This window comes from Promicromonospora sp. NPDC057488 (assembly GCF_042802395.1).
Classification (GTDB): domain Bacteria; phylum Actinomycetota; class Actinomycetes; order Actinomycetales; family Cellulomonadaceae; genus Promicromonospora.
The window spans coordinates 1-46,331 of sequence record NZ_JBHVEG010000008.1 but is presented as its reverse complement, the minus strand read 5'-3'; the positions used below and the strand labels follow the sequence as shown (position 1 = coordinate 46,331).

Sequence of the window (46,331 nt, the reverse complement as noted above, 5' to 3'; positions counted from 1 at the left end):
CGGGTTGGCGGGGTGAACGTAGGACCCCGGGGTGTGTTGCTCTGAGTCGACAATGTCCACGCAGAGCAACACACCCCGCTCGCGAAGGTTCTCCCGCCGAGCCTCCGACCAGGTCGCGGTGGACAGCCGCACTTCCGTGCTCGGGCGCTCGGCTCGACCGGGTTGGCGGGGTGAACGTAGGACCCCGGGGTGTGTTGCTCTGAGTCGACAATGTCCACGCAGAGCAACACACCCCGCTCGCGAAGGTTCTCCCCGGCTCGCGCCGCGGCCGACCGACCACGGAACGGAGTGGCGCCGTCCGGCGCGCAATCTGCCCGACGTCGTTCGGGCGCACCGGGGCAGCCACGCAGAAGTGCGCTTCTACCCCGCCATTAGGCCCGGAACTCGCACGTTTTCGGGCCTGATGACTGGGTAGAAGCGCACCTTGCCGGCGCGACGCCGGGACGGGCCGATCAGGTCAGGTCAGGTCAGAGGGTCGGCAGCCAGACGCGCATCGTGGCCGGGCCTCGGTTGGCCCAGTCGTGGTACGCGACCAGCGGCACGTCGTGGAGCTCGGGGCGCGGCGCCGGCTCGACGTCGGCGGCCGTTGCGTACGGCCAGCCGACGCCGTCGGTGTCACCGCTGTCACCAGCACCAGCACCGGCCCCCCGGCGTCCCGCGCGGACGTACACCACGCCGTCCACCTCCCACGGCGGGACCGAGGCGTCGACCACGACGTCGTCCACCCCGCCGTCCGGACCACCGCCGGCAGGCCCAAGGCCCGCCCCCTCCAGGTCCACCGACTCCAGGCACAGCACCTCCGGGCCGCGCTGCACCGCGACGCAGCCGCGGACGGCGTCGATGTGCGGGTCGGGCACCACGAACCGCGGGGCGGTGTCGAGGTCGAGCACCACCACGCCGCCGGTCCGCGGCCCAGGCACCGCGACGAGCCCGGGCCCGACCTCGCGGACAACCCCGTCGTCCACCCGCACCCGGGCCGACGCCGACCAAGCGGGCACCCGCAGCGTGAGCGTCCAGTCGCCGGCCGGCACCGCGACCACCCGCACCTCGACCCGCCCGTCAGCCGGGTAGTCGGTGACGACGTCGAGACCGACCCGCTCCCCCGACGGCAGCTCGGCCCGGATCTCGGCGGGTGTGTACTGGTGGAGCTGCACGCCGGCGTCGTCCACGGTGGCGACGTACGCCGCGAGGCTCGCGAAGGTGCGCGCCACGTTGGGCGGGCAGCAGGAGACCTCGAACCACGGCGCGCGCAGCGACGCCTCGGCGCGCTTGCTCACCACGTCGTCGGCGACGTGCTCGGCGGGGACGCGCTGGTGCAGGGTGTTCGCGTAGAAGAAGGACTGCCCGTCGTGCGCGGGCGAGGTCGCGACCACGTTGGTCAGGGCGCGCTCGATCGCGTCGGCGTGCTCGACGCCGCCGCGGGCCAGCAGGAGCCGCCACGACACCATCACCGAGCCGACGCTCGCGCACGTCTCCGAGTACGCGCGGTCCGGGGGCAGCACCCAGTCGTCGCCGAACGCCTCGTCCTGGTGGTGCGAGCCCTGCCCGCCGGTCACGTACGTGCGCCGGGCCTGGGCGCGCGCCCACTGGCCCGCGACGGCGTCGAGCAGCCCGGTGTCGCCCGTCTCGACAGCGACGTCGACGGCGCCCGCCGCCAGGTAGTTGGCGCGCACGGCGTGGCCGTGCAGCACCTCGGCGTCGCGCACGGGCACGTCGTCCTGGTAGTAGGAGCGGCCGAACTCGATGTCGGCGAGCGTGCCGTGCCCGCGTCGCTCGACGAACAGGGCCGCCTGCGCGAGGTAGCGCGGCTCGCCCAGGGCCCGGCCGAGCTCGGCCAGGCCCACCTCGACCTCGGCGTGCCCGCAGACCCCCTGGTTGCCGTCCGGGCCGAAGGTGGCGCAGACGTGGTCGGCACTGCGCCGGGCGACCTGGACCAGGAGGTCGTCGGTGCCGCCGGTCCGGGCCCGCGCCGCGGCAGCCTGGAACAGGTGGCCCTGGCAGTAGAGCTCGTGCCCCCACTCCAGGTCGGTGTAGCGCGGCTGCTGGCCGGGGCGGCCGAACCGGGTGCCGAGGTAACCGTCCGGCTCCTGGGCGGCGGCCACCCGGGCGACGATCGCGTCGAACCGGCCCCGCAGGTCGTCGTCGGGCCGCCGACCGAGCTCCCAGGCCATGGCCTCCAGCAGCTTGTACACCTCCGAGTCGCTGAACTCCCGGCCGCGCCGGCCCTCGGCCAGGCCGCCCGAGACGGCCAGGTCGAAGTTGCCCAGCCAGCCCTCGCGCTCGAGCCAGTGCTCGATGTGCGCCAGGGTGGCGGTCGCGTTCACCTCCTGGCGGCGGGCCCAGGGACCGCCGGTGATGCGCACCTGGTCGAGGCCGAGGGGGGTCAGGCGGCCGGTCGACGGCGCGACGGGCGTGGGCGTGGCGGCGCCACGGTGTCCGGTCGGGAAGAGCATGCGGAGACCTCCGGGAAGAGATGGACGGGCTGTTCGGGGCACGGGGCGGTCAGCCCTTGAGCGCACCGGACATGAACCCGCGGACGTAGTGCCGCTGGAGCAGGAGGAACAGGACGACGCACGGCAGCGCCATGACGACGACGCCGGCCTCGGTGGCGCCGTAGTCGACGATCCCCATGACCTGCGCCCGGAGGTTCGCCACGGCGAGCGGGAGCGGGATCTTGGTGGAGTCGGAGATGAGGATGAGCGGCGCGACGAAGTCGTTCCACGCCGCGAGGAACGCGAACAGGCCGACCGTGATGACCCCCGGCTTGACCGCAGGGAGCAGCACGGTGCGCAGCGCGCGGAACGAGGAGCAGCCGTCCACGAGGGCCGCCTCGTCCAGCTCGCGCGGGACGGCGTCGAACGAGATGCGCATCATGAACGTCGCGAACGGGAGCTGGAACACCGTGAGCACGAGCGCCAGCCCGACCAGCGTGTTCTGCAGCCCGATCGCGTTGAGCATCACGTACAGCGGGATGAGCAGCGTCGCGTACGGGACCATGAGGATCGCGAGCGTGAGCAGGAACAGCACGTTGCGGCCGGGGAACCTGAAGCGGGAGAAGGCGTAGCCGCCCAGGACCGAGGCCACCAGCGTGAACAGCACCGTCATCCCGGACACCAGCGTGGAGTTGAGCAGGTACTGGGGCAGCCCGGCCTGGTACTCCATGAGGGTGGCGTAGTTGCCGAGCCCCCAGCCGTCGACCTGGCTGCTGCCGGGCTGGGGCGCCACGGAGGCGACGCCGGCCCAGATCAGCGGGAAGACGAAGACGAGGGCGAGCCCGCCGGTCAGCACCCAGTACGGGGTGCGCAGGGCGATCCCGGCGAGGCGGGCCCGGGGAGCACGGGGGCGGCGTCGGACCTGGGTCCGGGCCGGGCCGGCGGGGAGTGCGGTCGTGGTCATGTCAGTCCTCCTGGCCTGCGCGCATGGCACGCATCTGGGCCACGTTCACGACGACGAGCACGACCAGGACGACGATCGACAGCGCGGCCGCGATGCCGAGGTCGTTCTGCCCCTGGAAGGCCACGTTGTAGATGAGCTGGACGACCGTGAGCGTGCTGTTGTCCGGCCCGCCCTTGGTCAGGATGTAGAACTGGTCGAACGCCAGCAGCGAGCCGGTGACGCACAGCACCGTGCACAGCGCGAGCGACGGGCGCAGCAGCGGCAGCGTCACGTGGACGAAGCTCTGCCACCGGTTGGCGCCGTCCATCCGGGCGGCCTCGATCACCTCGTGCGGGATGCCCTGCAGCCCCACCATGAGCAGCAGCATGTAGAACCCGGCGAACCGCCAGACGACGAGGAAGACGGTGGACCACAGCGCGCTCTCGGGGGTGCCGAGGAACGACACCGGCCCGTCGGCCAGCCCGAGGCGCTGCAGCAGCGGCGACAGCGGGCCGACCTGCGGCGAGTACAGCGCGTAGAACAGGAGCGACGCCGACGCCAGGCCGAGCGCGCTGGGCACCAGGATCGAGGTGCGCAGCACCGCGGACCAGCGGCTCGACTCCTGCACCAGCAGCGCGAGCCCCAGGCCGAGGCCGATGAGCAGCACCGTGGCGATCAGCGTGTACTTCAGCGTGAAGACGATCGAGTCCCAGAAGAACCGGTGCGTGACGGCGTCGACGTAGTTCTCGGGCGCGTTGAGCCCCTGGTTGCCGGCCAGGAGCGGCCAGTCGGAGAGCGACATCTGGCCCACCAGCAGCACCGGCAGGACGAACAGGCCCACCACGAGCAGGGCGGTCGGGGCGGCGTAGGCCCAGCCGTGCAGGGCACGACGCCGCGCGACGGCGACGACGGCGGGCCGGGTGGGCACAGAGCGTGTGGGCACAGCGGTGGAAGGGGTGACGGGCACGGGGATGCTCCTCGTCGGCAGGGCGAGTACACGGGGCGCGTGGTCCCGCCGCGAGGGGGCGACGGCGGGACCACGCAGGAGGGACTGCGGCGGGGCCTACTGCCCCAGCACCGCGGTGATCTCCTCGTTGTCCGGCTCCACGGTGCCGCCGGGGCCGAACACCTCGTTGCGGATCATGGTCATCCACGGGCTGCCGGGGGCGTTGAACGCCTGCTGGAAGTTGATCGCCAGCGGGGTGCGGCCCTGGGCGGCCACCTCGTTGACGGCCAGCACGCGCGGGTCCTTCGACGAGTACTCGTTCTCCGCGAGGTCGCCGCGCGAGACCACGTCACCGTTCTTGGCCAGCACCTCGACCTGGGCCTCCTCCGACATCAGCCAGGACATGAAGTTCCAGGCCTGGTCGGCGTTCTCGGAGTCCTTGGAGATGCCGATGCCGTCGCCGCCCACGAAGGTGGACGCGCCGCCGTCGGGCCCCGGGATGGGCGCGACGCCCACCTCGCCGAGCGCCTCGTCCGCCGTGGCGAGCATGGTGGCCGGGAACGGCATGACGCCCACCTCGCCCTCCAGGAACGGGCCGGTCCAGGTGGCGCCGGTCTCCTCCTTGGAGCCCTCGCCCACGGCGTCGGAGTCCACGAGGTCCTTCCAGACGCCGTACACCTCCTGGGCCGTGTCGCCCGCCAGGAGCGACTCGGTGCCGTCCTCGTTCATGACGTCCTCGCCGCCCGCCCAGATCTGGGGGAACCAGGTGAAGACGAGGCAGCCGCCGCAGTTGCCGCCGAAGTAGGTGCCGTTCACGTCGCCGCCGAGCTCGTCGACGGCCTTGGCCTGCTCGGAGAACTCGGCCAGCGTCGCCGGGCCCTGCTCGGGGTCGAGGCCCGCCTGCTCGTAGAGGTCCTTGTTGTAGAACATGACCGAGACGTCGAGCACGAACGGCAGCACGTGCTGCCGACCGTCCAGCGTGCCGCCGGCCAGGTGGCCCTGGTTGATCTGGTCGGCGTGGTCGAGCTCCGCGATCGCGTCGGTCACGTCGGCGAACAGGCCCTGCTGCACCCAGTTCGGCACGTAGACGATGTCGGCGGCGAACAGGTCGGGCAGGCCGCCGCTGCCCGCGGCGGCGCCGACCTTCGCCACGTAGTCGTCGTTCGGCACGACGGTGAGCTCGACCTGGTTCTCGTGCGACGCGTTGTACGCCTCGACCAGCAGGTTCGCCTGCTGCTCCAGCGGGGCGCGGGTCCAGAGCGTGAGCTCGGTGCCGTCGTCGACGCCCTCGGCCGAGACCTGCGCCTCCTGCGTGCCGCCGTCCGCGCTCGACGTGCCGCACGCGGCGAGCACCGAGCTCGCCAGGCCGGCCGCGAGGAACGAGGCCACGAGCCTCGCGCTCGCCCTGCGGTGGGTAGCCATCATCAGTCTCCTTGACTTCGTCGTCACTCGGCCGTTCGACGAGGATGGGATACCCGTTGCCGAAACCGTCCGAAAAGGCTTTCTGTGACTGTAGGGTGGGCATGCCACCGCGTCAAGGACGAACCTTCGTCACGTTTGTGTTACACCTTTTCGGTACTGTTCGACCTCGAACTCCCAGGAGGAAGCCATGGCCTCGGGCGAAACGCCGCGCAATGCCACCCTGACCGACGTCGCCCGCCTCGCGGGGGTCTCGATCGCCACCGCCTCGAAGGCCATCAACGGCCGCGCCCAGGTGCGCGCCGAGACCCGCACGCGGGTGCTCGAGGCCGCCGAGCAGCTCTCGTTCGCGCCCAACGCGCTGGCGCGCGGGCTGCTCCAGGGCCGCACGGGGACGGTCGGCCTGCTCACGTCCGACCTGGAGGGCCGGTTCTCGATCCCGGTGCTGATGGGCGCCGAGGACGCGTTCGGCGCGGGCCAGGTCTCCGTCTTCCTGTGCGACGCCCGCGGCGACGCGATCCGCGAGCAGCACCACATCCGGGCGCTGCTGTCCCGCCGCGTCGAGGGGCTGATCGTCGTCGGCTCGCGGACGGACCCGCGCCCGCCGCTGACCGGCGACCTCCCGGTGCCCGTGGTCTACGCGTACGCGCCGTCGGAGAACCCGGAGGACATCTCGATCACGGCCAACAACGTCGAGGCGGGCGGGCTCGCGATCGACCACCTCCTGGCGTGCGGACGACGCCGGATCGCGCACGTCACGGGCGACGCCTCCTACGCCGCGGCGCAGGACCGCAGCCGCGGCGCGGAGCGCGCCATGGCCGAGGCCGGGCTGGAGCTCGTGGGCGGCCGCACGTTCTTCGGCTCGTGGAGCGAGGGCTGGGGCCGCGGCGTGGCGAGCATGATCCTGGACCAGTACCCGGACGTCGACGGGTTCTTCTGCGGGAGCGACCAGATCGCCCGCGGCGTGCTGGACACGCTGCGCGAGAAGGGCCGCGACGTGCCGCGCGACATCTCCGTGATCGGGTTCGACAACTGGGCGGTGCTCACCACGAACACCCGCCCGCAGCTCACCAGCGTCGACATGAACCTGGAGCAGGTGGGCCGCGTCGCAGCGCGCCGGCTGTTCGAGGCCATCGAAGGACAGGCGGCCTCGGGCATCGAGGAGCTACCGTGCCGCATAGTCACCCGGGAGTCGTCGGTCCCGGTCCCGTGACGGTTCCCCCGGCGGAAGGAGGCTGACGTGGCGTGGGCGGAGCTCGTCTTCGACCTCCTGGGGGTCTTCTTCTTCGCCGTGTCGGGTTCGCTGCTGGCGGCCCAGCGACAGTTCGACGTCGTGGGCTCGCTGCTGCTCGGCACCCTCGTGGGCCTGGGCGGCGGCATCCTGCGCGACGTGATCCTCGACGCCGGCGTGCCGCGCGCCTTCGACTCGCCGATCTACCTGGTCCCGCCCGTCGTCGCCGCGGTCGTCGTGTACTTCTTCGCGCACGTCGTGCACCGCTTCCACGACGTGCTGATCACGTTCGACGCCGCCGGCATGGCGCTGTTCTGCATCACCGGCACGCTGGTCTCGCTGACCGCGGGCATGAACCCCGTGGCGGCCGCGATCCTCGGCCTGATGACCGCCGTGGGCGGCGGCGTCATCCGCGACGTCGTGGCCAACGACGTGCCGCAGATCTTCCGGGCCCGCGGCCTCTACGCGATCCCGGCGCTGCTCGGCGCGGCGCTCACCAGCCTGCTGGCCTCGGTGGACTGGCTCAACCTCGGCACCGGCGCGGCGATCGCCGCCCTGGTGTTCGCGCTCCGGATGGTCTCGCTGCGGTACGGCTGGGAGGCGCCCGCGGCCGGCGGTCCCGGCACGGCCTGACCTCGCACCCGGGGCGGCTACCCGGCCGCGGGTTCCCCGCAGAACTCCAGCGCGACGAGCGCGTAGGCCGCGTCCTCCGCCGCGGCGCTCTGGGTCATCCCCTGGTTCACCACGACCGTGACCTGCCGGTCGCTGCGCGGGTCGGTGAAGCTGTAGGTGCCGTACCCCGGCACCCCGCCGACGTGACCCCAGACCTCCTGGCCGCAGAACTCGGTGCGACCGAGCCCCAGGCCGTAGTCGAACCCGGGGAAGGCCGGCAGGGCCGCCCGCATCTCCCGCAGCAGCCGGTCCGGCAGCAGGCGGCCACCCAGCAGCGCCGCATAGAAGCGGTTCACGTCGCGGGCGGTGGACACGATGTCGCCGCTCGCCGGCGCGACCGACATGTTGTACGCGGTCAGGTCGGTCGGCCGCGTCGTCGGGCCCACGGCCTCGTACCCGCGCATCGCCGGCCGGCGCAGCCACGGCCCGTGCCCGGAGACGTAGGTGTCCCGCAGCTGCGCCGGACCGAGCACCCGCCGCTCCAGCTCGTCCGCGTAGCCGTTCCCGGTGACGCGCTCCACGAGCATGCCCAGCAGCACGTAGTCGGTGTTGGAGTAGCCGAACTCCGTCCCCGGAGCGGATCCGAGCGGCTCCCGGGTGGCGATCCCGACGAGCTCCGCCGGCTCGTGGTCCGCGAAGCGGGAGCGTGCCACGAGCCCGGGATCCGCCCACAGGACGTCTCCGTAGTCGGACAGGCCGGTGCGGTGCTGCAGCAGCTCGCGCACCGAGATCGGCTCGGCGTAGGGCAGCACGCCGGGCAGGTAGCGGGCCACCGGGGCGTCGAGCTCGATCCGGCCCTCCGCGACGAGGCTCAGGACGACGGCCGCCGTGAACGACTTGGTGACGCTGCCGACGCGGAACTGCCCGTCCGGCCGGGGCGCACGGTCGGTGCGCAGGTCGCCGGTCCCTGCGACGACGGTCCGCCGGCCGCGCTCGTCGCGCGTCTCGACGACGACCCCGGGCGTGCCCGCCGCGACGATCCGTTCGGCCTGCTGGACCAGCGCCGCCGTCGAGGGCGGCGCCGCGATCGTGGCCTGCGGGTCCGGCGCCGCGACGGCGGACCCGATGGACGCGGCGAGGCAGACGAGGGTGGCGGCCGCGACGGCGCGGCGGTGCACGATGCTCATGCCGGCGACGCTATCGACGGGCCGACGCCGGCACAGCCGGGCTGGCCACCCTCATCGAGGTAGGGGTAGCCCCCTGGACCGCGCGATGCGGAAGGATGCACCGTGGAGCCGGCGCGACCCGCGCCGGGCCGAGGGGAGACGGCATGACGAACCAGCGCACGACCGGGACGGGCGGCCTGGCCCGCCGCGGGCACCTGCTGCGGCTCGGGGCGCCGCGCGACACCGCGGCGGTGCGGCACCTGGTGACGTTCCTGGTGGCGAGCGTCGTGACCGTGCTGGCCACGCGGGCCTACCTCGCCGCGACGGGCTACCCGCAGATCGGCGGGGGCGGGCTCCACCTGGCCCACGTGCTGTGGGGCGGCCTGCTCATGGCCCTGGCGATGATGCTCCTGCTGTCGTACGTCGGGCCGGTGCCGCGCTCGCTCGGCGCCCTGCTCGGCGGCGTCGGCTTCGGGCTGTTCATCGACGAGGTCGGCAAGTTCGTCACGTCCGACAACGACTACTTCTACGCCCCGACGGCCGCGATCATCTACTTCGTCACGGTGGTGCTGGTGCTCGTGGTCGAGGGGCTGCACGGCCGCCGTCCGCACCACCCGGCCGAGTACCTCGCCGTGGCCGCCGACCGGCTCGCCGCCGGCCTGGCCGGCGGGTTCACGCCGACCGCGCGGCACGAGGCCCGCGAGCTCGCCGCCAAGGGCGCCGGTGAACCCGGCGCTCCCCTGGTCGCCGAGCTGGTGGACGCCGTGCCCGACGACGACGCCGACGTGCCCGACCCGGTGCGTACCGGGGTGCGGGGCGTGGTGCGGTGGCTGGACGCGCTCGTCGACCGGGCCTGGGCCGCGTGGCTGGTCATCACGCTCCTGCTGCTGGTGGGCGCGGCCGAGGCGACCGTCGGGCTCCGCGTCCTGGCCGGGGAGGTGAACGGCGTGCCCGCCTGGACGGGCGCCGCGATCCTCGTGGCGGTCGGGGTGTCCGTGGTGCTGCTGGTGGTCGGCATCGTCGTGGGGCGGCGCGACCACCTCCAGGGCGCGGTCTGGGTGCGGCGCGCGGTGCTGGTGAGCCTGCTGTTCACCCAGCTCCTGGTGTTCCGGGCCGTGCGGTGGACGGCGGCGTTCGGCCTGGTCCTGGACGTGCTGGCGTTCGTGGCGCTGGAGGTCCTGCTGCGCGAGGAGCGCGGGGTGCGGGCCCGCACGAAGTGACCCGCACCCACGAGGGGTCCGGTCTCACCTCAGGGTGCTCAGCACCGCGACCACACCGTGCTCCTCGATCCGCCCCGTGACCTCGTCCGCGGCGTCGATGACGGCGGCCGGCGCGTGCCCCATCGCGACGCCGCGGGCGGCCCAGGTGATCATCTCCAGGTCGTTGACCCCGTCGCCGACGGCGAGGGTCGCGCCCGGGTCCACGCCGACCCGCTCGCGGATCCGTTCGAGCGCCGTCGCCTTGCTCAGGGACAGCGGCGTGACGTCCACCCAGTCGGGACCGGCCGGGGTGGCCGTGACCCCGAGCTCGCGCAGGGGCGCCAGCAGGCTCAGCACCCCGTCGCCGCGCAGGATCACGCGCGCGGCCTGGGCCTTCCACAGCTCGGCGTCGGCCACCCGGCGCTGCTCCCCGTTGACCAGCCCCTCCTCGAAGACGCGGTTGACCCGGTACCCCCAGCCCACCTCCTCGACCCCGACCTGCACGGCGGGGAGCGCCGCGCGCGCGAGCCGGACCACGGGCTCGACGTCGAACGAGTGCATCTTCTCGATCCGGTAGCCGCTCGGCAGGTCGGCGTCGACCCGGGCGACGACGGCGCCGTTGGACGCGACCGCCCAGCCCTGCTCGATGCCGAGCTGGCCGGCCACGGGGAGGATCCCCACCAGCGACCGGCCCGAGGCGAGCACCACGTGGTGGCCCGACCTGCGCACCTTCCGGACGGCCCCGACCGTCACGGCCGGGACGATCCCGTCGGCGCCCAGCAGTGTTCCGTCGATGTCGAGGGCGACCAGGGTGCGGGTCCTGATGCTTGCTCGGGGGGCGGCCGTCGGGGCCGTCCGCAGCTCGGTGGCGGTGGTGGTGGAGGTCGACGTCACGGTGCCGGTCGTGTGTGTCATGTACCTCAGACGCGGGCCCCTCCGGGATGTCACAGCACTTTTCGGACAGATGAAGGGCAAGGTGGGGGCATGACGACGCGCAAGAAGCCCAACCCCACCCTGACCACGCTCACCGTGGTCGTGCTGACCGTCGTGGCCTGGTGGATCTTCCTGGGCCGGGACGTCGTCCGGGAGGTCGACCCCGCGACCGGGAACGTCACCGGTCCGTACGGGGCGCCCCAGGTGATCGCGTGCGTGCTCGTGCTGGTCGCCCTGGTGGTGGTCGGCACGCTGTCCGCCCCGGCGTGGGCCGCGGTGCTCGCGGTGGCCGTTCCGTTCACGGCCGCGTGGACCATCCAGGCGCAGGCGACCGACGACTCGGGGCTCTGGGCCGTCGGCGCGCTGCTCGTGCTGCTGGGCACCCTCGCCGGGGGCGCGGTCGTCGCCGTGGTCACCCGGGTCGTGGAGCGCCGCCGGGCGGCCCGGAGCACGACCGCGCCGTAACCTCGGCCGGTGCGGGTGACCCGGGGTGAAGTTCGCCCGGGCCGCCCGCGCCGTCGTGCGTCGTCCGGCTCCCACCGATGTGTCAGCACCGGTGCGTTCAGGCTAGGGTTGTCGCCGGGTCAGGACGCGGCTCGTCGGCGCTGAGCGCACGAGGAGACCTGCTGTTGACCGCGGACCCGCTGGAAGTCGAGCGTGCCCTGACGCTCGGCGTGAACCACACCGTCGGCCGTTACCGATACGAACTGGCGACCGAGGTGTGGTGGTGGTCGGACGAGACGTACCGGATCCACGGCTTCGAGCCGGGCGACGTGGTGCCGACCACGGCCCTGATGCTCGCCCACAAGCACCCCGAGGACCTGCCCTCCAACCCTCAGGTCACCGCGTATGTCGCCGCGACCGGCAAGCCGTTCAGCAGCGTGCACCGCATCATGGACGCGCGGGGACAGGAGCGGACGCTCGCGGTGGTCGGTCAGGGCCGCCGCGACCCGGGCACCCGGCAGGTCGTCGAGCTCGTGGGCTACTTCATCGACGTCACGGCCGGGATCAAGGACCAGGCAAACCGCGAGGCGGACACGGCCATCCGGACGGCGGCCGCCGCCCGCGCCCCCATCGAGCAGGCCAAGGGCATCATCGCCTTCGCCCTGGGCATCGACTCGGCGGAGGCCTTCGAGCGCCTGCGCAGCGCCTCCAACGACCACAACGTGGCGGTGCGCGACGTCGCGCGCCTGATCGTCGAGCTCACCAGCACGCGGAGCACGGCGGCGGACGTCGCCGCCGTGCTGACCGCGCCCCGGCCGCCTCAGCCGCCGGTCTGACCTCCGCCGCCCTCGGCCCCGGCCGCCTCAGTCGCGGCCGGCCGAGCTGAGCGACCGCAGGAACTCGTCGACCACGGACCGTTCCACCACGGTGACCAGCGCGGACGACGACGCGAGGTCCACCAGCGACTTGGCGATGTCGCGCACCGCGACATTGGTCTCGTTGGACACCCGGCGCAGCAGCTCGAACGCCATCGTGTGCTCCAGGGAGTAGGTCATCATCAGGATGCCCTTGGCCTGGTCGATCACCGCCCTGCGCTCCGCGGACGCCTGGATCGAGAGCGTGGCGTCGCGTGCCGCGGCCGCCCGGTGCGAGCCCGTCACGTCGATGAAGTAGCCGGACAGCTCCGCCACCCGGCCGGTGCCGGGATCGCGCCGGGCCTCGCCCGTGATAACGAGCGTGTGCGTGCGGCCGTCGGCGTCGAGGATGCGGTGCACCGAGCTGAACGTCTTGCCGGAGTCTGCCGCCTGCTTCAGCAGCCCGGCGGTCTGGCCCAGGTCGTCCGGATGCTTGTGCGCGAGCATGAGCGCCGTGGTGGGCACCACCTGACCGGGTTCGAAACCGTGCATGCGGTAGACCTCGCTGGACCACGACCACGTCTCGGTCACCAGATCGAGCAGGTAACGCCCGACGAGTGGCATGTCACCGCCGTCGAGCACTTCCTCGATCTTGTCCTCCATCGGGAACTCCCTCGGTCGCGGGGTGCTACGGCGGACCCCACCCTCACCACGGGACGCGCCCACTCGCACGTCAGGGGCGGTGCGCGGCCCGGCGATGAGTTCACCCGGCCCGCCACGTCAGTCAGGGGACACCGAACCTACGGAACGGACAGATCCATGACCGAGCTGAACCCCGAGGTCGCCCGCCGGGCGATCGTCGAGCACACCCGGCGGCTGGCGGTCTCGGCCGCCGCGGCCGGCCCCGCGGCCGCCGTCCCCACCACGCCGGAGTGGACCGTCGCCGACCTGGTCGCGCACGTGGGCCAGACCCAGCACTGGGTCGCGGAGATCGTCGAGCGGCGCATCATCGACCCGGCCCAGCTGCCCGCCGGCTCCGCCGAGCTGCCGGCCGACCCCGGCGAGTGGCCCGCCTGGCTGGCGGCGTCCGCGCGGCGGGTCGCGGACGCGCTGTCCGACGACGCCCTCGACGCGCTGGTGTTCAACGCCGCGGGGGACGCCCGGACCGGGGCGCGCTTCTGGATGGCCAGCGTGCTCAACGAGTCGGTGGTGCACGGCTTCGACGGCGCCAACGCGGCGGGCCGAACGGTCGACGTCGAGCCCGACGTCGCGGCGCTGCTGATCGACAACCACCTCGCGATGCTGACCTCCCCCACGTGGAAGATGCGGCGGCCAGAGTCCGCGGGCGCCATCCGGGGCACCGGGCAGACCCTGCAGTGGCTGGCCACCGACACCGACGACGGCACCGGCGCCTGGCTCGTCGAGCGGCGGCCCGACGGCGCCCGGTGGCACCCGGGGACCGAGCCGGCCGACGTGACCGTGACCGGCCCGGCCGGGGCGCTCCTGCTCACCCTGACCCGGCGGCTCCCGCTCGCCGACGGCGCCCCGGCCGGCGTCACCGTCGACGGCGACGCCGCGCTCGCCCGGCACTGGCTGGACAGCACGGCCCACGTCGCCGACTGACCGGGCCGGGCCTACCCGAGCCGCGTCCGGGCGTACCCGACGGCGAGCAGCACCCCGGCCACGGCGAAGCCCGCCCACGCCCAGCCGGGGCCCGCGAGGGGACCCGCCAGCAGGGCCCCGACCAGCGACGACCCGACGACGCCGCCGAGCGCGAGCGCCAGCCCGTTGACGCCGAACCGGGTGGCGACGGCGGCGGCGGGCGCCCCGGCGGCGACGACCGCGCTCATGGCGGGCTGAAACACCATCTGCCCGAGCGTGAACACGGTCATCCCCGCCACGAGGGACCCGAGGCCCGGGCCGCCGCCGAGCAGGGCGATGCCGGCGCCCATGGTGGCGGTGCCGAGAGCGAGCACCACGGGCAGCCGGAGCCGGTCCTGCAGCCAGCGCGTCACGGGCACGGTCGTGGCGAGCACGAGCACGGCCGCGGCCGCGTAGGTCGCGCCGACGCCCACGCTGCTGCCGAGCGCGCTCTCCAGGCGCAGGGGCACCACGAGCTGGAGCTGGGTGAAGATCGCCCAGGCCCCCGCGTTGAGCAGCAGCAGGGCGACCAGGCCCCGGCGCGCGTCGCGCCGGGTCGCGGGGTGGGCGGCGGGCGCTCCCCCGCCGGGTGGCAGGGTCCCCGGCTCCACCGCGCGCCCGAGCCCCCACCAGGTGAGCGGCGCGGCGGCGAGGAACAGCAGCGCCGCCACCCCGCAGACGACGTCGAACCCGGCGGTGACGAGCAGCCCGCCCAGCAGCGGACCGACGACGAACCCGGCGTTGCTCAGGGCCTCGCGCCGCGCGAAGACGTCGGGCCGTGCGCTGCCGAGCCGCGCGTACGCGGCGTAGCTCGCCGGGTGGAACAGCGCGCCGCCGAGCCCGATGGCGAGCCCGGCGGCGCCGACCGCGACGGGCGTCGTCGCGAGGGCCAGCGCGCCGAAGCCCGCCGCCCGCACGAGCACGCCGGCCACGATGGTGCGGCGCACGCCCCACCGGTCGGCCAGCAGGCCCGCGGGGAGCTGCAGCCCCTGCTGGGCGGCGGCCCGGATGCCCGCGAGCAGGCCCACCAGGGCCAGCCCGAGGCCGAGCCGCTCCGAGAGGTGCACGGCGAGCAGCGGGACCAGCAGGTAGAAGCCCGTGGCCATGACGAACGTGTTGACGTAGAGGGCGGTCATCACGCCCGGCGGGGGCGACGGCGTCCCGTCGGAGGAGGTCACCGGGGACCGAGCACCTCCGCGAGCGCCGCGAGCTTGCGGGGGTTGTCGTACGCGCCGCCGCCCTCGTGCTCGTTGTACGGGAACACCTCGATCTGGGCGGGCCCGCCGTACCGGTGGTAGGCGGCGAAGACGGTCGACGGCGGGCAGATCTTGTCCATGAGCGCCACGGAGAACCAGGCGGGGCAGGTGGCGCGGGCCGCGAAGTTGGTGGCGTCGAAGTAGGAGAGGGTGCGCATGGCCGTCTCGATCTCGTAGCGGTGGCCCTTGAGCCAGCGGGCGATCTCGGAGTACGGGCCGGCGTCGGTGATCTGGGAGGCGCGCCGGTAGTGGCTGAGGAACGGCACGTCGGCGATGACGCCGGCGAGGTCGTCGCGCAGGCCGGCGACGGCCAGCGCCAGCCCGCCGCCCTGGCTGCCGCCGAGCACGGCGACCCGCTCGGGGTCGACGCCGGGGAGCTGCTTGACGGCGTCGACGGCGCGGACAGCGTCGGTGATCAGGCGCCGGTAGAAGTGCTTGGCGGGGTCCTCGATGCCGCGCGTGAGGAACCCGGGCGACGAGGAGCCGTGCCCCTCGGGGGCGACGTCGGGGGTGTCGGCCGTGGTCTTGCCGCCGCCGCCCTGCCCGCGGTTGTCCATGACCAGGTGCGCGTAGCCGGCGGCGCTCCAGGTGAGCCACTCCCACGGCACGCCGCGGCCGCCGTTGTACCCGATGTACTGCACCACGGCGGGCAGCGGCCCGCTGCGGTGGCGCGGCAGCAGCAGCCACGCCTTGACGGGCTGCCCCGCCCACCCGGAGAAGGTCACGTCGTGGACCTCGACGGTCGCCAGCCCGGCGTCGTACGGCACGGCGACGGGCTCGGCCGAGGCGGCCGCGGCGGCGTCGAGCGTCTGCTTCCAGAACGCGTCGAAGTCCGCCGGCTCCTCGGGCACGGGGCGGTAGGCGCGCAGCTCGTCGAGCGGCTTGTCGAAGAGGGCCATGGTTCTCCTCCGGGTGGGGGTGGGTGGAGCGGTCAGGTGGTCAGAGGTCCGAGAGCGGCCCGACGTCGGCCGGGTTCAGGGGGTGTCGCAGCACGGGCGCGGTGGACACCTCGTCGGCACCGACGTCGGGGTGCTGGTCGCGCGGCTGCCCGTCCAGGTCGTCGACGACGAACGGGTAGGTGCCCACGGCGGCGTCGACCGCGGGTCCCTGGCGCAGCCGCCAGAGCCCGCCCGTGCGGACCAGCTGCGGGTCGACGACGCGGATCTGGCTCGCCTGGGCGGTGATGCCGAGGGTCGCGCTGCCCTGCGGGAGGGCGATGTTGCCGGCGAGGGTCAGGCCGTCGGTCGCCTTGTGCTCGGCGAACAGGCGGCCGGTGTCACCGACCACCACGTTGTTCGCGAGGGTGACGTCGGCCGGCGGGTAGACGTAGTTGGCGCCGAGCTCGATGTTGGAGACGTTGTCGACGAACGTGTTGTGCACGATCGTCGCCCGGTGCACGCGCCAGTGCGCCGAGGTCGAGCCCGACCCGTCGACGTCGCCGCCGTCCACCTGGAGGGCCGCGGTGTAGCCGGAGCCGGCGAGCCCCTCGAAGTAGTTGTCGTGCACGCGCTGGTCGTCGCCGTACAGGCGCACCCCGCCCGTACCGGCCTTGCCCCCGCCGAGGAACACGTTGCCGTGGATCTCGTTGCGGTCCCCGCGCCGGGCGACGACGGAGCCCGCCGACGTGCGGAACGTGTTGTACCGGACGGTGTTGTCGTCGCTCTTCAGCGAGACGATCTCCGGGTCGGAGTCGCAGTTCTCGAACAGGTTGTGCTCCACCACGGCGAACGAGCTGGAGTCCGAGATGGCGGAGACGCCGAGGCGGATGGCCTCGCCACCGTTCACGGGCTGGGCGGGGCTGTCGGAGAAGTAGTTGTGGTCGATCCGGTCGTGCTGCGAGATCTGGGTCGCGCCGCCGTAGACGGTGACGTAGTTGCCCAGCACCGTCTTGCCGGCGAACGCGTTGTGATCCACCCGGTTGTCCCCGCTGCCCTCGCCCGCGATCGACACCCAGTGCCGTGAGGAGGACGGGTCGGCCGGGGGCTCGAACGCCAGCCGGAAGTCGTTCCGGGTCAGGCGCACGTTCGTGGACGCCTCGATCTTGAGCGTGGCGGCGTTGCGCCAGGCCAGGCCGCGGACGACGACGTGGTGCGACCGCGCGACCTCCAGCTGGCCGCCCGTGACGACGGCGCCGCCGAGCGTGGCGCCCTCGATGAGGATCGGGTGCTCCGCGGTGCCGGTCTTGTCGGCCAGCTTGACCATCGAGTACTCGCCGTCGGCGAGCACGATGCGGTCGCCCGCGAGGGCGCCGGTCAGGGCGGCAGCGAGCTGGGCGCTGGTGCTCACCCGGACGGTGCGCAGCGGGTCCGCGGCGGCGGCCGTGGCCACGGCATCAGCCGTCGCCGCGGCCTCGGCGGCCATGACCGGGCCGGCGCCCGCCGGCGCCGCTACGGCGGTGGACGCGAGCGCGAGGCCGAGGGCCGTGGTGACGGCGGCGCGGCGGGCCCACGAGCGGGATCGAACGGAGTGCAGGTTCATGGTGCTACCTCCTGGATCGACGGAGCGGACGTGATCGGGTCAGACGAACGACGCGGTGACGGTGGCGCCGCGCAGGGCGGCGCCGTCGGCGACGAGCCGCCAGCCCGCGCCGCGGCGGGTCACGGTGACGCCCGCGTCGGCGGCGGCGAGGGTCAGCCCCGGTACCTCGAGGTCGACGACGACCTGGGCCCGGGCCTGGGTCGGGTCGCTCAGCGCGACGCGGGTGGGGCGCTGCCCGCGGACAGCCGGGTCGGCGTGCAGCACGACGGACGCGGCGCCGTCGGCCGCGAGGGCGCCGGAGTCGCCGGGCGCTCCGGCCGCGCCCTCGACCAGGGCTACCCGGCCCGCACCCCAGAAGTTCGCGGCGACCGTGCCGCCGAGCGCGACGGCGTGCACGGCCTCGTCGCGGCCGAGGACGCGCAGCCCCGCCGTCGTGCCGCACGCCTCGGAGAAGGCGCGCGTCGCGGCCGGGCTCGCGCCGGGCAGCAGCACGTAGGCGTAGCCGGCGTCGGCGGGCGCTGCGCCGTGGTCGAGCCAGGCGGTCAGGTACGGGCGGGTGACGGGGGTGTCGGTGCCGTACTTGACGTTGATCTCGCGCCAGGTGTGGGTGCGGTCCTCGCGCAGGGCGTGCAGGCGTGCGCCGTCGGGGAAGACGTAGCCGGCGGTGCCCGCCAGGTGGCACCAGCGCACGCCGTCGGCGACGCCGGACCAGCCGGGCGTGACGTGCTGGTCCACGCCATCGACCACGAAGGCGGCGCCGTCGCGCACCTTGCGGTTCTCCACCACAGTCTCGACGCCGGCGGCACTGGGCGCCGTGACGCCCGAGCCGAGGCAGACCACGGCGTCGTCGAGCAGGAACCAGCTCTTGAGCGCCCGCAGGTCGGAGCCCTGCGCGCGCAGGTCCTGCCCGTAGCTGCCCAGCGTGCTGCCGGGCAGCGCGGCGCCACCCACCCAGGTCGCGTCGTTCGTGGCGCGGTGGCCCTCGCCGTCGGCGCGGCGCGCCGTGTCCACGGTCGTGCCCGGCAGCCGGTACGGGTCCACGGTGGGCCAGTAGTCCTCGCTGTAGTGCCCCAGGTCGTCCGTGTAGAGCAGCAGCATGCCGTCGGAGAGGTGCCAGCCGTGCAGGTTCTCGTTCTGGATCGACTCGTAGTTGTACACGCGGGCCGAGTAGGCGCTGACGCTCACGGCGAAGCCGGGGCGGTGGTGCACCACCTTGTCCATGGCCGGGTACTGCCGGTGCGCCACGAGCGGCCCGCGCGGGGCGGGGCCGGCGGCCAGGAGCGCCTTGGCCGCGACGACGGACGCGGGCGTCGTGCCGGCCAGGAAGTCGCGGTAGGTGTCCTCGGCGATCCACTGCGCCACCAGCGCCGTCAGGGTCGCCGCCTGCGCGGCCGGAGCCGACGGGATGAGCCGGAGCGTGCCCTCGACCACCGTCTGGGTGGAGGCGTGGCCCTGCTTGCTCGACCGCGCGATCTCGCGCCCGCAGACCGAGGCGACCATGTCGCCGCGCGCCATCAGCGGGTCGAACGCGTCGGTCACCCAGGCGTAGACGTTGTCCAGCGCCGGGTCGGTGACCTGCCACGGCGAGTCGCCCAGCAGGTGCAGCAGCGAGGACAGGGTGCCCAGCAGCTCCTTGCCGTAGCCGCCGTTGTACGGGTGCTTCCAGTGCTGCAGGAACGACCCGTCGCGGAAGAACCCCTCCCCCGTGCCCGCCGCCGCGGCGTCGTCCACGAAGGCGAGCACGCTGTTGGCGCCGCCGCCGTCGACGTCGCTCAGGGCGTCGCGGACCCGCAGCAGCGCGTCGCCGTCGCCGTCGAGCGCGGCGCGGACGGCGACCACCGTGGCGATCCACACGCGGTTGGCGCCCGTGGCGATCTGCCGGTCGGCGCGCCACAGGTTCGGGTCGGGCGTGTAGTGGTGGATCGCGGCCGTGGACCGCGCGAGGTCGGCGCCGAGGTGCTCGCGCAGCACCACGAGGGTGTCGGCCAAGGCCGAGGCGGAGCCGATCTCCCAGTCCCAGTCGTTGTCGAACCGCGCGAGCCCGGGGCCGTAGATGTTGGTGTGCATCCAGTCGAGCCCGTCCGCGACGGCGTCGGCCACCGCGGCGTCGCCCGTGACCGAGGTGCCCGGCGTCGCCCAGGCCACCGCGATCGAGCGCAGCCGCTTGAACGTGGTGGTCACGTTGGTGGACCTGGTGCGGTCGGCGAGGTCCGCCCACAGGGCGGTGCGCCCCGCGGACCGGTCGAGGGTGGCCAGCACGGTGGTCGCCGCCCGGTCCACGCGGCGGACGGCGGCCGCCACGTGCGCGTCGGCCAGGTCGAGGCCGGGCCCGCCGGTCTGCAGGGCGGCCCAGCGCTCGACCAGCTCCGTGGTCGACGACGCCGGCAGCGCCCGCGCGGGCAGGGCCAGGTACGGGGCCAGGCCGGCCATGCCCGCGAGCGTGCCCATGCCGAGCAGCACGGTGCGCCGGGACGGGCCGGAGCCCTCGTTCGTCAGGTCGTTCTCCATCACGGTCCCTCTCGTCGTTGAGGTGGTACGTCGGTCTGGTGGAGCGGGCGCGCGGCACCCGCCCGTCTCGCGACGGGTGGTGTCCGGCGGGGTCAGCCCAGGAGCGTCCGGCGGCCGATCGCGCCCGCCATCGCGGCGGCACCCGCGGGGCTCGGGTGCAGGCCGTCACCGCTGTCGTACGCGGGCCGGAGGCGGGCGGGGCCGGCGGGGTCCGCGAGCGCCGCGGCGACGTCGGCCACGGCGTCGAACGCGCCCGGCCGGCCGGTGCCCGCCCCGGCGAGCAGAGCGGCGTTGACGTACCGCCGCTCCTCCTCCAGGGCCGGGGTCCAGCGCTGCCAGCCGCCGAACGGCGTGATCGTGGTGCCGACCACGCGCAGGCCCTGGTCGCGGGCGCGCAGCACGAGCTGCCGGTAGCCCGCGAGGATGATCTCGGGGTCGGTCTGGCTGGGCGGCTGCTGCAGGTCGTTGACGCCCAGGACCACGAGCAGCGTGTCGACGCCGGGCAGCGCGAGCGCGTCCCGGTCCAGGCGCGCCTGGCCGCTGGGGCCGAACCGCTCGTCGTCGAGCAGCACGCGGTTGCCGCTGATGCCGAGGTTCGCGACGCCCACCGGCCCCCCGCGCTCCGCGAGCCGGCGCGCGAGGTGGTCGGTGAGCCGCTGGTCGGCGTCGTCGGGCGTGCCGACGCCCTCGGTGATCGAGTCGCCCAGCACGGCGACGGCGGGGACGCCGGGGCGCTCGACGTCGACGCCGCACAGCAGCACGGCCGAGCGGGTCACGGCGGCATCGCCGGTGCTGAAGCCGTCGCCGGCGTCGGAGGTGCGGTCCCCCGTGGCGACGTAGCCGGTCGCGTGCACGTTGCGGTGAAAGCTCAGTGGGCCGGTCGGTCCGGGCAGGTGCACGCTGACCACGAGGTCTCCGCCGTCGGGCACGGTCAGCGGCACGGGGTCGCTGACGAGCGTCGCGCCGGCGGCGAGCAGGCCGCCGCCCCGGCCGCCGAAGGTCACGGGGGTCACCGTCTCGGGCGCGACGCCGGGGCCGGCGCCGGTCAAGCCCGGGGCACGGCGGGCCACGGTCACGGTGCCCACGAGCACGGGCTGCGCCGAGAACGTCCCGGCGAGGCGGACCCGCAGGCGGCCGCGCCCGCCGGGTGCCGTGCCGGCGCTGAGGCGGAGCACGTGCCGGACGGTCCGGTCGGTCACGCCGGTGGCGACCAGCGGGTCGGTCGCCGTCGGGCGCGTGTGGGCCGTGGCCCAGGACGGCACCCAGGTGACGGGACGGCGGGCGGCGGGCGGGGCGACGTCGGCGACGGCGTCCGCGAGCGTGCGGGCGGCCGCGCCCGGGGCGACCAGCAGCGCCCCGGTCGAGGCCAGGGCCCCGGTCAGCAGTGTGCGGCGGGCGAGCGGTGCGGTGCCGGTCATGCGTCCTCCGTCTGGTCGGGGGTGGTCTGGTCGGGCGACCCGGTCTGGTCGAGGATCACGAGCCCCACCAGCACGGGCACGCTCGCGAACAGGAGCAGGGGCCCGGCCGGGATCACGAGCGAGAACACCGGCGTGGCGACGACGGCGCCCAGCAGCGCCGTCCCGCGGCTCACCGAGCCGAAGGCGAACCACAGCGCCTCGCGGGCCCACGCGCTCGCCGTGCCCGCGGGGTACGTCCCCGCCACCACGGCGAGGGCGACGTGGTACGGCACGGCCACGAGCAGCAGGCCCAGCGCGAGCAGCACCAGCACCAGCGCGACGCCGCCGGTGCGCCCCACGAGGAAGGCGATGTCGACCGCCAGCAGGGTCAGGCCCGCCGTGGAGGCGACCGCGTGCGGCAGCAGCGGCCGCAGGTACGTGCCGAACGCGCGGAAGACGCCGGTGAACGTGCGGGTCTCGCCATCGGCCCGCCAGGCCCGGAGCGTGTGCGCCGTGGCCGCGAGCGCCGGGAGCCACGTGACGACCCCCAGGCTCAGGACGGCGAACGCGGCGCCCGCGAGCACCGGGTGGGCGAGCCACTCCAGCCAGCCCATGAGCGTGCGGGACCACTGGCGGGAGCCGTCGGGGCGGGACCGGTCCGAGCGGACGGCCGCACGCGGTGCGGCGGCGGTCATGCGCCGGCCCCGAGCACACGCGTGACGGCGTCGTCGGGGCCGCCTGTCGCGCCCGCGAGCAGCTCGGCCCCGTCGAGCCGCACCTGCCGCGCCCCCACGACGGCGACCTGCCGGTCGCTGCCCTCGCCCGCGACCAGCACGGCGCGGGCCTGCGCCGTCACGCCGTCGGCGTCGATCACGCCGTCCGGTCCGGCGAGGTAGGCGAGCTCCCCCGCGCCGAGGTCGATCGCGACACCGGCCCGCGCGGGCAGGATCCTGGCCGCCGGGGCGGCCGCGACGTCCGGTCCGGGCTCCCGGAAGGCGTCGAACGGCTCGATCACGGTCACGGCCAGCAGGTCGCGGCCGGACGGCGGCGTGACCCGCAGGGTGTGCAGACGCCGCGTGACCACCAGGTCGGGCGTGCTGGAGGTGGGGTTGGCCTCGACGTCGGTGACGACGCGCTCGACCGTGCTGCCTTCGCCCGCCGGGCCCGCGTACGTGGTGAGCCACGCGCCCGCGCGCCCGTTGCGGAGCACGTTCGAGACGGCGCCCGGCTCCGGTGGCGTCACCTCGTCGGCCGGGTGGTCGGCGTGGAACAGCAGCGTCCACGTCCGCGGCCGCTCGGCCCGCCCCCGGTCCACGACGACGGTGCGGCCCGACGGCAGCACCGCGATCGTGCGCTCCAGGGTCTCGACGCCGAGCTCCTCCGGGTACATGCGCCCGGTGCGCGCCCGGCCGTGCAGGAACCCGCCCTCGGCCAGGACGTCGACCATGTCGGCGGTCCGGTCCGGCGGGGCGTCCGCGTACACGTGGTAGCGGCCCTCCCCCGCGAAACCCTGGCCGTCCACCAGCACCAGGTTGTGGTGCCCGGCGCGCTTGCGGTTGGAGTAGCCCTCGTCGACCAGGAGCCACGCGCCGCGCGAGGCCAGCACGAACGAGCCGGCGTCGGGGTGGTGGTGGCCGGCGCTCAGCGTGTCCCAGCCGCGCTCGGCGTCGAGGCGGCGCGAGGTCTCCCACGCCGTGCGGCCGCCGCCGGGCGAGGACTTGAACGACAGCAGCGTCGCGTCGTCGGCCCAGGAGGTGCGGTGCACCAGCAGGCCGAGGTCGTCGAACGCGGCCTGCGCCGGTACCGACCGTGCCGGGTCGACGGGTGCGACGGCGGCGTCGTACCAGAGCAGCTCGGCCCACGCCTCGGGCAGCACACCCGGGCGGACGCCGCTCTCGTACGCCTCGCGCCAGAAGAAGCGGTCCGCGACGGTGTCGGCGAGCCACTGCGCCTCGCCGATCCCGTACCGCGCGGCGAGGATCCGGTACAGCGCGACGCTGTGCCCGCTGCGCCGGTCGTGGCAGTCACCGTGGTCGACGATCTCCTCGTAGCCGGGAGCGGCCTGGTGCAGCCGGTAGAAGAAGGTGTTCGCGAGGAACCGGCAGCGGTCCCACCAGTCGACGCCCTCGGTGTGCTGGAGCAGGTCGAGGTACGTCGCGAGCCACGGCACGCCGTAGCGCCAGTACACGACACCCTCCATGTCGGAGCCGTCCGCCGGCAGCACGTCGACCACCGTCGAGAACGCGGCCTTGGCCCGCTCGGTCCAGGCCCGCTCGCCGAGCGCGTAGCCGACCGTGGCCAGCCCCGTGTGGCAGATCCAGTGGTGGTTCTGCCAGAACGAGCTGCTCCACCAGGAGCCCTCGCTCGCCACGGCGAAGTCGTACAGCCGCTCGCCCTGCAGCGCGAGCTTGGCGCGCAGCAGCTCGGCACGCTCCGGCCCCAGGTCGTCGCCCAGCCAGGTGTAGGCGAGCGACAGCCCGTGCAGGATCCACCCGGCGTCGAGGTCGTGGTCGGGCAGGTGCGCCCGGCCCCAGTGCTCGAACGAGACGGCCGCCGAGATCCAGCGCCACGCCTCCTCCAGATAGTGCTCCTGCCCCGTCAGCCGGTAGGCGAGCGCGAGGTTCGCGGCCGCCGGGCCCAGGTAGGTGATGCTCGCCAGCGGGTGCTCCGCGGGCGGCGCGGTGCGCCGGTAGAGGTCGCACTGCTCCGCGAGCCGGCGCCACTGCGGCGCGAGGTCGCCGGCCAGGCGCGAGCGCAGGTCGGCCAGGCGCGCGTCGTCCAGCAGGAGCATGCGGGGTGCCACCCGGGTCGCCTCAGCCATGCGTCACCTCGGCCGGCAGCGGGTGGACGTCGACGACGCCGTCGGCGCGCCGCACCCGGACCTCGGTCGCGTCCAGGCCGAGCAGCTCCGCCCCGAGGCCAGGGCCGGTGCGGTACACCGACACCCACAGGGCCGCCGTCGCGTCGTGCGCCGTCCAGTCGACGTGGGCACGCTCGCGCTGCGGGTCGTCGGCCGGCCCGGGGCCCGGGACCACGACGGGCCGCACCGGCACGGGTCCGGCGGCACCCGTGGCGCGGGCGGCGTGGGTCCCGTCGAGCCGCTCCGCGCCGTCCCACGCGGTACGCACGACGTCGCCGTCCAGGCGGACCTGGAGCGGCACGTCGGGCCGCAGCCCGAGCGTGAGCCGCCGCGGCCGGTCGGCCGTCGCGGCGACGACGTCGAGCAGGTAGCCGTCGCCGACGACGACGTGCCGCACCGCCCGCACGCCGGCGTACCAGGAGGTCGCGTCGCCGCGGACCTCGACGGTCAGCGAGCGCTCGTCCCGGGCGAGCAGGGCGCCGGTCGCCTCGGCGGGGTCGCCGTCGTCCACCCGCACGCACGGGTGCGCGACGGCGGACGCGTAGTGGTCGCGCCAGGCCGGGTGACCGTAGGGCACCTGCCCGGGGTCGGGCTGCCACGGGGTCTGCCGCCCGTAGAGGTAGAGCGCGAGCTTGTCGTGGTGCCCGTGCGCCGCGCCGTGCGGCCCGTGGTCGAGCACGGCGTGGATGCCCCCGGCGCGCACGACGGAGATACCCACCTCCTCGTCGACGCTCACGGCGGCGCGAGCGGGGCGGCTGCTGGCGAGAGGCGCCCCGGTGAACCAGCCGCCGGGCAGGGTGCGGAGCTCGTCCTCCAGCGTGTCGCCGTCCCCCGCCTCGCGGCGGGCCCGGGCCGCGACGGCACCGAGGCCGGCGTCCGCGACGAACCCGTCGGCGAGCGCGCACAGCTCCGTCCACTCCAGCGCGAGCGGGGCGCGCAGGTAGGGGCCGTCGTGCACCGCGGGCAGGATGCCGTCGTCGGTGGCCAGGCCCGCGAGCACGTCGGTCATCGCCACGATCCGGTCGCGCGCCGCCACCGGCAGGTCCGCCGGGTCGGTGCCGCGCAGCGACAGCAGGTAGGCCCGCAGCACGAAGCCGTGGTAGTACGTGCTGGCCTCCCACTCCCAGCCGCCGCGGGTGGTCGCGGCGAGCGCGTGGGCGAGCTGCCCGTGCTCCCCGGCCAGCCACTCGTCGTCGGCCACGGACACCGCCGGCGCGCCGTCCGCGCCCGCGCGGACGAGCTCCGCGGCGCGGGCGCAGACCCGGCCGGAGGCGTTCAGCCACGCGGTGTAGTTCGAGGTGAACCGGCCCTCGGCCACGAGGCTGTCGCGGGCGGCGCGGGCCGCCTCGGCGGTCGCGTCGAGCACGGGGAGCACCGGGCGCATGCTCCCGGCCAGCTCCGGGGCCGACTCGGCGAGCGACCACACGGCGTGGCCGATCGAGACCGACCAGATCGCATCGGTCAGCGCCTGGTGGAACAGCCGGCCGCGCAGCATCCAGTCCTGCGCGCGCTCGTTCTCGTCGCCGGCCACGGCGGCGTGGACCTCGGCGTACGCGACCAGCAGGTCAACCGCCTCGGCCCGGTCGGCGGCGGAGCCGGTGCGGGCGGCCCGGTGCGCGAGCACCCGGATGCGCCGCGCCCACGCCTGGTGGCTCAGCACCAGCCAAGCGCCGCGCACCGGCTCCGAGTCGACGCGGCACCCGTGCGGGCACCGCACGCCGTCCGCCGGCGGCACGGGTCCGGGGATGCCCTCGTGGGAGAGCTCGGTACCGTGCGCCGGGCAGACGAACTGGTGCCACCAGCCGCCGCGCTCGCGCGGCAGGCCGGACGCCGCGACCGCGTGCTCGGGGACGAGGGAGGTCATCGGGGCCAGGTCCCGCCGTCGACGTCGAGCGTGGTGCCCGTGATGTACGACGCCTCGCGGGAGGCGAGGTACAGGACCGCCGCGGCGACGTCGTCCACGGTGCCGGGGCGGCCGACCGGGGTGCCGGCGACCATCTTCTGCTGCGCCTCGGCGGTGCTGAACGTGCCGTGGAACGCGGTGTCCGCGATGTACCCGGGGGCCACGGCGTTCACCGTGACGCCCTGCGGCCCGAGCTCCTTGGCCAGGCCCTTCACGAAGCCGCGCACGGCCGCCTTGGCCGCCGCGTAGACGACGGACCCGGGCCCGCCGCCGTTGTGCGCCGCGAGCGAGGACATCGCCACGATCCGCGGTCGGTCCGACTCCAGCAGGTGCGGGATCGCGGCCCGGCAGGTGCGGAACGTCGCGCCGAGGTTCACGTCCACCACGGACGCGTAGTGCTCGTCGCTCATCTCGGCGACCGGCACGCGGCCGATCAGGTGCCCCGCGTTGCAGACCACGACGTCGAGCCCGCCCAGGAACGCCACGGACTCCGCGACCAGCCGGTCCACGTCCTCGGTCACCGTCACGTCGGCGCGCACGGCGACGGCCTTGCGGCCGAGCGCCTCGACGTCCGCCACGGTCTGCGCGGCGGCGTCGGCCGAGCTCCCGTAGTGCACGACGACGTCGGCCCCCGCGGCCGCCAGGCCCAGCGCGATCCCGCGGCCGATGCCGTGCCCCGCGCCCGTGACCAGTACCCGTGCGCCCGTCATGTCCATCGCCATCGTCAGTCCTCTCGTTCGGCACGCGGCGCCCTGCCGCGTGTCATCTGTTGCCCGCGTGTCACTTGATGCCCGCGTTGGCGAACCCGCGGACGAAGTACTTCTGGCCGAGGAGGAACAGCACCACCATCGGCACGGTCGCCAGGGTCGTCCCCGCCATGAGGAAGGCCCACTGCGTGTCGTTCTCGGTGCGGAACACCGACAGGCCCACCTGGATCACGCGCATCGAGTCGGTGCGCGTGACGAGCAACGGCCACAGGAAGTTGTTCCAGGAGCTCTCGAAGGTCAGCAGCGCCACCGTGATGAACGCCGGCTTGACCAGCGGCGTCATGATCCGCGCCCAGATGCCCAGCTCGCTGACGCCGTCCAGGCGGGCCGCCTCCTCGAGCTCCACCGGCAGGTCCAGGTAGAACTGGCGGAACAGGAACACCGCGAACGGCGTCACCGCGCCGGGGACGATCAGCGCCCACCAGGTGTCGAGCCAGCCGGTGCCGCCCTGCCCCAGGATGTCGTTGCCCCCGAACAGCGGCATGAACCGCACGATCAGGAACTCCGGGATGATCTTGGTGTAGGTCGGGATCATCAGCGCCGCGACGAAGCCGATGAACACCAGCTCCGACCCGCGGAACCGCAGCCGGGCCAGCGCGTAGCCCGCCATCGACGCGATCACGAGGTTGATGGCCGTGTGGCTCACCGCGATGATCAGGCTGTTGCGGGCGTAGGTCAGGAACGGCGCCGCCGCGAGCGCCTCGGCGTAGTTGCCCCACGCCCACTGCGCGGGCAGGAACGACGGCGGGGTGGCCGCGAGGTCCTGGGGCGTCTTGAGCGAGGTGAGGACCATCCACACGAAGGGCACGATCATCACCACGGCGATGACGGTCAGCACCACGTAGAGGGCGCCGCGTTCGAGCCGGCGGCGGGCCGCCGGGGTGCGGGCGGAGCCCGGGGTCGTGCGCGGCGGGGCCGCCGCGAGGTCAGTGCCTGCCACTGTCGCCTCCGTTGAGCCGTCGGTTCGCGAGGGTCAGGATCAGCAGGAACACGAACAGCACGATGGACTGGGCGCACGCGTAGCCGACGCGGAACTCCCGGAACGCGGACTTGTAGATCTCGTAGGTCATCATCGTGGTCGTGTTCGCCGGCCCACCGTCGGTGAGGATGTAGATGAGGTCGAACGCCTGGAAGGCGGAGATGACCGAGGTGACGAAGACGAAGAAGGTGGCCGGGCGCAGCAGCGGCAGCGTGAGGCTGAAGAACTGGCGCGTCCGGGAGGCGCCGTCCACCGAGGCCGCCTCGTAGACGTCCTTCGGCAGCGACTGGAGCGCGGCCAGGTAGATGAGCATCTTCAGGCCGATGCCCTGCCAGATGCCGACGGTGATCACCGCGGGCATCGCCCAGGTGGTCGACGAGAGCCAGTTCTGCGCGGGCAGCCCGAAGAAGCCGAGCGCCATGTTGAGCAGGCCGTTGCGCGGGTCGTAGATCCACAGCCAGACCAGCGCGACGGCGATGGTGGCGGTGACCTGCGGGATGAACACCGCGGTGCGGAACAGCGCCCTGGCCCGCAGCTGCGTGTCGAGCATGAGCGCGATGAGCAGGGCGATCGCCATCGCGACCGGCACGGTGAAGAACGCGTAGACCAGGGTGTTGAGCATGCCCCGGCGGAACACGGGGTCGCCGAACGCGTCCAGGTAGTTCTGCAGGCCGATGAACCGGGGCTGCGTGAGCACGTCGTAGGACGTGAACGACAGCACGAACGCGGCGATCACGGGGATGCCGATCCAGATCAGGGCGTGCAGGAACGCGGGCGCCACCATCAGCATCCCGGCCCGGCGGCGGGCCGCCCCCGCCCGCCCGCGCCGGGGCGCGGACGAGCGGGGCGGCGCGGCGGGCGGCGCGCTCACGGCGCGCGGCGCGGAGACAACGGCCACGACAGGACCCTCTTCCTCGAGTGGACGGACCGGTTCACAGGCGGGCGATCGCGTCGTCCGCGATGCCGGCGAGCTGGGCGATGGCCTGCTCGGCGGTCTGCTGGCCGACGACGGCGGTCTCGAGGGTCGGCTTGATCTTCTCCCGGATCTCCATCCAGGCCGGCGTGCCGCCCTCGGACCACGCCTTGTCGAGGTTCTCCACCGCGAACGCGACCATGGGGTTGCCCTTGACGTAGTCGCTGTCGATCAGGTCGGAGATCGCGGGGACCGAGCCGCGCTGCTCGGCGGCGACCAGGACGGCGTCGGGCGAGCCGAGGAACTCCACGAGCGCCCGCGCCGCGGCCGGGTTCTTGGAGCTCGCGGACTGCGAAATCATCGTGCCGCCCTGGAGCATGGCCGGGGCGGTGTTCCCCATGACGAAGGTGCCGATCTTGTCGATCAGCTCCGGGCTCTGCTGCTGCAGCTGCACGTAGAGCGAGTTGTTGGTCATCATGATCGCCGAGGTGCCCTGCTGCAGGCTGGTCGGCTGGCCGACCTCGGTCTTGAGCGCGAAGTCGGCCGAGCCGTCCTTGATCATGTCGAGGAAGAGCTGCAGCGCCGCGACGCCCTCGGGGCCGTCGAACAGCACCTCGCGGCCGTCAGGGGAGAAGAGCTGCCCGGAGTTGCCGAACAGCAGCGTCTCCCAGCACTGGCGCAGGTCGATGGAGAACGGGTCGAACCCGACGCGCTCGACCCGGCCGCCGGCGTCCCGGACGGTGAGCTCCTTGGCCATCTCGCGCAGCTCGGCCCAGTCCTTGGGCGTGTCCTTGATCCCGGCTTCCTCGAAGAAGTCCTTGCGGTAGGCCGCGATGCGGGTGTCCAGCACCATCGGCAGCGCGTAGAGCTTGCCGTCGAACCGCGACGGCTCCAGCACCCGCTCCTCGTAGGTGTAGCGGGTGGCCAGCTCGTCGGGCAGGGGCGCGATCGCGTTCTTGTAGGCGAAGGCGGGGATCCAGCCGACGCCGAGCGTGACGACGTCGGGCATGAGGCCGCTGGCCAGGCCCGTCGTGATCTTCTCGTTGAGGGAGCCGTAGTCCGTGTAGTCCACGGTGACGTTGACGTCGGGGTACTTCTCCTTGAACTGCTTGAGCAGGTTGCCCTCGAGCGTCTCCTTGCCCGTGGCGCCCTCGAACAGCGCGCACAGGAAGGTGATGTCGCCCTGCGCGGGGCCGCTGGCGTCGGCGGCAGGTGCGCCGCTGCCGCTCGTCGTGGCGCATCCCGCCATGACGGTCGCGGTCCCGAGGCCCATGGCCGCGAGGAAGTTGCGACGGCTGAGTTCCATGACTTGCCCTTTCGATCGGCACTGATCTCACCAAGGCGAGGGAGTCTGCCATGACTCCCTGGTGTAACGATGCACTGACCATAGGGGGCCATCAGGCAGGGGTCAAGTGTCCGTTTATGGACTATGCTGGGGTCAGTTCAGTCCATCGATGCACTGGCAAATGGGCTGGATCCCGAACCGGAGGGGGCCGCACCCGCACATGGCTGGAGTCACGATCCTGGACGTCGCGCGAGCGGCGGGAGTGTCAACGAGCACCGTCTCGAACCTGCTCAACGGCCGCACGGAACGCATGCTGCCCGAGACCCGGCAGCGGGTGGAGTCCACCATCCGCAAGCTCGGCTACCGGCCCAACCGGGCCGCCCGCCAGCTCCGCACCGGCAAGCCGCAGGTCATCGGCCTGGTGGTGCCGTCCGTCGGCAACCCGTACTGGGGCGCGCTCGCGCGCCACGTCGAGGCCGCCGCGCTGACGCAGGGCTTCCACGTGCTGCTGTGCAACTCCGAGCGCGACCCCGGCCGCGAGCGCCAGTACGTCGACGAGCTGGTCTCCGACGGCATCCGCGGCATCGTGCTGTGCTCGTCCCTGCCCTCCCTGGAGCACGTCTCCAGCCTGCTGGAGGACGGCCTGCGGCTGGTCGCCTTCGACCGGACGGCGCAGGCCACCGACCCGGCGGGCCTGATCAACGTCAGCGTCGACAACACGATCGGCGCCGAGCTGATGGGCGAGCACCTGGTGTCGCTCGGCCACCGCCGGATCGCGTTCGTCTCGGGCGCCATCCGGTCGATCAACCGCACGGAGCGGTTCGAGGGTTTCCTGCGCGCCCTGGAGCGCGCGGGCATCGCGCGCCAGGACGTCGTCACCTGGCCCGGCAGCAGCGTCGACAGCCAGTTCGGCGACGTCGAGGCCGCCGAGCTGGGCAGGGTGGCCACGACCGAGCTGCTCGCCGGCCCCAACCCGCCCACCGCGATCTTCGCGGTCAACGACATGACCGCGATCGGCGTGTGCCGCGCCGTGCGCGACGCCGGGCTCGAGGTGGGCCAGGACATCTCGGTCGCCGGGTTCGACGACATCGTGCTCGCCGAGCTGTACTCACCGGCCCTGACCACGGTGCGGCAGCCCATGAAGGAGATGGCCGCCGCCGCGTTCCGCGCCCTGCACACCCCGGAGGACGACGAGGGCTCCGGCCCCGGCACGTCGCTGCTGTTCCGGCCGGAGCTCGTGGTCCGCGACTCGACGGCGCCCCTCGCGGGGTGACGGGCGGGGGTCAGGCCTCCCGCGGCGCGCGCGTGCGGTACCAGACCACCGCCGTGATCACCGCCAGCAGGACGACCGGGATCAGGTACACGACGGACCCGGCCCCGGCGGACCGGTCGGCCGACGCCCCGAGGTCGGCGTGCAGCGCCAGGGCCAGCAGGAGCCCGAAGACGTTGTTGGCGGCGTGCAGCACGACCCCGGTCTCGATGCCGCCCGTGCGCCAGGCGATCAGGGCGAACGCGACGCCGACCGCCAGAAACTGCAGGTTCAGCCACACGTCGGTCGACAGGTGGATCGTCGCGAAGAGCACGGCCGAGACGGCGACGCCGAGCGCGAGCGCGGCCCGTGGCCCGCGGCCCCAGCTCGCGGCGACCCGGAAGATCAGCCCGCGGTAGCCGTACTCCTCCCCCGCGCTCTGCAGCGGCACGACGATGATCGTGACCACGAACATGAACACGAGGTCTGCCGTCGTCCACGATCCCGCCGGGGACGGCTCCAGCACCGCGAGCACCGCCATGTAGAGCGCCCAGACCGGTGCCAGGACCAGGATCGCCCGGCCGAGGACCGCGGGCCGGAACACTCGCGCGACCGAGTGCAGCGAGGCGCCGCCGACGCCGTACAGCCAGCGCTGGATCAGCATGCTCCACGGGATAAGCAGCGCGGTGGAGGCGTAGGTGCTGGCCAGGGTGACGGTCGTGAACTCCGTACCGCCGGTGACGACGCTGTTCCGCCCGAGCGCGAGGTCGATCTGGCCCCCGAGCTGCGCGAACGCCGCGCCGAAGCCCAGCAGGCCGGCGTGCAGCAGCACGATCGCGAGGACGCCCCGGCCGATCCGGCGCTTCTCGCCCGCGAGCGCGAGGTGGTAGGGGGCTCCCGCGGGGACCGGGTGCGGCAGTCGCGTGCTGGTTCGGCTCATGTCGCAACCCTCCCGGCGGGACGTGGCGGCCGGGAGTGCCGGTCAGTCACCGGTGCACGTGACACGGCGACGGCCGACGCATGACAGGTGTCACGACCTTCCGCCCGAGGGTTGACCGGGCCCCTGCGACACGGTGTGGAGTGGTGCCCGACGGACCAGTGACGCACCCAGATCTACGGAGAGGAACCAGCGTGGCACGCGATCCCTACGGCCTTGGGGGCCTGGACGGACTCGATGACGTCGACGGGCTCGACGACGTCGACGACGGTTCGGGTGCGTGGTCGACGCCCGCACCCAGGCCCGGGGCGCCGTTGCCGCCGTTCCGCCCCTCCGCCTCGCTCGAGCGCACCCGGTTCGAGACGGTGCTCCCCGACGGCTCGGTCGCGACGGTCGACGTCGACCACATGGAGGGCCGTGCATCGCTCTACCGGGACGGCCGCCACGTGTGGTCCGCCGACATGCCGGTCCGGTTCCCGATCGGGCCGGACCGCATCGAGGTCGCCGCGAGCAGGTACGGCATGCAGCGCATCCACCTGGTCGGCACGAACGGCGGCGAGCGGCGTCTCGATCCGGCACCCGGGACGCCCGAACACTGGCGGGCCCAGCTGTCCCGGCGCCACCCGGCGCTCGGACGAGCCCTGGCCACCGCCGCCGTGCTCGTGCTGGTGGTCAACCTGACCCTGCTCGCGCCGCAGCTGCTCGAGGTGGTCACCCACCTGCCGCTCTGGACGGAACGCTTCCCGTCGTTCGTCTCGCCCGTCGATCTCCCCGCCAAGGCGAACGCGGTGCTGACCGTCGCCGCGGCCCTCGCAGGCGTCGAGCGGGCGCTCACGTTCCGGCACCACCGGCTCCTGGACGTGGAGACGGACGGGATGAGTGCGTGACGTCGGTGTGCCCCGGCCCCGTCGCGAGACGACAGAGGCCGCCGTTCAGCCGGGCCTGCGGCGGAACATCTTCTGCCTGCGCTGGTCTTGATCCGAGCCCCGCCGGTCGGCTGGGACACTACGACCGTGGACACCGGACGTGAGGCGGCCCGACGCACCGAGGACGACCTCGGCATCACTCACACCTGGGGAGATGGACCCGAAGTCGTCTTCCTCAGCAACCCGCTCGCCGACCCGGTCGCATGGTCCGCCGCCACACGCGGCGACCTCCTGCGCGCCGGCCACCGAGTCACGACGTTCGAGCACCGCCCCGAGCAGGACGACTGGTGCAGCGTCGTCGCCTGCGTCACGGAGTTCGTGGAACGCAGGGAGGCGCCGGTCGCGCTGGTCGGCTGGTCGCAGGGCGCTGCGGTCGCGCAGGAGGTCGCCCTCGCAGCCCCGACCAGAGTCCGGGCCGCTGCCCTGCTCGCGCCCTACGGACGCCAGAACCAGATCGACGTCATCCTCCAGCAGGCATGGGACGACCTCCTCGACCACGGCACCGACAGCCTGCGGCTCCTCTTGAACCTGCTCACGGCGTTTCCGCCCGAGCGGCTGGCCGACGACGGCTTCGTGAGGCACCTGCGCGCCACGCAAGACGACTGGTCCGGGCCGCCCGACCCGCAGGCGCGACGCCGGTCCGCAGGATTCATCAGGTCCTATCAGGACCGGCTCTCCCGCCTTGCCGACGTCGTGGTCCCGTGCTTGGTCGTGGGTTTCGAGCTCGACACCGACACCTTCGCAGCCCGAGCCCGCGAGGTCGCCGACGCGATCCCCGGCGCGGAGTACCTCGAGCTGCCTGGCCTTGGCCACGCCGCCCCCGCCACGGATCCACACCAGGTCTGGCCGCCCGTTCTCAGCTTTCTCACGCGGCACCATCCGGTCTCGGCGTCAGCAGCGTAGGCCTCGAGCCGCTCGCGCACGTCCGCGTCGGCGAACAACAGATGGCGCCCGGCCCTGCGGCTGGACCTGCTTCGTGGGCAGCCATCGGCACCCCATTCGTGGCAGGAATCGTGACACTCTCCTCGCACCGGCTCTCACTCCGTCCTGCGTGAGAACGACAAAGGCCGCCGACCCGGTGATTCACCAGGTCGGCGGCCTCTGCGGCCGAGGATCAGCCGGACTTGCGGCGGAACATCTTCTGGACCGGGCCGGTCGTCTCCGAGCCGTGCACAGATCCCGTGTTCACGTCGCCGGCGGCAGATCGACCGCGTGCGGCGTTCTTCCGGTCCAGCGCTTCCTTGAACCGCGCCTTCGCGTCCGTGCTCGGCGCGGTCGCGGCCTTGGGCGCCTCTGCGTCCTGGGCCACTGCCTCCTCGGCATCGGTCTTCTCGTCCGTCACACCGATCACCTCCTCTTGTTTCGGGGGTCCCACGATCGGGTCCGTCGTCGGCCCCAGCCTGCACCACGGCGCGCCGGGGTGCCAATCGCTTTTTCGCCCCGGCCGGCCGGGGTCTACGCCTGAGCCGCGGCCCGCTCCGCCTCACGCTCGGCGCGCTCGGCGCGCAGCGAGGTGATCGCGCTCTCGAAGTCCTCGAGCGAGTCGAACGACTGGTAGACGCTGGCGAAGCGGAGGTAGGCCACCTCGTCGAGCTCGCGCAGGGGGCCGAGGATCGCGAGGCCCACCTCGTACGCGTCGATCTCCGCGCTGCCGTTGCTGCGCAGGGTCTCCTCGACCCGCTGGGCCAGGATCGCGAGATCGTCGTCGCTGACGGGGCGGCCCTGGCACGCCTTGCGGACGCCGGCCGCGACCTTGTCCCTGCTGAAGGGTTCGGTGGCGCCGGAGCGCTTCACGATCGAGAGGCTCGCCGTCTCGACGGTGGTGAACCGACGGTTGCAGTTCGGGCACTGCCTTCTGCGCCGGATCGACAGGCCGTCGTCGGCGGTCCGCGAGTCGACCACGCGCGAGTCGGCGTGGCGACAGAACGGGCAGTGCATGCTTCACTCCTGCATGGTCGGCCACGGACCGGAGACATCCGGTCGCGCCCCGACCGTAAGCGGGCAAACCACCCCCATGCAACATCGCCGCAACATTTGACGGCGAATCGTCGCCTCTGGCCAGTTTGGGCGCCCTTAGCTCACTCCTTCGGGAGCAGGAGCAGCTCGCCGACCCGCACCGTGGCGGACGACATCTCGTTCAGGTCCTGGAGCCGGGAGACGGCGTGCCGCACGTCCTCGCCGGGCCGCGCGACCTCCTGGGCGAAGCCCCAGAGGGTCTCCCCCGGCTGGACCGCGTGCACCCGGACCTCGGTCGGTTCGCCGGGCGAGCTCGCGACGGCGGTCGCGCCCCACGTGACCATCGGCGCGACCAGGAGCATCGCCAGGAGCACCAGCACGAACCGGCCGCGACGGGTGAGCCGCAGGCCGTCGAGCCCGAGCCGGTCGGCGACCGAGCGCGCGCCCTGCGGGGCGTACGGCCGGTGCGACTCTTGCGCTCGGGACATTCCCTGGGCCGGGGCGACCGCGCGAGGCCCGGCCGGGGCGACCTTCCGGACGGCCGGGTGCGCCGGGCTGAGCCGGTACGCCCGCACCGCCGCACTCGTTCCGGACACCTGCCCGTACGCCGGGGTGTACTGCCGCAGCGGGATCACGTCCCCCATGGCCCCTCCTCGAAAGACGACTCGAACTCTTGTCCGTCATACACACGTTCGTCGAACGCTCGTACCATTGTGTAGCACGGGACACCGTCGATGTCGAGACACGCTCGAACATTCGTTTGAGCCGAGTGGAATTGTGATCTAGAGTGGGCAGCGCACAGGAGAACATTTGTCGGAACGGGAGGGGCACGGGCATGACGGGACGGGACGGGACCAGCGACACGAGAGCCGTCGACACGGCACTCTCGGGTGTCGCCACGTTGGACGCGCCGGGCGACGGAGTCGTCGCCGACGTGCACACGATCTCGCCGGCAGACCGCCTCACCGAGCGGCAGCGCCTTGTGCTGGACACGATTCGGCAGTCGTTCGAGACGCGCGGTTACCCGCCGTCGATGCGAGAGATCGGCGAGGCCGTCGGGCTGGCCAGCCCGTCGAGCGTCAAGCACCAGCTCCAGATGCTGGAGAAGAAGGGCTTCCTGCGCCGCGACCCCAACCGGCCGCGCGCGATGGAGCTCGTCGAGCCCATGGCGGAGCAGGTCGACAAGCCGTCGCGCGGCGAGATCCACTGGCCGGAGCCGCGCCGCAGCGGCCAGGTGCACTGGGGCAGCTCGGTGCCCGACGACGCGAGCACCCCGCCGCCGTCGTACGTGCCGCTCGTCGGCCGGATCGCGGCCGGTGGCCCGATCCTCGCCGAGCAGGTCGTCGAGGACGTCTTCCCGCTCCCCCGCCAGCTGGTCGGTGACGGCGAGCTGTTCCTGCTCAAGGTCGCGGGCGACTCCATGGTCGATGCCGCGATCTGCGACGGCGACTGGGTCGTCGTGCGCCGCCAGAACGTGGCGGAGCAGGGCGAGATCGTCGCCGCCATGATCGACGGCGAGGCCACGGTCAAGACGTTCAAGCAGACCGACGGGCACGTGCTGCTGCTGCCGCAGAACCCGGCCTACGAGCCCATCCCGGGTGACGAGGCGCAGATCCTGGGCCGCGTCGTCGCGGTGCTGCGGAGCCTCTGAGGTAGGTCTCGACAGGCTCGACCAGCAATCGCTGGTCGAGCCTGTTCTTGTTGGTCGAGCTTGTCGAGACCTAGAACCCGAACCTTCGCTGCACCGCCCGCACGCTCTCCGCGGACGCGCGCAGCCCGGCCAGCTCGTCGTCGGACATCGGCACGGGTACCGCGCCGGTGACTCCCCGCCGGTCCACCAGCGACGGCACGGACAGGCACACGTCGCTGATGCCGTGGTAGTCGTCCAGCAGCGAGGACACCGGCATGATCCGCCGCTCGTCCTTGAGCACGGCCTCGATGATGCGCGTCGCGGCCAGGCCGACGGCGTAGTTGGTGGCGCCCTTGCCCGCGATGATCCGGTAGGCGGAGTCGACCACCTCGTGGTGCACCTCGGCCCGCGTCGCCGAGTCGATGGGCCCGGCGCCGCCCACCGGCACCCAGTCGAGCAGCGGCACGCCGCCGATCGAGGCCGAGCTCCACAGCGCGATCTCCGAGTCGCCGTGCTCGCCCGCGATGTAGGCGTGCACGTTCCCGACGGCCACGCCGCACCGTTCGGCGAGCACCACGCGCAGCCGCGAGGAGTCCAGCACGGTGCCGCTGCCGAAGAGCCGCTCGGGCGGCAGGCCCGAGATCTTGAGGGCCGCGTAGGTCACCACGTCCACGGGGTTGGTCACCATCAGGTAGGTCGCGTCCGGCGCGACCTCGACCAGGCCCGGCAGGATGTTGCGCATCAGCCCGATGGTCGCCTCCGCCAGGTCGACGCGGCTCTGGCCCGGCTTCTGCTTGGCCCCCGCGGTCACGACGACGACGTCGGCCCCCTCGCACACCGCCGGGTCGTCCGAGCCGATCACGTGCGCCTGGGGCGTGAACATCAGGCCGTGCTGCAGGTCGAGCACCTCGGCGTCGACCTTCTGCCGGTCGATGTCCAGCAGCGCGATGGTGCGCGCCGAACCGCGGGTCAGCGCCGCGAAGGCGAGCGTTGAGCCCACCGCCCCGGCGCCCACCACGGCGATCTTGGTGGTCCGGGAGGCGGGCTGGGCGGCGGGGACGTCCGGGGTGGCTGCCATGCCCTCAGGCTAGGCGCAGAGGCCCCGGCGGCGCGGGCCGCGACGGCTACGTGTCGAGCCGGGCGAGCGCGGCGCGGACCAGCTTCGGGTCGGTGGTGGGCCAGAACCCGGGCATGGACCGGGTGAGGAAGGACGCGTACCGCGCCGTCGCGAGCCGCGGGTCCAGGACCGCGACGACACCCCGGTCGTCCATGCTGCGGACCAGGCGCCCCGCGCCCTGCGCGAGCAGCAGCGCGGCGTGCTGCGCCGAGACCGCCATGAACCCGTTGCCGCCCGCCTGCTCGATGGCGCGGGCGCGCGCGGCCTTGACCGGGTCGTCGGGCCGCGGGAACGGGATGCGGTCGATGAGCACGAGCTGGTTCGACGGCCCGGGGACGTCGACGCCCTGCCAGAGGGACAACGTGCCGAACAGGCACGTGGCCGGGTCGTCGGCGAACTCCCGCACCAGGGTGGGCAGCTGGTCGTCACCCTGCGCCAGGATCGGGAAGTCGAGCCGCTCCCGCATGGCCTCGGCGGCGGCGTTCGCGGCACGCCGGGACGAGAACAGGCCGAGCGTGCGGCCGCCGGCGGCCGTGATGAGCTCGGCGATCTCGTCGAGCTGCGCCTCGGTGGTGGGCTCCCGGCCAGGGGCCGGCAGGTGCCGCGCGATGTAGAGGATGCCCTGCTTCGGGTAGTCGAAGGGGCTGCCCGCGTCCAGGCCGTGCCACGGCGGGGCGTCCTCACCCTTGAGCCCGAGGGTGCCGGCCACGGCGTCGAACGTGCCGCCGAGCGCGAGGGTGGCCGAGGTGAACACACCGGTCGACTCCCCCAGCAGGTGCGTGCGGATCAGGCCCGCGACGTGCAGCGGGGCGGCGTGCAGCCGCGTCACGTTGTCGCCGAACCCGCCCCAGCCGTTGTCCGGGCGCGAGCACCACAGCACGTCGGCGGTCGTGTCCTGCGACGCCATGCGCTCGGCCGTCTCGAAGAGCTGGAGCATGGCGCCCTGCGCCATCTTGAGTCCCGGGTCGGGCTGGCCCGCGTCCTTGGCCTTCGCGCCCTTGCCGCCGGCCTCGGGCTTGAGCGTGCTCAGCACCTCGCGCGCGGCGTCCCGCACCGCGCCGACCGCCGTGCGCAGCTCGTCCGGCAGGCCGCTCGGGAACCGCTCCGCTGGTGCGGTGAGCAGCAGCGTGCCGAGGTTCTGCGCCGCGGCGTCGAGGTTGTCGGTGTTCGTCCCGGCGTGCCGCCGGGCTAGCCGCGCCGCGCTCTCCACGGACGCCATGGACAGGTCCACGGTGGCCGACGACGTCACGCGGTCGGTGAGCTCGTGCGCCTCGTCCACCACGACGACGTCGTGCTCCGGGAGCACGCCCGGGCTGCCCGTGGCCGCGATACCGAGCATCGCGTGGTTGGTGACCACCACGTCCGCCTCGCGGGCGGCGGCCCGCGCCTTGTCCGGGAAGCACTCGGCGAGCATGGGGCACTTGCCGCCCAGGCACTCCATGGCCGTCACCGACACCTGGCGCCAGGCCCGCTCGGGCACGCCGGGCACCAGGTCGTCGCGGTCGCCGCTGTCCGTCTCGCCCGCCCACTCGTGCAGGCGCCGGACGTGGTCGGCGAGCGTGGCGCCGTCGTCCCGCCGCCGCGACCGGCCGGCCCCGCCCGAGGCCTCCTCGGTCTTGGGGTGGTCCTCGCCGCCGGGCAGGTCGAAGAGGGTGGTCTCGTCCTCCGGGTAGCCGCCGCCCACCTTGTGCACGCACAGGTAGTTGTGCCAGCCCTTGAGCAGCGCGACGCGCGGCTCGCGCGGCAGCGCCGGCGCGACGGCCTTGGCCACGAGCGGCAGGTCGCGCGTGATGACCTGCCGCTGCAGGGCGAGGGTCGCGGTGGAGACGATGACCTTGCTCTGCGCGGCCACGGCGTGCCGGACGGCGGGCACCAGGTACCCGAGCGACTTACCGGTACCCGTACCCGCCTGGACCAGCAGGTGCTCGCCCTTGTCGATGGCCTCGCCGACCGCGACGGCCATGGCGTGCTGGCCCTCTCTGCGCCCGCCGCCGAGCTGTCCGACCGCGAGGTCGAGCAGCTCCTCCACCTCGGGAATCTCGGCGGAATCGGTGCTTGCGGCGGGTGCGTCGGAAAGGCTGGTCACACCGTCGATCCTAGGCCGGACCACCGACATCCACCCTGCCTCGTCCACAGGCCCGGCCACCCGCCGGGCGGCCGGGCGCATGCCGTCCGGACTACCCCTTCACGGCCCCGCCGAGGCCCGCACCGCTGAGGAACAGGCGCTGGAACGCCAGGAACAGCACGATGGGCAGCACGGTCGAGATCGCGAGCGCCGCGAGGAACACGTCGAGCTCCAGGTAGGGCGCGATCGCGGGCAGGCGGACGGACAGCGGCTGGTTGTCCGGGTCGGGCAGCACCAGCAGCGGCCAGAGGTAGTCCTTCCACGCGGCGATCACGGCGAACACCGAGACGACGCCGAGGATGGGCTTGGACATCGGCAGCACGATGGACCACAGCAGCCGGAAGGGTCCGGCGCCGTCGACCCGCGCGGCCTCGAAGACCTCGCGCGGCAGGCCGTCGAAGAACCGCTTGACCAGCAGCACGTTGAACGCGCTGGCGCCCATGGGCAGCCAGACCGCCCAGAAGGTGTTGAGCAGGCTGATGTTCAGGAGCGGCACGTCGAGGATCGTCAGGTACAGCGGCACGAGCAGCACGACCGCCGGCACGAAGAGCGTGGCGAGCACGAGGCCGAAGATCAGGTTGCCGTACCGGGGGCGCAGCACGGACAGCACGTAGCCGCCCGTGGTCGCGACGAGGAGCTGGAAGAACCAGGCCCCCACCGCGAGGATCAGCGTGTTGACGAAGTAGTGGTCGATCTCGGCCCGGCCCCACGCGGTGGCGAGGTTGGCCCAGTCGACGCCGTTCGGGAAGAGGCCCAGCGGCTGGCGCAGCGTGTCCTGCGTCGGGGTGACCGCGGCCTTCGCGAGCCACAGGATCGGCCCGAGCCCGGCGAACACCAGGGTGACCAGGAGGCCGCCCTGGAGCACGCCGAGCGAGCCCCGTACGCTCGCCCGGCGCCGGTCGTGGGCCGAGACGATGCCGCGCTCGGCGACCGCGGCCTGGTTCTTGACTGCCATCTCAGCTGCTCCAGGGTCGGGTCACGCGGAAGTAGATCGCGGACAGGACGGCCAGGACGCCCGCGAGCATGAGGCTCAGTGCGGTCGCGGCCCCGTAGTTGCCGCCGAGGCTGCTGCCGAACGCGTAGTCGTAGATCAGCATGAGGATCGTCAGCGTCGAGTTGTTGGGGCCGCCGCCGGTGAACAGGAACGGCTCCAGGAACACCTGGGAGGTGCCGATGACCTGCAGGATCAGCGTGATGAACAGGACGCCGCGCAGCTGCGGCAGGGTCACGTGCCAGATCTTGCGCCACACGCCGGCGCCGTCCACCTCGGCGGCCTCGTAGAGCTCGGTGCGGACCCCGACCAGGGCGGCGAGGTAGATGATGACGGTGCCGCCGGCCGCGGCCCAGGTCGCCTCGAGCACCAGGGACGGCATGGCGCTGGACGCGTTCTGCAGCCACGGGAAGGGCCCGAGGCCGACCCAGCCGGCGATGGTGTTGAACACGCCGGTCGGTGAGGCGTCGTAGAAGAACTTCCACAGCAGCACGGCCACGACGGGCGGTACGACGACGGGCAGGTACGCGAGCGCCGAGAACAGGCCGCGCATGCGCCGCACCTCGCTCATCAGGACGGCGGCGGCCAGCGGCAGCGGGTAGCCGAAGACCAGCGCGAGCACGGCGAACCACAGGGTGTTCGCCACGGCCTTGCCCAGCAGGGGGTCCTGCAGCACGAACACGAAGTTGTCGAGCCCCACGAACTCGGGGGTCGAGATGAGGTTGGTCTGCTGGACGCTCATGACGAGCGCCCGGCCGATCGGGAACCAGGAGAACACCCCGAAGACCAGGATCATCGGCAGGGCGATGACCAGGGTGCTCAGGCCGCCGTCGCGCAGCCAGTCCCGGGGCGTGCGGCGGGCACGCCTGCGGGGTCCGGACGACGACGGCGGGGCGTCCGCCGTCGTCGCCCGGAGCGGGCTGGACAGTGTCGTCATCCCAGGGTCAGCTGCGGTCGAGCAGTCCCTGGACCTGGGTCTGGGCGTCGGCGAGGAGCGCGTCGATGTCCGCGTTCTCGTCCGTCAGCACAGCCTGGACCACCGGGTCGAGTGCCGCGTACACGTCCTGGGTGGCGACGGCGGGCTCGGGGATGACGGGCTGGTCGAACATCTGGTCCGTCATCGGCGCGAAGTTCTCCAGCGGGACGTTGACGAGGTCCTTGATCCAGCTCTGCTGCTCCTCGTAGGTCGCCCGGTCGAAGATCGGCAGGGCGGGGGCACCGACGGGCTGGTCGGTCTCGGCGGCGACCTCGGCCTCGGCCACGGCGGCGTCCTGGTCGGTCAGCTTGGAGATGTAGTAGAAGTCGATCCACTTCACGGCCGCGGCCTGCTCGGCCTCGGACGCCGCGGAGCTCACCGCGGCCAGCGTGCCGCCGCCGAGCGTGCCGGCGTCGTCGCCCTCCAGGGGCAGCACGGTGACGCCGTACTCGTCCGGGTTCATCTTGTTCTGCGTGAACAGGTTGGGGTAGTTGGCGCCGCCCGAGACGTACATGCCGATCTTGCCGGCGGCGAAGTCCTGGTTGATGGTGCCCCAGTCGTACAGGAAGGACGACCCCATGGAGTTGTCCTCCCAGCGCATCTCGCGCAGCATCTCCAGGGCCGCGACCGTGGCGTCGTTGTCGACGGTCGCGGTGGTCTCCTCGCCCTCGCCCTCGGTCATGCGGCCGCCCAGGGCGTAGGTCTCGGTGGTGAGGATCCAGCCGCCGGTGTTGCTCTGGGTCATGTGGGCGTAGCCCGCCTGGCCGGTCTTGTCCGCGATGGTCTTGGCGGCCTCGCGCACCTCGTCCCAGGTGGCCGGGGGGTTGTCCGGGTCGAGCCCGGCCTCCTCGAAGAGCGCCCGGTTGTAGTGCAGGCCCTGGTTGTAGGCGGCGATCGGGACGGCCCACATGGCGCCCTCGGCGTCCTGGCCCGCGGCGGCGATCGTGGGGTTGAACTGGTCGGCGTACGGCAGCTCGGCCACCAGGTCGCTGACGTCGGCGATCTGCCCGCGCTCGATGAGCGCCCGGCCGTCGGTGAACGGGATCGGGAACACGTCGGGCAGGGTGCCGCCCGCGAGCTCGGCGGCGAACGTGGTGCCGGACCAGGTGAACTCCTTGGTCTCCACCTTGATGTCCGGGTTGGCCTCCTCGAACTGCGCGATGCGCTCGTCGAACGCGTCGATCGCGGGCTGCTCGAGGCCGGCGTCGATCGAGACCTCGATGGTCACGGGACCTTCCGGCTCCTCGGCGGCGTCGGTCGACGAGCCGCAGGCCGTGAGGGTTCCCGCGAGCGACAGGACACCCACCAGGGCGAACGCCGCGCGCTTGTTTGCTGACTTCATTGTCACTCCTTGGTCGTGTGCCGCCGGGACGGCACGTCTGGGGGAAAGCTGGGAGGTGATCAGGACGGCAGGCCGAGCCAGACAGCGATGTCCGGGCCGACGGCGCCGTCGACGGGGCCGCTCGCCAGGAGCACGGTGGCCCCGGCGGGCAGGGGGACGGGGGTCGTCCCGAGGTTGACGACGCAGGCGAAGCCGGCGCCGCGAGCGAAGGCGAGGACGTTGTCGCCGCCGAGGTCGAGCCAGGTCAGCTCCTCGGCGTGCAGCGCCGGGAGGTCGCGCCGCAGGTGCAGCGCCGTGCGGTACAGGCTGAGCATCGAGTCCGGGTCGCCGTCCTGCGCCTGCACCGACCGGTCCGCCCAGCCGGCGGGCTGGGGCAGCCAGGGCGCGGCGCCGTCGTCCGGCCCGAAGCCCAGGCTGGTGCCGGTGCGCGACCACGGCAGCGGCACGCGGCAGCCGTCGCGGCCGGGGTCCACGCCCTCGGACCGGAAGTGCATGGGGTCCTCGATCAGCTCCCGCGGCACGTCCGCCTCGGGCAGGCCGAGCTCGTCGCCCTGGTAGACGTACAGCGCGCCCGGCAGGGCGCCGGTCAGCAGAGCGGCGGCGCGTGCCCGGCGGGTGCCGAGGTCCAGGTCGGACGGCGTGCCGAACCGCTTGGCGGCGAAGTCGAAGGAGGAGTCCTCGCGGCCGTACCGGGTCACGGGCCGGGTGACGTCGTGGTTGGACAGCACCCAGGTGGCCGGGGCGCCGACGGGCGCGTGCGCCTCGAGCGTGGTGCGGATCGACTCGCGCAGCTCCTTGGCGTCCCAGGGGCGCGCCATGAAGTCGAAGTTGAACGCGGTGTGCATCTCGTCGGGCCGCAGGTACTGGGCGAACCGCTCGTGGTCCGCGAGCCACACCTCGCCCACCAGCACGCGCGGCTCGGCGTAGTCGTCGGCCACCCGGCGCCAGCCGCGGTAGACGTCGTGGATCTCGTCGCGGTCCAGGTGCGGGTGCTCCCCCGGGCCAGGCGTCGCGGGCACCTCGGGCAGCGCCGGGTCCTTGATGATGAGCGCCGCCGAGTCGATCCGGATGCCGGCCGCGCCGCGGTCGAACCAGAACCGCAGCACGTCCTCGTGCTCCTGCCGCACGTCGGGGTGGTTCCAGTTCACGTCCGGCTGCTCGGGCGTGAACAGGTGCAGGTACCACTGGCCGGGCGTGCCGTCCGGGTTGGTGGTCCGGGTCCAGGTCTCGCCCTGGAAGCTGGAGACCCAGCCCGTGGGCATCTGGTCGCCGCCGGGGCCCTTGCCGTCGTCGAACCAGAACCGCTCGCGCTCCGGCGAGCCCGGGCCGGCCGCGAGCGCCGCCTGGAACCACTCGTGCTCCGAGGAGATGTGGTTGGGCACCACGTCGACGATGGTGCGGATGCCCAGCTCGCGGGCCTCGGCGATCAGCGCCTCGGCATCCGCCAGCGTGCCGAACGCGGGGTCGATCGTGCGGTAGTCCCGCACGTCGTAGCCGCCGTCCGCCAGGGGCGAGGCGTACCAGGGCGTGTACCAGATCGCGTCGACACCGAGGTCGCGCAGGTAGCCCAGGCGGGAGCGGACGCCGGCGAGGTCACCGGTGCCGTCGCCGTTCCCGTCCGCGAAGCTGCGGGGATAGATCTGGTAGATCACGGCGCTGCGCCACCACTCGTCTGCGGGGCGCGGCTCGAGGGTCGCGTCGGACGTCGTCGTCATGTCGTGAACCGTAAATCACATGACAACGACCGCGCAAGAACTCGACAGCTACTTGATGAAATTGTGACAGGTCAGCGTGCGGCTACCTTCGCCATGGCGGTCGAGGCGCGCACCACGAGCTCGGGCTCGAACAGCAGCTCGTCGCGCGCGACGTCGCCGCCGCCGATCAGCGCGGCCAGCAGGTCGACGGCGGCCCGGCCCATCGGCTCGATCGGCTGGCGCACCGTGGTCAGCGCGGGGTCGGTGGAGTTCATCAGCGCGGAGTCGTCGAAGCCCACGACGGACACGTCCGCCGGGCAGGCCAGACCGGCCCGGCGCACCGCCCGGATCGCACCCAGGGCCAGGGGGTCGCTGGCGCAGACGATGGCCGTCGCACCCGCCTCGACCAGGCGGTTCGCCGCCGCCTGACCGCTCTCCAGGGAGTACTGCGAGTGCACGACCAGCGCGGGATCGAGCTCCAGGTCGTGCCGCTGCGCGAACCGCTGGGCGGCGGCGAGCTTGCGCTCCGAGGGCACGTGGTCGGCCGGGCCGAGGAGCAGGCCGACCCGCTGGTGCCCCAGCGACGTGACGTGGCCCATGGCCTGCTCCATGGCCACGAGGTCGTCGCAGGCCACGCGCGGAAAGGCGAGGTCCTCGATCGAGGCGTTCATCAGCACCACGGGCAGGCCCAGGTCCTCAAGCCGCCGGTAGTGGGCGTGGTCGGCCTCGCGCTCGGCGTAGAAGCCGCCCGCGAAGATCACCCCCGAGACCTGCTGGGCCAGGAGCAGGTCGATGTACTCGGCCTCGGTCACGCCGCCGGCCGTGCGGGTGCACAGCACCGGGGTGAACCCCTGCTGGGCCAGCGCACCGCCGATCACCTCGGCGAACGCCGGGAAGATCGGGTTCACGAGCTCGGGCAGCACCAGCCCCACGAGCTTGCCGCGGCTGCCGCGCAGCTTGGTGGGCCGCTCGTAGCCCAGCACGTCCAGGGCGGTGAGCACCGCGTCCCGGGTGCCCTGGGACACCCCGGGCTTCCCGTTGAGCACACGACTGACCGTCGCCTCGCTCACGCCTACCTTCTTCGCCACATCGGCAAGCCGTCTCGACATACATCGATCCTAGCCACGCGGAACGCAAATCGCTTGCAGGGGTTGCAGCGCTCTGCAAGTCGCTTGCGTTGACCGGACATGCCCCGGGAACGCGACGACGCCCCGGTCACGCG

General features: G+C 73.3%; 40 protein-coding genes. 10 read left to right on the top strand and 30 right to left on the bottom strand.

Features of this window, described 5'->3' with window-relative positions; all coding sequences use genetic code 11:
* Positions 1–467: 467 nt before the first annotated feature.
* From ACFU5G_RS03150 to ACFU5G_RS03135, 4 genes are all read right to left on the bottom strand, one after another.
* A complete protein-coding gene (locus tag ACFU5G_RS03150) occupies positions 468–2,453 on the bottom strand; it encodes a glycoside hydrolase family 127 protein (RefSeq protein ID WP_377240694.1) in 1,986 nt (661 codons plus the stop codon).
* A 49-nt stretch (positions 2,454–2,502) separates the two neighbouring features.
* A complete protein-coding gene (locus ACFU5G_RS03145; RefSeq protein WP_377240692.1) occupies positions 2,503–3,396 on the bottom strand; it encodes a carbohydrate ABC transporter permease in 894 nt (297 codons plus the stop codon).
* Between the two features lies 1 nt (position 3,397).
* Positions 3,398–4,342 (bottom strand): carbohydrate ABC transporter permease, encoded by a 945-nt coding sequence (locus ACFU5G_RS03140; protein WP_377240690.1) that lies wholly within the window; start codon positions 4,340–4,342, stop codon positions 3,398–3,400.
* Positions 4,343–4,438: 96 nt separating this feature from the next.
* Positions 4,439–5,743, bottom strand: a complete 1,305-nt coding sequence (locus ACFU5G_RS03135; RefSeq protein ID WP_377240688.1) for an ABC transporter substrate-binding protein — start codon at positions 5,741–5,743, stop codon at positions 4,439–4,441.
* Between the two features lie 187 nt (positions 5,744–5,930).
* Here ACFU5G_RS03135 and ACFU5G_RS03130 point away from each other — a divergent pair, with 187 nt between their 5' ends.
* Both ACFU5G_RS03130 and ACFU5G_RS03125 read left to right on the top strand, forming a co-directional pair.
* Positions 5,931–6,953, top strand: a complete 1,023-nt coding sequence (locus tag ACFU5G_RS03130) for a LacI family DNA-binding transcriptional regulator (protein ID WP_020016736.1) — start codon at positions 5,931–5,933, stop codon at positions 6,951–6,953.
* 27 nt (positions 6,954–6,980) lie between these two features.
* A complete protein-coding gene (locus tag ACFU5G_RS03125) occupies positions 6,981–7,604 on the top strand; it encodes a trimeric intracellular cation channel family protein (protein ID WP_377240686.1) in 624 nt (207 codons plus the stop codon).
* Positions 7,605–7,621: 17 nt separating this feature from the next.
* Here ACFU5G_RS03125 and ACFU5G_RS03120 read toward each other — a convergent pair whose 3' ends face one another.
* Positions 7,622–8,770, bottom strand: a complete 1,149-nt coding sequence (locus ACFU5G_RS03120) for a serine hydrolase domain-containing protein (RefSeq protein WP_377240684.1) — start codon at positions 8,768–8,770, stop codon at positions 7,622–7,624.
* Between the two features lie 143 nt (positions 8,771–8,913).
* Here ACFU5G_RS03120 and ACFU5G_RS03115 point away from each other — a divergent pair, with 143 nt between their 5' ends.
* Complete coding sequence (locus ACFU5G_RS03115) at positions 8,914–9,969, top strand: hypothetical protein (RefSeq protein WP_377240682.1); 1,056 nt, start codon at positions 8,914–8,916, stop codon at positions 9,967–9,969.
* A 24-nt stretch (positions 9,970–9,993) separates the two neighbouring features.
* On the opposite strand, the gene ACFU5G_RS03110 is transcribed toward ACFU5G_RS03115, so the two are convergent.
* Positions 9,994–10,863 (bottom strand): HAD family hydrolase, encoded by an 870-nt coding sequence (locus ACFU5G_RS03110; protein ID WP_377240680.1) that lies wholly within the window; start codon positions 10,861–10,863, stop codon positions 9,994–9,996.
* A gap of 69 nt (positions 10,864–10,932) precedes the next feature.
* On the opposite strand from ACFU5G_RS03110, the gene ACFU5G_RS03105 reads away from it, so the two are divergent.
* Together ACFU5G_RS03105 and ACFU5G_RS03100 are read left to right on the top strand one after the other, a co-directional pair.
* The gene (locus ACFU5G_RS03105; protein ID WP_377240678.1) at positions 10,933–11,346 is read left to right on the top strand and encodes a hypothetical protein; all 414 of its coding nucleotides are present in this window, start codon (positions 10,933–10,935) and stop codon (positions 11,344–11,346) included.
* A 164-nt stretch (positions 11,347–11,510) separates the two neighbouring features.
* Positions 11,511–12,161 carry a PAS and ANTAR domain-containing protein gene (locus ACFU5G_RS03100; protein WP_377240676.1) on the top strand — a complete coding sequence of 217 codons (651 nt, stop codon included), beginning with the start codon at positions 11,511–11,513 and terminating at the stop codon, positions 12,159–12,161.
* A gap of 27 nt (positions 12,162–12,188) precedes the next feature.
* Here ACFU5G_RS03100 and ACFU5G_RS03095 read toward each other — a convergent pair whose 3' ends face one another.
* The gene (locus tag ACFU5G_RS03095) at positions 12,189–12,842 is read right to left on the bottom strand and encodes a PAS and ANTAR domain-containing protein (RefSeq protein ID WP_377240674.1); all 654 of its coding nucleotides are present in this window, start codon (positions 12,840–12,842) and stop codon (positions 12,189–12,191) included.
* Positions 12,843–12,998: 156 nt separating this feature from the next.
* Here ACFU5G_RS03095 and ACFU5G_RS03090 point away from each other — a divergent pair, with 156 nt between their 5' ends.
* On the top strand, positions 12,999–13,802 hold the full coding sequence (locus ACFU5G_RS03090) for a maleylpyruvate isomerase family mycothiol-dependent enzyme (protein WP_377240672.1): 804 nt from the start codon (positions 12,999–13,001) through the stop codon (positions 13,800–13,802).
* An 11-nt stretch (positions 13,803–13,813) separates the two neighbouring features.
* On the opposite strand, the gene ACFU5G_RS03085 is transcribed toward ACFU5G_RS03090, so the two are convergent.
* The 12 genes from ACFU5G_RS03085 to ACFU5G_RS03030 form a co-directional block, all read right to left on the bottom strand.
* Entirely contained in the window at positions 13,814–14,998 is a 1,185-nt protein-coding gene (locus ACFU5G_RS03085) for an MFS transporter (RefSeq protein WP_377240670.1), read from the bottom strand.
* Positions 14,995–15,975, bottom strand: coding sequence for an acetylxylan esterase (locus tag ACFU5G_RS03080; protein ID WP_377240668.1), 981 nt, complete (start codon positions 15,973–15,975; stop codon positions 14,995–14,997). Before ACFU5G_RS03080 ends, ACFU5G_RS03085 begins: the two co-directional genes overlap by 4 nt.
* Before the next feature lie 40 nt (positions 15,976–16,015).
* Positions 16,016–17,554 (bottom strand): polysaccharide lyase 6 family protein, encoded by a 1,539-nt coding sequence (locus tag ACFU5G_RS03075; protein WP_377240666.1) that lies wholly within the window; start codon positions 17,552–17,554, stop codon positions 16,016–16,018.
* A 39-nt stretch (positions 17,555–17,593) separates the two neighbouring features.
* The gene (locus ACFU5G_RS03070) at positions 17,594–20,062 is read right to left on the bottom strand and encodes a polysaccharide lyase 8 family protein (RefSeq protein ID WP_377240664.1); all 2,469 of its coding nucleotides are present in this window, start codon (positions 20,060–20,062) and stop codon (positions 17,594–17,596) included.
* Between the two features lie 92 nt (positions 20,063–20,154).
* Positions 20,155–21,480, bottom strand: coding sequence for a GDSL-type esterase/lipase family protein (locus ACFU5G_RS03065; RefSeq protein ID WP_377240662.1), 1,326 nt, complete (start codon positions 21,478–21,480; stop codon positions 20,155–20,157).
* Positions 21,477–22,154 (bottom strand): hypothetical protein, encoded by a 678-nt coding sequence (locus ACFU5G_RS03060; protein WP_377240660.1) that lies wholly within the window; start codon positions 22,152–22,154, stop codon positions 21,477–21,479. The genes ACFU5G_RS03065 and ACFU5G_RS03060 overlap by 4 nt, the downstream gene beginning before the upstream one ends.
* Positions 22,151–24,280, bottom strand: a complete 2,130-nt coding sequence (locus ACFU5G_RS03055; protein ID WP_377240658.1) for a DUF4962 domain-containing protein — start codon at positions 24,278–24,280, stop codon at positions 22,151–22,153. The genes ACFU5G_RS03060 and ACFU5G_RS03055 overlap by 4 nt, the downstream gene beginning before the upstream one ends.
* Positions 24,273–26,183: a heparinase II/III family protein gene (locus ACFU5G_RS03050; RefSeq protein WP_377240656.1), complete on the bottom strand. Its 1,911-nt coding sequence runs from the start codon at positions 26,181–26,183 to the stop codon at positions 24,273–24,275. Before ACFU5G_RS03050 ends, ACFU5G_RS03055 begins: the two co-directional genes overlap by 8 nt.
* The gene (locus ACFU5G_RS03045) at positions 26,180–26,944 is read right to left on the bottom strand and encodes an SDR family oxidoreductase (protein WP_121387200.1); all 765 of its coding nucleotides are present in this window, start codon (positions 26,942–26,944) and stop codon (positions 26,180–26,182) included. The genes ACFU5G_RS03050 and ACFU5G_RS03045 overlap by 4 nt, the downstream gene beginning before the upstream one ends.
* A 58-nt stretch (positions 26,945–27,002) precedes the next feature.
* The gene (locus ACFU5G_RS03040; RefSeq protein WP_377240654.1) at positions 27,003–27,929 is read right to left on the bottom strand and encodes a carbohydrate ABC transporter permease; all 927 of its coding nucleotides are present in this window, start codon (positions 27,927–27,929) and stop codon (positions 27,003–27,005) included.
* Positions 27,916–28,866 (bottom strand): carbohydrate ABC transporter permease, encoded by a 951-nt coding sequence (locus ACFU5G_RS03035; protein WP_377240652.1) that lies wholly within the window; start codon positions 28,864–28,866, stop codon positions 27,916–27,918. Before ACFU5G_RS03035 ends, ACFU5G_RS03040 begins: the two co-directional genes overlap by 14 nt.
* Before the next feature lie 34 nt (positions 28,867–28,900).
* The gene (locus tag ACFU5G_RS03030) at positions 28,901–30,187 is read right to left on the bottom strand and encodes an extracellular solute-binding protein (RefSeq protein WP_377240650.1); all 1,287 of its coding nucleotides are present in this window, start codon (positions 30,185–30,187) and stop codon (positions 28,901–28,903) included.
* A 199-nt stretch (positions 30,188–30,386) separates the two neighbouring features.
* On the opposite strand from ACFU5G_RS03030, the gene ACFU5G_RS03025 reads away from it, so the two are divergent.
* Positions 30,387–31,439 carry a LacI family DNA-binding transcriptional regulator gene (locus ACFU5G_RS03025; RefSeq protein WP_377240648.1) on the top strand — a complete coding sequence of 351 codons (1,053 nt, stop codon included), beginning with the start codon at positions 30,387–30,389 and terminating at the stop codon, positions 31,437–31,439.
* Between the two features lie 10 nt (positions 31,440–31,449).
* Here ACFU5G_RS03025 and ACFU5G_RS03020 read toward each other — a convergent pair whose 3' ends face one another.
* Complete coding sequence (locus ACFU5G_RS03020; RefSeq protein ID WP_377240646.1) at positions 31,450–32,355, bottom strand: CPBP family intramembrane glutamic endopeptidase; 906 nt, start codon at positions 32,353–32,355, stop codon at positions 31,450–31,452.
* A gap of 191 nt (positions 32,356–32,546) precedes the next feature.
* On the opposite strand from ACFU5G_RS03020, the gene ACFU5G_RS03015 reads away from it, so the two are divergent.
* Entirely contained in the window at positions 32,547–33,239 is a 693-nt protein-coding gene (locus ACFU5G_RS03015; protein ID WP_377240644.1) for a hypothetical protein, read from the top strand.
* Between the two features lie 126 nt (positions 33,240–33,365).
* Complete coding sequence (locus tag ACFU5G_RS03010) at positions 33,366–34,181, top strand: alpha/beta fold hydrolase (RefSeq protein WP_377240642.1); 816 nt, start codon at positions 33,366–33,368, stop codon at positions 34,179–34,181.
* Between the two features lie 211 nt (positions 34,182–34,392).
* Here ACFU5G_RS03010 and ACFU5G_RS03005 read toward each other — a convergent pair whose 3' ends face one another.
* The 3 genes from ACFU5G_RS03005 to ACFU5G_RS02995 all read right to left on the bottom strand — a co-directional run bounded on the left by ACFU5G_RS03005 (position 34,393) and on the right by ACFU5G_RS02995 (position 35,878).
* Positions 34,393–34,620, bottom strand: coding sequence for a DUF5302 domain-containing protein (locus ACFU5G_RS03005; protein ID WP_377240640.1), 228 nt, complete (start codon positions 34,618–34,620; stop codon positions 34,393–34,395).
* A 113-nt stretch (positions 34,621–34,733) separates the two neighbouring features.
* Positions 34,734–35,216, bottom strand: a complete 483-nt coding sequence (gene nrdR / locus ACFU5G_RS03000) for a transcriptional regulator NrdR (RefSeq protein ID WP_377240638.1) — start codon at positions 35,214–35,216, stop codon at positions 34,734–34,736.
* 140 nt (positions 35,217–35,356) lie between these two features.
* Complete coding sequence (locus ACFU5G_RS02995) at positions 35,357–35,878, bottom strand: LysM peptidoglycan-binding domain-containing protein (RefSeq protein WP_377240636.1); 522 nt, start codon at positions 35,876–35,878, stop codon at positions 35,357–35,359.
* A gap of 191 nt (positions 35,879–36,069) precedes the next feature.
* Between ACFU5G_RS02995 and lexA the strand changes: the two genes are divergently transcribed.
* The gene (gene lexA / locus ACFU5G_RS02990; protein WP_377240634.1) at positions 36,070–36,885 is read left to right on the top strand and encodes a transcriptional repressor LexA; all 816 of its coding nucleotides are present in this window, start codon (positions 36,070–36,072) and stop codon (positions 36,883–36,885) included.
* A gap of 70 nt (positions 36,886–36,955) precedes the next feature.
* On the opposite strand, the gene ACFU5G_RS02985 is transcribed toward lexA, so the two are convergent.
* The 7 genes from ACFU5G_RS02985 to ACFU5G_RS02955 all read right to left on the bottom strand — a co-directional run bounded on the left by ACFU5G_RS02985 (position 36,956) and on the right by ACFU5G_RS02955 (position 46,218).
* Entirely contained in the window at positions 36,956–37,942 is a 987-nt protein-coding gene (locus ACFU5G_RS02985) for an L-lactate dehydrogenase (protein ID WP_377240632.1), read from the bottom strand.
* 46 nt (positions 37,943–37,988) lie between these two features.
* Positions 37,989–40,097 (bottom strand): ATP-dependent DNA helicase, encoded by a 2,109-nt coding sequence (locus tag ACFU5G_RS02980; protein ID WP_377240732.1) that lies wholly within the window; start codon positions 40,095–40,097, stop codon positions 37,989–37,991.
* A gap of 61 nt (positions 40,098–40,158) precedes the next feature.
* Positions 40,159–41,061: a carbohydrate ABC transporter permease gene (locus ACFU5G_RS02975; RefSeq protein WP_377240630.1), complete on the bottom strand. Its 903-nt coding sequence runs from the start codon at positions 41,059–41,061 to the stop codon at positions 40,159–40,161.
* A 1-nt stretch (position 41,062) separates the two neighbouring features.
* The gene (locus ACFU5G_RS02970; protein WP_377240628.1) at positions 41,063–42,034 is read right to left on the bottom strand and encodes a carbohydrate ABC transporter permease; all 972 of its coding nucleotides are present in this window, start codon (positions 42,032–42,034) and stop codon (positions 41,063–41,065) included.
* Positions 42,035–42,041: 7 nt separating this feature from the next.
* Complete coding sequence (locus tag ACFU5G_RS02965) at positions 42,042–43,415, bottom strand: ABC transporter substrate-binding protein (protein ID WP_377240626.1); 1,374 nt, start codon at positions 43,413–43,415, stop codon at positions 42,042–42,044.
* Positions 43,416–43,474: 59 nt separating this feature from the next.
* Complete coding sequence (locus ACFU5G_RS02960) at positions 43,475–45,130, bottom strand: glycoside hydrolase family 13 protein (protein WP_377240624.1); 1,656 nt, start codon at positions 45,128–45,130, stop codon at positions 43,475–43,477.
* Between the two features lie 71 nt (positions 45,131–45,201).
* Positions 45,202–46,218, bottom strand: a complete 1,017-nt coding sequence (locus ACFU5G_RS02955) for a LacI family DNA-binding transcriptional regulator (protein ID WP_377240622.1) — start codon at positions 46,216–46,218, stop codon at positions 45,202–45,204.
* Positions 46,219–46,331 lie beyond the last annotated feature (113 nt).

Coding starts and splice junctions, on each gene's coding strand:
- ACFU5G_RS03150 (WP_377240694.1), bottom strand. CDS start 2,453: ATGCTCTTCCCGACCGGACACCGTGGCGCCGCCACGCCCACGCCCGTC.
- ACFU5G_RS03145 (WP_377240692.1), bottom strand. CDS start 3,396: ATGACCACGACCGCACTCCCCGCCGGCCCGGCCCGGACCCAGGTCCGA.
- ACFU5G_RS03135 (WP_377240688.1), bottom strand. CDS start 5,743: ATGGCTACCCACCGCAGGGCGAGCGCGAGGCTCGTGGCCTCGTTCCTC.
- ACFU5G_RS03130 (WP_020016736.1), top strand. CDS start 5,931: ATGGCCTCGGGCGAAACGCCGCGCAATGCCACCCTGACCGACGTCGCC.
- ACFU5G_RS03120 (WP_377240684.1), bottom strand. CDS start 8,770: ATGAGCATCGTGCACCGCCGCGCCGTCGCGGCCGCCACCCTCGTCTGC.
- ACFU5G_RS03115 (WP_377240682.1), top strand. CDS start 8,914: ATGACGAACCAGCGCACGACCGGGACGGGCGGCCTGGCCCGCCGCGGG.
- ACFU5G_RS03110 (WP_377240680.1), bottom strand. CDS start 10,863: ATGACACACACGACCGGCACCGTGACGTCGACCTCCACCACCACCGCC.
- ACFU5G_RS03105 (WP_377240678.1), top strand. CDS start 10,933: ATGACGACGCGCAAGAAGCCCAACCCCACCCTGACCACGCTCACCGTG.
- ACFU5G_RS03095 (WP_377240674.1), bottom strand. CDS start 12,842: ATGGAGGACAAGATCGAGGAAGTGCTCGACGGCGGTGACATGCCACTC.
- ACFU5G_RS03090 (WP_377240672.1), top strand. CDS start 12,999: ATGACCGAGCTGAACCCCGAGGTCGCCCGCCGGGCGATCGTCGAGCAC.
- ACFU5G_RS03080 (WP_377240668.1), bottom strand. CDS start 15,975: ATGGCCCTCTTCGACAAGCCGCTCGACGAGCTGCGCGCCTACCGCCCC.
- ACFU5G_RS03075 (WP_377240666.1), bottom strand. CDS start 17,554: ATGAACCTGCACTCCGTTCGATCCCGCTCGTGGGCCCGCCGCGCCGCC.
- ACFU5G_RS03070 (WP_377240664.1), bottom strand. CDS start 20,062: ATGGAGAACGACCTGACGAACGAGGGCTCCGGCCCGTCCCGGCGCACC.
- ACFU5G_RS03065 (WP_377240662.1), bottom strand. CDS start 21,480: ATGACCGGCACCGCACCGCTCGCCCGCCGCACACTGCTGACCGGGGCC.
- ACFU5G_RS03060 (WP_377240660.1), bottom strand. CDS start 22,154: ATGACCGCCGCCGCACCGCGTGCGGCCGTCCGCTCGGACCGGTCCCGC.
- ACFU5G_RS03055 (WP_377240658.1), bottom strand. CDS start 24,280: ATGGCTGAGGCGACCCGGGTGGCACCCCGCATGCTCCTGCTGGACGAC.
- ACFU5G_RS03050 (WP_377240656.1), bottom strand. CDS start 26,183: ATGACCTCCCTCGTCCCCGAGCACGCGGTCGCGGCGTCCGGCCTGCCG.
- ACFU5G_RS03045 (WP_121387200.1), bottom strand. CDS start 26,944: ATGGCGATGGACATGACGGGCGCACGGGTACTGGTCACGGGCGCGGGG.
- ACFU5G_RS03030 (WP_377240650.1), bottom strand. CDS start 30,187: ATGGAACTCAGCCGTCGCAACTTCCTCGCGGCCATGGGCCTCGGGACC.
- ACFU5G_RS03025 (WP_377240648.1), top strand. CDS start 30,387: ATGGCTGGAGTCACGATCCTGGACGTCGCGCGAGCGGCGGGAGTGTCA.
- ACFU5G_RS03020 (WP_377240646.1), bottom strand. CDS start 32,355: ATGAGCCGAACCAGCACGCGACTGCCGCACCCGGTCCCCGCGGGAGCC.
- nrdR (WP_377240638.1), bottom strand. CDS start 35,216: ATGCACTGCCCGTTCTGTCGCCACGCCGACTCGCGCGTGGTCGACTCG.
- ACFU5G_RS02995 (WP_377240636.1), bottom strand. CDS start 35,878: ATGGGGGACGTGATCCCGCTGCGGCAGTACACCCCGGCGTACGGGCAG.
- lexA (WP_377240634.1), top strand. CDS start 36,070: ATGACGGGACGGGACGGGACCAGCGACACGAGAGCCGTCGACACGGCA.
- ACFU5G_RS02985 (WP_377240632.1), bottom strand. CDS start 37,942: ATGGCAGCCACCCCGGACGTCCCCGCCGCCCAGCCCGCCTCCCGGACC.
- ACFU5G_RS02980 (WP_377240732.1), bottom strand. CDS start 40,097: ATGTCGGTGGTCCGGCCTAGGATCGACGGTGTGACCAGCCTTTCCGAC.
- ACFU5G_RS02975 (WP_377240630.1), bottom strand. CDS start 41,061: ATGGCAGTCAAGAACCAGGCCGCGGTCGCCGAGCGCGGCATCGTCTCG.
- ACFU5G_RS02970 (WP_377240628.1), bottom strand. CDS start 42,034: ATGACGACACTGTCCAGCCCGCTCCGGGCGACGACGGCGGACGCCCCG.
- ACFU5G_RS02965 (WP_377240626.1), bottom strand. CDS start 43,415: ATGAAGTCAGCAAACAAGCGCGCGGCGTTCGCCCTGGTGGGTGTCCTG.
- ACFU5G_RS02960 (WP_377240624.1), bottom strand. CDS start 45,130: ATGACGACGACGTCCGACGCGACCCTCGAGCCGCGCCCCGCAGACGAG.
- ACFU5G_RS02955 (WP_377240622.1), bottom strand. CDS start 46,218: ATGTCGAGACGGCTTGCCGATGTGGCGAAGAAGGTAGGCGTGAGCGAG.